Consider the following 52,573-nt stretch of genomic DNA (forward strand, 5'->3'; position numbering starts at 1 on the left):
TGTCGAGCCTCCTCGGCTGCGCCTGTGGGGTCTCGACCTTACCTCTACTTCCCGCAGGAGTCGAGTGGTTTCCGCTTCATTTCACTTAGAGGAAAACCTTCGTCAGACAGCGACAGACTTTATGGGGAAATAGCCTTGCTTGTTTTTATGGACTAGGTGGAAAAAAGGTGATCGTTCCATTACGCTGCAGCCACTCGCACCCGCAAAGAGGTGTCGAGCCTCTTTTTGAGGCCACTGAAAAAGTTCTTTTATCCTTTCCAATGCTTATAATGAGTTGGATCTTGATAGTATGAAGAGCTGATATTAGCAGGGGAATGACACGGAGACTCCTGCGGGAGCAGTGACCCACGTGTGAGACCCCGCAGGCGGCAGCCGAGGAGGCTCACCGGGCACCCGCGGAAAGCGGAGTGTCATTCCCTTGCGGCGGTTAGGCACTTTTTCAGTGACCTCCTAGGCTGCACCTGTGGGGTCTCGACCGTATTATTTCTTCTTATCGTTTGCTCGATTCGAACCGTTATCGATCATTTCGCTCGCAACATCTTCGTTCAGAAGATTTTCTTTTGGTGTTTGGTTATTGGTTAGTGCTTTTCCTTTTTGTCTGTTTCGTTTATCCATGTGGACAGCCTCCTATTGTTTTAATGTAGTATCATTGTTACTATTTCTTTAGATCAAAATTCTATTCAAAGAGTAGGTGTCACGGTGGCAAAAAAGAAATATTACGTTGTCTGGAAAGGAAGAAAACCTGGGATTTACTTAACTTGGGCAGAGTGCGAAGCGCAAGTAAAAGGTTTTACAGGAGCAAGATTTAAATCCTTCCCTACAAAAGAAGAAGCGGAAGCAGCCTATTCAGGAAATGGCAGCACCCATTCACGCCAACCAAAGGGAAAGCCGGTACATAAGGAAATTACGGAGGAAGTCGATTGGGATAGTGTTTCGGTTGATGTAGGATGTCGAGGAAATCCTGGAGTTGTTGAATACAAAGGGGTTGATACGAAAACAGGGGAAATTTTATTTGCTCATGATGAAATCCATATTGGAACAAATAATATGGGCGAATTCTTGGCAATCGTTCATGGTTTGGCTTACTTAAAAGAACAAGGTAGTTCCAAAACGATTTACTCGGATTCGATGACAGCGATTAAATGGGTCAAACAAAAGAAAGCGAAATCGACGTTAGTTCGAAACGAGCAAACAGCTTATATTTGGTCATTGATGGACCGAGCTGAGAAATGGCTGCAAACAAATGACTACCAAAATCCCATTAAGAAATGGCACACAGAAAAATGGGGAGAGATTAAGGCGGATTATGGCCGTAAGTAACAGGGTGAGAAGTTAAATCTTATAGTAGTAAACGGTCCCCGATTGTGAGAAACGATCGGGGACCGTTTTTGTTTTTTGTTAATGGACTAACTGCCGAAAAAGAAATCAATTACATTTGATGCAGTGGACGTTTGACTATTGTAAAACTCTGAGTAACCGCAATTTGTACAATAAACAACGCGAAATTTGTTATGCTGAATATCAAACATTTTAGATAAACCTGTTCCTGTTGTTGCGATTTCTTTCGTTTTGGCTTCGGTATGACCGCATTTTATACAACCGCGTTTTTGCATGTCTATTCCTCCCTTTTTCTAACATATAACGTATTAAAAGGGAAAAAGTTTCAGATTGAGAGCCATTGTTTGCGTAATCTTACAATTTCATGCCACTGCGGCTTTTGAAGCGTCTTAGTAAGATGTGGCTTTCTACTCGGGTAATGCCTTTTAACGCATAAAGCTCAACATTAATAAAATGTTCCAATTGATCAAAATCTTCAACGAGAACATGCATATGTAACGTGCTTGGGCCAGTCATTTGGTAGCAGCTTGAGACATTTGGATTTTCAGCTAACGTTTCAGCAACAGAGACGAGAGAAGTTGGCTCGCAATCCACTTCAAAAAAGGCAGAAACTTTTTTGCCGACTTTATCTGAATTAATCACGACACTAAATTTTTCGATCACTTCTTCTTCCATTAACTGATTAATTCTTTCTCGGATGGCTACTCGTGACAAGCCAAGTTCTTTGGCGATATCAACGTAAGACATCCGTCCATTATCGGTTAAAAGTTCTAATATCCGCTTGTCGGTCGCATCTAATTTCATGTTATTCACACCTTCATCTATAGTTACATTTATTATAAATGAAAACGAATGCGGGAAAAACAATAGAGTCAAGCAATCGTACAGCATTTTTTTGGTAAACTAGTATGATAGAAGCTGAAGTAAAGAGGAGATGGCGCAAGTGAACTATCCGGAAGTTTGGGATTTAGATTCAATCTTTAGAGGAGGATCAGAATCAAAGGAATTTAAAGAGTTTGTTATTGGAAATGATAGACAGATAGACGAACTTAATGAAGCAATAGGTGAGGAAGCATCTTTTGACCAGTTAGAGGATTACATACATCGTATTCAGATACAAATGCAAAGAAACAGGCAATCGAGTGCCTTTGTTAGTTGTTTAACTGCACAAAATGTGAAAGACAAAGAGGCGTCGCTTTGGCTAGGAAAAATGACAGAACAATCGACCAAGATTCAAATGATATGGGGCAAGATTGAAGACTTTTTAGTAGAGCTTACTGAGGAACAATGGAATGAATTTAGTAAAAGGCCAGCTTTAAAAAGTGTTCTCTTCCATCTAAAAGAACGTCGCTTTCAAGCAACAGAAAAGCTATCACCTAATGAAGAAAAACTTGCGGCGAAGCTAGAGATAGATGGATATCATGCATGGGGGAAAGTGTATAACGAAGCGGTCGGACGAATGCAAATTCCATTTGAAGAAAAGGGAGTAGAAAAGCCACTATCAGCAGGTCAATTGCAAAACCGCTTAAATAGCTCGGACCGATCCGTGAGAGAAAGAGCAGAAATAGCTTCAGAAAGAGCGTGGGAAAAGGAAACGGATTTGTTTGCCTCGACGTTGAACCATTTAGCGGGATTTCGCTTGCAATTATACAAGGCAAGAGGCTGGGATCAGGTGTTAAAGGAACCACTAGCAATTAATCGTATGCAAGAGACAACATTGACGGCAATGTGGGAGACGATTACAGACAATAAACCTCGTTTTTATGAATTTATGGCTAGAAAAGCAGAATTGTTAGGTGTTAAGAAGTTGGCTATGCATGATGTGCATGCTCCTCTTCCTGTTGAAGGGGATACAAACATTCCGTATTCAGAAGCTTGTGAGTTAATCATTAAGCATTTTAAACAAATTAGCCCGAAATTGGCTGCTTTTACAGAAGGAGCACTTAGAGATGGCTGGGTTGAGGCTGAGGATCGAGCAGGAAAACGGCCAGGAGGATTTTGTACGACATTTCCTTTATCAAAAGAGTCACGGATATTTATGACGTACGACGGGACCATGGCTAATGTCGCTACACTCGCCCATGAGTTGGGGCATGCGTATCATAGTCATTGTTTAAAGGATATGGCGCCACTCGCACAACGTTACGCCATGAACGTCGCTGAAACGGCTTCTACCTTTGCTGAAAATATAATTGCTGATGCACTAGTGAAGGAGGCTCCAACAGAAGAGGCTACATTATCGTTATTAGAAAATAAAATTTCAAGGTCTTTAGCATTCTTTATGAACATCCATGCGAGATTTCTATTTGAGACGAGATTTTATGAGGCGAGAAAAGAAGGATTTGTACCGGTTACTCAATTAAACACATTAATGGAAGAAGCTCAGAAAGAAGCGTACGGCGGACAATTAGCCACATACTCCCCAACCTTTTGGGCATCAAAGCTTCATTTCCATATAACAGGTGTTCCGTTTTATAACTTCCCATACACATTCGGCTTTTTATTTAGCTTAGGAATTTATAAAAAAGCAATGGAAACAGGCAGCTCATTTGAAGACGATTATATTGCTTTATTGCAAGATACGGCTAGTATGACTGTTGAAGACTTAGCGAAGAAGCATCTAAACGTTGACTTAACTAGCAAATCGTTTTGGCAAGAAGCGATAGACGTCATTTTAAAAGATGTGGATACGTTTATGGAATTAACTAAATCATAAGGTTGTTTTAAAAGGCTGTTGTGTGAAGAGTGTTGAACAGGTGCTATGCTCAGAGTGAAATGGAGCGGAAGCCTCGACACCTGCAGGACCAGTGCCCCACGCGTGAGACCCCGAAGGCGACAGTCGAGGGAGGCTCACTGGGCACCCGCGGAAAGCGGAGTGTCATTCCCCTGCGGCTGGTTACCCACTAACCTATGAAGAAAATTCTTGTTTTCTGCAAGGTAAGTGTAAAAAAAAGGTAACCATAAAAAAATAAGTCCCAGAAAACAGTCTTTTCACAAAAAAGATGCCAAAAGGAACATGTGACCTTTTGGCATCGTTCTTAATGAGAGGTATCCTGGCGTAAGTATCGTTTGTCTTTCATAAATAAGCGCCAAAACCAGATGAATACAGGAATAAGGATCGCCATTCCAATCCCATAACCAATTAAAAGCAAGTGAAACATAGTTTCATTTGTGAAAGCATCATAAATCGTTACATCCGGGTATAGAAAATAAGGCATGTGGGCCGAGCCATAGGCGAAGCTAGCAAGACCAAACTGCAAGGCAATTAGCAAGACAGCGATTCTTGGACGACCTACGTCAAACTTTTTGGCAGGCCACCAAAGGGCACTATAACCGATAGAAAAAGCGAGTAGAGAAAGTGTGAACCATAACCACTCATTGGCCATGTTTTCAAACATCCAAAATGCCTCTGGAATCAAGGTTAAAATCGCCCCTACAGCAAAAGAAAGAGTAATCGGACCTAAAATAATCGCATTACGTCGGTATACATGGTATGTTTCTCTGGATCCAGCTTCTTTTGCATAGTCACTTAACAATAACGAGGACAAAAACAGCTCCGTACTTAGACCGAATCCTAGGTGAGTATAAAAAGTAGGACTCGTGAATAATTGGTCAAGTAAAATATACTGCCTGTCCCCAACGACCTCAACAAATCCTCCAATTGCAGCCGGCAAAATACTAATGAGCAACGCAGGAATAAGTAGACCGGTAACTCCTGATATGATCACGAGCATGTTTGTATATTTTTGAACGGAATAAGAGTAAACCATAAACGCACTTCGTATCGTTAAAAAAAACAAAACTAAGCAAAAAGGGACGATCATCAATGTTCCTAACGTTGCAGCAGCTCCAGGGAAGAAACTAACTAATGCGACAACCAGAAGAACTAAAAATACATTCGTTACTTCCCATGATGGAGATAAATACCGATTTGCTATTGAAGCGGCTTTCGTGTCGGTTCGTTTGCGATAATACATAGCCCAAAATCCGGCGCCAAAGTCAATTGAACCTGCAATAGCATACATAAAGAGAAATACCCAAAGTATGATGATCGCAATATAAACATCTTCCATAAACAATCTCCTCTTTTACATCGTTTGTAGTTCTTTTGAAACAGGGTTACGGTTAAAGTAATAATGCATAACAAGTGCAGTAAGGACGAGCAAGATAACATAAAGGGATACAAACAAAACGAATAACATCCCTAAATTGCCGGAGGTCGTAGCCGCTTCTCCTGTACGCTGAATTCCGTAAATGGTCCATGGCTGCCTACCTGTACAGCTAAAGATCCAGCCTGTTTCGATGCCAATCACCGCTAATGGTCCAGAGGCTACAAGTCCGGCAAGAAGCCACTTTGGATAGGGCTTGTTTGTTTTTCTACGTAAAAAGGTCAGTCCCCAATAAATAACCGCTAAACCGAGAAGGGCTGAACCAATGCCAACCATCACATTAAATAACGTATGAACAAATAAAGGAGGCCACTCATCACGTGGGTAATCATACAAACCACGAACGACACCATCTGTTGAACCGGTAGCTAGCCAGCTTAGCATTCCAGGAATTTCAATCCCTCCAACAACACGACCGGCTTCAGGATCAGGCGTTCCCATAATCGCAAGTGGCGCATTGGACTGAGTTACAAACAGCCCTTCAGCAGCTGCAAGCTTAACTGGAATATGCTCATGAAGCATAATCGCTGTATCATGACCATTGTTCATCGTAACAACCGACATGATGAGTCCTACCGCTAGAGAAAGAGAAAGGCCTTTACGGTGATAAGCTACTTCTCGGTCCGTTAATCCACCGCGGAAAAGGTTATACGCTGCAACGGCCGCAAGAACAAAAGCACCAGTCATATAGGCACTATAAACAACATGTAAAGAAGTAACATAGAAACTAGGATTATTGATGGCTGCTAGGGGATTGACATTGGTAACTTGCCCGTTTACTAATTCGAACCCTCGAGGGGTGTTCATCCAAGCATGAGCATTTGTAATTAACACAGCTGATGCTGTTGCACCTAATGCGACAAAAAAAACACTTACAATTCTCATAGTTGGGGAGAGGCGGTCAGCAGCATAAATATAGATCGATAGAAACAAGGCTTCTAAAAAGAAGGCAAAGATCTCAACTTGGAAGGGAAGAGCAATGACTTGTCCGACGATTTCCATAAACCCTGGCCACAAGAGACTTAACATAACAGCTACGATCGTTCCTGATGGAATCGCCACACCAAGCAAAATCGCGACACCCTTTGTCCAACGTTTTGCAAGAGTTCCGTAATCTTCATCTTTGCGTACAATCCGCATAATTTCTGCTAGTAAGATCATGAGGGTTATACCTACCCCTAAAGTCGCGAATATGATGTGAAAAGCGATTGATGTCCCGAACATCATTCGTGCGAGCATAACATTATCCATCTTGTTCTTCCTTTCAAATTTGGTGAATTCTAATTACGCTATTACTGTGCGTTAATAATTTGGTTCTATTCGTTTTATTTTCCAATTAAAGAAATGATTTATTATGTATGTTTAATAAAGATTGGTGCTAGAGGAGATAGTATTGCAAGTGAAATGGCTGGAGAGCTAAGGAACGATATGTTCATCCACTTAACCTATAAAAATAATAAAAGAAGGAAAACAACCTAAAAAGAGCGAGTTCCCTAATAAAAAGGAAACTCGCTCTTTTTTTTATTTAGTATCTTTTTCTTGATTGCTTGACGTTCGTTCATCAATTCGTTCTTCAATTTTTGCTAATGCTTCTGGATCATTTAACAATTGTTTTTTGTTCTCTAAAACTAACTCTTCAAATGATGTGGATTGTCTTCTCATGATAACCCCACCTATTATAGTATTTTCCTGCTCCTTTGAGTATAACAGCAAAGTTGTGAAATAATAAAGAGAATTGTGACAATTTTTCGATAAAAACGAAATCTGTTACATGTTGTCGAATGAATTGCGTTGGCCTGTTAGTTATGCACAAGAAAAGAAGAGTTACTCACAACAAAAGAATACTTATACACAAATATGTGGATAAGTATGTGAATAACTAGGGAATTGTAGCAAAAGTTAAAAAGATTTAAAAAAGTGGTTTACAAGTAAGAGGATTATTGTTAGAATATTTTTAACATTAGAAAAGGTAGTTGGTTTTTTTATAGATAAAAAGTGAGCGACTGCTCAATCAACTTAAAAAGGGAGAGAGAAGGCATATGACAGTTTCGGAGAAAAAGATGATTGAAGAAATGGAAAAGAAGCTAGAACGTTTAGCTAGTGAATTAAATGAACTAAAAAAATCTAGTCAAAGTGGATTTGAAAAGTTAGATACAGATGATTTGTTAACTCAAGCTTACAATTAGTTTTAAAAGAGAGTGTCTATTAAAGGATTATAGACGAACTCTTTTTTTTTGAAATGAAAAAGGAAGGATTGGGAAAAAATGAATATAGCAGCAGAACCTATTTATCAACTAACCATTCCAACGCCATTTCCTGTTGGCCCAGTACATGTTTATTTAATTTGCGGGGAGTTAGTGACGTTATTTGATTCAGGTCCTCTCACTAAAAAAGGGATGCATGAACTGGAACGGCAATTAGCTAGTATAGGATATAAGCTAGATGATATTGATCAAATCATCTTATCTCACCATCATCCTGACCATATTGGGCTGACAAATAAATTCAAACGAGCTAAAACAATTGGTCATGAAAAATTGCGCCCATGGCTTGAAAAGAATGAGTTGTTTTTTCAACAATACACAGATTATTTAAAGAGCTTTTATGTGAAAAATGGTGTACCTCCAGAGCTAATGAAAAAGATTGAATCTGCGAGTCACTCGTATCTAAATTATACGGAACGTCGATCCTTAGACATCATTGTAAAAGAAGGTGACAATGTTCCGGGATTACCAGGCTGGATCGTTCATGAAGTTCCCGGTCACGCTCAGAATCATATTATGATCATGAGAGAAGAAGATCGTCTGGCGTTAGGGGCCGATGTTTTATTAGCTTCCGTTTCTTCAAACGCTTTGTTAGAAGCACCTATGGAGGGAGAAGAGAGACCCAAAACGTTGCTTCAATATCGAGATTCATTAAGGAAAGTAAGAGATTTAGAGATTTCTGTTTTGATGCCAGGACATGGTGAGATGATAAAAGACGTGGATTCACTAGTAGAACAAAGGCTTTTAAAGCATACGAAGAGAGCGGAAGCGATTCTAGAGATTCTTTCTTTTAGAAAAATGAATGCGAACCAAATTGCATATGAGTTGTTCCAGGAAAAACACAGAATGCAACCAGACTTGACGATATCTGAAACGATAGGACATTTGGATTTATTACTAGAGTATAATCAAGTAAAAACAAAAGAGATAGACGAGTATACGTTGTATTTTATTGAATGAGTATTCACTCATAAATTAACATTGTCGGTTTCTTTCCTTTTTGCCCCTATTCTTGGTAAAATAACTATAAGACAAAAAAGAGGAGGAGCAAGATGGAGCAGAAAAAAAAGAGTTCGTTCAAATTGATTTGGATCTTTGTTGTTATTGCGCTTTCGATTGTTTTAGTCAAAAAAGAGTGGCGAGAAAAAATGCTAGCGGAATTACGACAAATGAGAGAAGGAACAGAAAATGCCGTTCAGTTTATTAGGGATAACCGTGAACAAATAGTAGATCAAGTCAGAACGACAGCTAGTGAAGTATCTTCTGTTGTCCGAGATATTTCTCGAGATATTAAAACGATTGGTGAAACAGCTTCCCATTTACGAGAGAGCTCCGAAGAAATTGTAAAAGCAACAAAAGACGCAGCTGAGGACTTGAAAAGTTTGAAGCAGTAATCTACATAGATATGAAAAAGGGTCGGTCAAAAAAGAAGGGTACTAGAAGGGATTTTCCTTTTTAGTACCCTAGTTTGCAGAAAAACAGGAATTTCCTAACAAAAGTCAACGGGTAACCAGCCGCAGGGAGATGACACTCCGCTTTCCACGGGTGCCCGGTGAGCCACCTCGGCTGTCGCCTGCGGGGTCTCACACGTGGGTCACTGGTCCCGTAGGAGTACATGGGTTTACTCCTATTATTTGTGATCTGAGTAACATGTCTTCACTCCCCTCAAGAACCGCTCCATTTTACTTTAGTTCCAATTTTATATCTTTGCGAAAAGAGCCTTTCGAAAAGCGTACAAAAACAAAAACGAGAAAGAGCATCGTGCTTATGATGAAGAAGAAACTGATTCCACTCACGTTTTGTATAAACATTCCTCCTAAATAGGGTCCTAACAAACTCCCGAGACTAAAGGCTATTCCACAAAGAATATTCCCAGTGGGAAGGAGAGACTTTGGAGTTAAATCTGTCATATAACTGATACCTAGTGAAAATGTAGAGCCGACTAGCATTCCTGCAATGAATAAACAAATAGAGAGTGCAACAACAGATTGCTCAACGAACGATGCCATCAAAAAAGTGAAACTACCTGAAGCTAAAATAAAGCTCAAAATACGCTTTCTTCCATAAGTATCACTCATTATGCCAAGAGGCAATTGAAAGACAATCCCACCAATTGCGAAACTCACCAATAAAATAGAGACACTCGTTACATCAAGCCCAATTCGTAACCCATAAACAGGGAAACTTCCATTTAGAGAAGCTTCTAAAAAGCCGTACCCTAACGCAGGTAATAAAGCAACCCAACAATAGCGCAACGTTTTTTTAAACCGAGTAGCAGTATCTCTAAATGAAGTTAGTTCAACTGCTTGTTCAGGAAAGTCATTATGCAAAGCAAAGAGAAACACCCAGGCTACCAAACAAAGCCCCGCAGATATGATAAATGGAAGAGCTTCATTAATCGCAATTAACGGTGTCATTAAAGGTCCAATCGCAAAACCAATACCAAAGAACACGCCGTAGATGCTAATGTTTCGTCCTCTTTTTTCTTCAGGTGATGTCGAGGTAATCCATGTTTGTGTTCCAAAATGAAGAGCGTTGTCCCCAATTCCAATACATAAACGTAAGAAAAACCAAAACCAAAATGATTTCCAAAGAGGAAAAAGCGCTAAAGAGACAATCACTATTAAGCCACCAATGAGAATAACAGGTTTGTAACCAAACTTCCGAAGTGGCGGTTCCATAAAAGGAGAAACAATTAAAATACCAATATACAAAGCAGTTGCGTTTAAGCCATTTAAGGTGGCGGAGACCCCGTCTTGCTCAAATATTACGGAAATAAGAGGGAGGAGCATTCCTTGACTAAAACCACTTATGGCGACAATGCTCACTAAAACCCAAAAGCGAAAACGATTCATGCTAAAACCTCACTTAAAAATAATGCGATTTATCCATTTTAGCTTTTTTCACTCAAGATGACCATATGTTGTCAGGAGAAAGAACATGACGACAGAAGAGGAGGCTGATACAATAAGAAGATATGAATCATAAAGGGGAGGTTTTTTTCATGGAATACATAATGAAGGAAAATAGCTTCGTGACCAATCTTGAATTTGGTCAACTCGAGGTTTCTGGAAATGCTGATTACGGGTTCCGTCCCTATCAATTGCTTGTTTCATCAGTTGCCGTTTGCAGTGGCGGTGTTTTGAGAAAAATTTTAGAAAAGAAACGAATTTCTTACGATGATATAAAAATTAAAGCGGATGTAACAAGAAATGAGGCTGGAGCTAATGAAGTAACACATATTCATCTTCATTTCACCTTAGTTCAAGTCGACACGACGAATGAAAAATTAGAAAAAATATTCGAACTAACAAGAAAAAATTGTCCTATTTACCAATCTGTTAAAGACTCTATTCAGATTACTGAGACATTTGAATTGTCGTAAAAGTTCTAAGACATAAACGAAATTATTTATGCAGGAGTTTTTCTACACAAGTCAATGGGTAACCAGCCGCAGGGGAATGACACTTCGCGTTCCGCGGGTGCCCGGTGAGCCTCAGGAGGCTCGGCACCTCCCCGCGGAAAGCGAGTGGCTGCAGCGCAATGGAACGAACATGGGGGGATATGTAACCCTTAAAAACTACCTTGGAAAGCGCCAGTTTTTCATTACTAAGATTATGATAAACGCAACACCGCGCTAAGTATGTAAGTGGTGTTTCTTTTCTTTGATTGGAATCGAGGGGTTTTCATGGATCAATCAAAACAAATTGATTTTACAGATGGGCATATTATGAAAAAGATGATTCTTTTTTCATGGCCAATCTTCTTAACTAATTTACTTCAAGCCTCTTATCAGTTTATTGATTCGTTATGGGTTGGGAACTTGTTAGGACCGAGTGCATTAGGTGCCATTACGATTTCAGCAACGGTCATTTTTACGACACTTTCGTTTATTATTGGAATGAACAGTGCTACTTTAACAGTGATCAGTCAAAGACGTGGGGCCAATGATGAAGAGGGACTGAAAGCTTCACTGAATGCATTTGTTTTTGTATTAGGAGGCTTAGCTATTTTTCTGGGTTTGCTTGGCTTTCTATTTTCTGGAACCATTCTTCGTTTTATGGGAACACCAGATGATATTTTGCCAATGGCTCAATCGTATTTACAAATCAATTTTATCGGAATTTTATTTTTATTTGGATATAACTTTATTGGAACGGTGTTACGAGCGTTAGGTGATAGTAAAACGCCAATTCGTTTTATTGTCATAGCTGTTTTGTTAAATATCGTGTTAGATCCATTGTTTATTTATGTTTTTGGTTGGGGCATTGAAGGGGCTGCTTTTGCGACAATTGTTTCACAAGGCACGGCCTTCGTCTACGGGTTATGGTACTCCATTTACAGAGCGAGCGTGCCGTTTCAAATTCCGTTTCTTCCAGAAAAGAGATATTTTCTTGTTTTGTTGAAAATGGGTCTTCCTGCGGGGTTATCCATGATGATTATCTCAGCTGGAATATTAGCAATTATGACGGTCGTAACGAGTTTTGGCGAAGAGGTTGTTGCTGGATTTGGAGCTGCACAAAGGCTTGATAGCTTAATTATGCTTCCTGCGATGACGCTCGGTTCTGCTGTTAATAGTATGGCAGGACAAAACATTGGAGCGAAACTTTGGGAAAGAGTACATGAAATTGCAAAAAAGGCAATCTTTCTAATTATAGTTGTTTCCTTTACAATTAGCACATTGATCTTTATTGGAGCAGAGTATTTGATTCGGATGTTCGTGCAGGATGAAGAAACCGTTCAATTTGGTTCTATGTACGTGAAGACGATTGCGTTTTTCTACCCGTTTTTAGGAATCAATTTTGTCTTAAATGGAATTGCGAGAGCAGCAGGCGCAATGTTTCCTATTTTAATTTTAAACATCATATCATTTTGGATTTTGCGTTATCCGTTAACAGCGATTTTTGCTTATTGGTTTGGGGAAAGAGGAATTGCTCTAGGCATGGGAGTAAGTTTTGTGATTAGCAGCTTTTTTGCAATTGGGTACTATTTCCTCGGAAATTGGCGAAAGATTAGTGAAAATATTGGTGAAAGCACGGAGAACAAAGTTGAAAAAGATGAATCTTAATAGAAAATGAGGATTATTGAAAATGAAAGCTTTTTATATTCGAGCCCTTAGCTATTCAGTTGGGTTAATTATTGTATCATTTGGTGTAGCTTTGACGATATTGGCAAACTTAGGAGCTGGGCCATGGGATGCATTAAATGTTGGTCTTGCTCACCTCACTCCTTTTTCCGTTGGGAATTGGGTCATCATTGTAGGTGTGATCCTCATTATTGTGAATGCGTTACTAACAAAATCAAAGCCTGTTCTGGTTTCATTGCTTTCGATCTTCATTGTTGGAATCTTTATTGATTTTTGGTTATTAGTTGTGTTTCCGACTTTTTACGTACAAGAATTGATCCTTCAGGTTGTGATGATGATTTTTGGGATCGTTGTTCTTGCTTTTGGAGCATCATTATATATGCAAGCAGAATTTGCCCTTATTCCAATTGATGGTTTTATGTTTGCTATAAGAGATGTACTAGGGGTAAAGCTGATGGTTGCTAAAACAATTGGAGAATTGACTGCTCTAACAGCTGCATTCCTTGTGGGGGGGCCAATTGGCATTGGGACTTTGCTCGTAACATTTTTAATAGGCCCTTTAATTCAATTGTTCTTTCCACAGTGGCAAAAAAGAATCAATTGGAAAACCGTTCAGTATGAAAAAGGCTGATTTTGTCATATGACAGAATCAGCTTTTTTTCTTATGAATATTTGTTAATTTTGTTGTTTCCTCCATGTTCGTTCCATTGCGCTGCAACCACTCGCTTTCCGCGGGGAGGTGCCGAGCCTCTATTTCCCGCAAGAGTCGAGTGTCTTACGCTCCATTTCACTGAGAGAATAATGTTTTTCCAACAACCTTTAAAACAGATTTTTAGAAGAACCAAGCTCCTTCGCGCGGTGATTTGTTGCATGAACAGCGCGGATTAAGGAGTTTGTAAAGTCATCTTTTTGTAGGGATTCAATGCCGGCAGCTGTTGCTCCACCTGGAGAAGTTACTTGATATCGGAGCTTTTCTGGATCTCGATGTTTATCAAGCATAGCCGCACTTCCTATTACCATTTCTATCACGAGTTTTCTTGCTTGTTCATTCGAAATGCCGTATGAAGCTGCAGCCTCCTCTAATGCTTCGACAAAATAATATAAAAAGGCTGGTGCGCTCCCTGTTACTGCTGTCATTTGATGGACTTGTTGTTCAGATAACTCTTCAGAAGGGCCGATGGAGGATACGATTTTTTCGAAAATTAACTTTTGTTCACTCGTTACATATTGACCATATGAATAAATGGACATTGATTTTTGAACATCAGCTGACGTATTCGGCATGAGCCAAGCTGTTGCTGTACCATCTGGCAGGGAAGATTCGAGAACGGAAGGACCTATACCAGCCGCTACAGTCATCACAAGTTGAGATCCAGTTAGTAGAGGGTTTAGACTTGTAAGGACGTTTGGATGTTCAGATGGAGGGCAAGCGAGTAAAATCACATCTGCATGCTCTACCGTATGTCTCCAATCTTCGGTACTCTCTACTGCATATTGGTTTTGTAACTGATGTAACCTCTTTGTATCTTGTTGATTTGATACTGTAATCTTCATATTTAGTTCTGTTTGAACCATGCCAGCTAAAATCGCCTCAGCCATTCTCCCAGCACCGATAAATAAAATATGTTCTTGTTTCATTTTTCCTCCTTAAAATCTTTCTAATGTCATTTCTTATTACATTACCAAAAAATGAAAGCTTACGGTAGGGATGGATAATAATGATCTCCGTGAATCACACTATAAAAAAATGTCCCTATTGAAATAAGGAGGTATGAACATGAAACGAGTACTAATAGCGTTTCTTGCGATCTTTTTGTTAGCAACATCAGCGAATGTCTTTGCAGAAGGTGATGGGAAGAAAGAGGAAAAGGGGTTTAAGATCCCCGATTCCGTCGTGAAGATTTCAAAAGAAAATACGTACACAAACCCTACACAGGATTTGCCTTATTTGCAGCCAAGCTCATTAGCAGAAGAGTTACTTGATTCAGCCGATGTAGCAATTGAGAATCCCGATTTGATTCGTATTCTAAATGAATCAACGATTAACGATTCGAAGTTGGCACTAGGATTTCGAGCTTCAATTTATTTAGGTGAATGGCCTCTTTCGTATGAATCAGAGGGTACAGAGGTAAACTGGGAATACCAAAAGGTGAATACAAATTACGCAGACAATCGTGGAGGACGCTCCCCACAAAAATTAACGTACACTCAGGAGCAACAAAAGAAAGTGAATGGCGGGTTAACAGCTAAAATGCCTAATAGTGAAGCTGTAAAGAAAATGATGATGATTAAGGCGACAGAGCACACGAACCTACCATTATCATTTGAGACCGTCATTGGTCAGGGAACGAAGAAAAGCAATCCATATAATGTGGCACCGAAGAAAGTTGGGTATTTAAATAGCTTTGTACCTGCTGCCAATGAAAAAGGGAAAGTGACCTATGGCGAAGTGTATTTGACGTTTAAAGGCGGAAAGCGTAAGTTAGAAGTCAAAAATGTCACACAGCAAGGAATCGGCGCATGGATTCCTGTTCAAGATCATCTTTCCTTCTCCTTTGTTGCAACAGATCAACCTAAATAAGGGAAAAGATAGAAAAAAAGGTACTGAATAAGAAATAGCTTATTTCTTCAGTACCTTTTCTATTTATTACAAATTGGATTGACGTTTCGTGAAATCAACATCCTGATAATAAGCGTCTTTCACAAGGACATTTGGTCCTAAACACTTAACAGATGGACAATGACAGTTGAGAGATTGAGCTAAATCAGATTCTAACCATTTTGTGTAAGCACTTTGTAACGTAGTTGTTTGAATGTTGCCTAGTGGAGGTGTATCCCCGAAGTCAGTTACAATAATATTTCCATCAAAAATATTAACATTTAGGCGAGATCTCCCATCTGGGTCATTTCGAACCGTTACGTTTTTAGCCGAATACAAACGTTTTTGTAGCATGCGATCTTCTTCGTTTTCATTACAGGGATAAAAGGGCAGCGTACCGAACAGCATCCAAACGTTTTCGTCTCTTACATCTAGAAGTCGATGAATCCCAGTACGAATATCATCTAAAGAGGCCACTTCCAGCTGGCTAGCGAAATCACTCGGGTACATAGGGTGAACTTCATGACGCTGACAACCCATTTCGACAATTTGATTGTGAATTTTATCAAGATGTGGAAGGGTGCGTTTATTGAGCATCGTTTCCGCTGAAACAATTACTCCTTGGCTTGTTAGTGCCTTTGCATTATCAACCATCCTGTGAAAGAGCTTGGCGCGTTGATCAAAAGTTGGTTTGCGCTCCATAACAGCAAATCCAATATCAGCAAAATCATCGACACTTCCATAATTATGTGATATATGAAGAACATCCAAATAAGGAATGATTTTTTCATATCGTTTTAAGTCAAGTGTGAGGTTTGAGTTGATTTGGGTACGAACTCCTCTTTCATGAGCGTACTTTAAAAGAGGCACAACATATTCGTCTACAGATTGCTTTGATAGCATCGGTTCACCACCCGTTATGCTAAAAGCTCGTAAAGCAGGGATTTCATCTAGCCTTTTTATTAATAATTCTAAAGGCAGTGGTTCTGGGTCTTTTGTATTTAGTGTATACCCAACTGCACAGTGTTCACAGCGCATGTTGCATAAAGTCGTGGTGGTTAATTCAATATTCGATAACGTTAATTTACCATAATCTTTAATATCTTCATAAGCTTCCCATGGATCATAAGAAGGCGTAATTTTTGGGAACATTTCAATCACAAAGATCGTACTCCTTTTTTGATTTCCTTTCATAATCATAACGTAAAAATGCCTGTTTCAAAAGGCAAAGTTTCTAGTCTCTTTGGTTACATTGTGTAGCAAGATAGAATCTGTTACACTTTACACAGCTAAATCTGTTATTTTTAAATTTAAAGGAGAGAACATAATTGGGTGGAGCTATACATGATAAAAAAGAACAAATGAATTATTTACAAAAGCGATTTGATATGGTCCTAACGGTACTGGATTCAATTGATCCTGAAGAAGCAGGAGTAGAGGATATCGATCGTTTGCTTACAATGCTTGATGATATTGAAGTGAAATGTAAGCAATTTCGTCATGATTGGTCTGAATAAGGAGTTAATACGTTATGAACTTGTACTTGATTCGACATGGTGAGTCTGAGGGAAATGTAAGTGGGAAAATACAAGGCTGGGATGATTATCCCTTATCTGAATTAGGAAGAGAGCAAGTTGGTCTTGTTGCTCAATCTCTTCACGATCTTCCAATTCATTATATTTATAGCAGTGACTTAACTCGAGCTTATGATACAGCCAAAGCAATTGGACGGGTGAAAAATTGCACAGTTCATAAGTGGGATAAAGTTCGAGAAGTGTATCTTGGACCATTACAGGGGTTAACACGCTCTGAGATTTATGAACAGTATCCAGAAGCGAAGGAAAAGTCGATCATTACGTCTGGTGTAGCAGGGACGGAAACAAACGATGAGCTAACGAAGCGCTGTGAGCATGTTGTGAACCAAATGTTATTAGCTCATCGAAATGACCATGTTGCCATTGTGTCACATGGTGGTTTTATTAGTGTTTTTCTCATGTACTTACTCACGGGGAGCCAGTGGCATAGTTTTCATCGTCCTTTTCAGATTCACAATACGGGCATTACGCATATTGAATGGTCAAAAGATGATTCAAAACCAATCATCCACTACACGAATAACACGTCACATCTATCCCCGATACAAGAACAAAAGAGTCAAAAGGGTTTGCTATAAGTTATAAAAAAGAAAGTCCCAATGGTGAGTCAATTAAGAATCATCATTTGGACTTTCTTTTTGTTGATGTTAACTTTTGGTAAGGAATTTTTGGTGCGAAAATAGGGGCGTCTCTATTAGTGTAGGACATACTGTAGACTCCTTTGGGAGGAAGTCGAGGCCATTGAAAAAGTGCCTACCTGCCGCAGGGGAATGACACTTCGCTTTCCGCGGGTGCAGTACACTGTCGCCTACGGGGTCTCACACGGTATGTTTGGAGCGGAGATTTGAAGTCATATTTTGATTTAATGTGAACGCGCTTCCACTTAACACTTTCGGAATTTTTGGACTAGCATTATAATAGAATGGGTTATAGTTTTATATAATAAGGGAGATGGATGATATGAAGAAATTTGAAGAAAGTATGTACCAGCTTATCGTTGAAACATCTACAAATCTACCAAATGATGTCCGTCGTGCAATAGCAAAAGCAAAGGCTCAGGAAAATGCAGGGACACGCGCTGCGTTATCTCTTTCTACCATTACAGAAAACATCGGAATGGCTGATGTGAACGTGTCACCAATTTGCCAAGATACAGGGATGCCAACTTTTGAAATTAAAGTTCCAGTTGGTGTCAATCAAATCGAAATGAAAAAATCCATCTATGCAGCTATTGAAAAAGCAACAAAGGATACGAAGCTCCGTCCAAACTCCGTTGATTCTTTAACAGGGAAAAACTCAGGGAATAACCTTGGAGAAGGCACTCCTGTTATTCATTTTGAACAATGGGAAAAAGACGTTATCGATGTGCGCTTGATTTTAAAAGGTGGCGGCTGTGAAAATAAAAATGTGCAGTACAGCTTGCTACTGAATTAGAAGGTTTGGGACGTGCGGGCCGTGATTTAGACGGGATTCGTAAATGCATTATGCACTCTGTGTATCAAGCGCAGGGACAAGGCTGTAGTGCTGGTTTTATCGGGGTTGGAATTGGAGGAGACCGCACAACGAGTTACTCATTAGCAAAAGAACAGCTTTTCCGTACGGTTGATGATGTGAACGAACATGAAGATCTTCGTAAGCTTGAAGAGTATGTGATGGAAAACGCCAATAAACTTGGAATTGGAACAATGGGTTTCGGTGGAGAAGCTACGTTACTTGGCTGTAAGATTGGCACGATGCACCGTTTGCCGGCAAGTTTCTTCGTTTCTGTTGCCTATAACTGCTGGGCATATCGCCGTTTAGGGGTTGTTTTAGATCAAGAAACTGGTGATATTCAAGAATGGCTTTACAAGGACGGAGAGAAAGTTGACTTAAATGAAATTGAAAAAGAAGTCGCTGCATCGCAAGACAGTGAGAATGAAGTACGAGAAGTTGTACTTGAAGCACCTATTACAGAGGAGCAAATTCGCGATCTTAAAGTAGGTGATGTTGTTATTATTAATGGAATGATGCACACAGGCCGTGACGCAATTCATCATCACTTGATGGACCATGATGCTCCGATTGATTTAAATGGACAGGTTATTTATCACTGCGGTCCTGTAATGATGAAGGACGATCAAGGGGAGTGGCACGTGAAAGCTGCAGGCCCAACAACAAGTATTCGTGAAGAGCCTTATCAAGGGGACATTATGAAGAAGTTTGGGATCCGCGCTGTTATCGGAAAAGGCGGAATGGGACCAAAAACATTGAAGGCACTTGGGGAGCACGGTGGTGTCTACTTGAATGCGATCGGTGGAGCTGCCCAGTACTACGCTGACTGTATTAAGAAAGTAAAAGGGGTAGACTTACTTGATTTTGGAATTCCAGAAGCAATGTGGCATCTTGAAGTAGAAGGCTTTGCTGCCATTGTTACAATGGATTCTCATGGCAATAGCTTGCATGCAGATGTGGATCAATCCTCACTGGAAAAGTTGGCGCAATTTAAAGAGCCAGTTTTTAAGTAACGGATAAGGTTGATGAAGATTTAAAATGGGAAAAGGCAGTAATTTTTTCTAACGGGTTTAGCATTGGTAGGTAAAACGTTCATACAAATAGGATTACTTTTAACACTCCAATTTTAAAAAGTGAACACTATAATAAGCATACAAAAAGCACAGATAATGAATTTATCATCTATCTGTGCTTTTTTACTCTGTTGAACAGCTCCCGTTAATTACATAAGTAACAACATTATTGTTATATGATGAAGCAATTAATGGCTATCGTAAAATAAGTGGAAATTTTCCCGTTAAAATCAGAATAGAGCTAATTCTGAGGTATATAAGGGGAGTTTTTCCAGTTATAAAAAGAAAAATTGTCCAATTTCATATTTTTTGAGTCAATAGGTGGAATTTTTACCTCTATTTATTATATTTTCAGTTCTCATTACTAAAATAAGGGGAATTTCTCCGTTTAATCTTACCCACTCTTTCACTTTTTAGCATTTTTTTATTTGAATTGGTAATCATACATAAAGGATTTCAACTGTGATAAAACTAACAAAAAAATGAGGGAGAATGATACACATGTTTATGAAACGAACCGTCTTAATGACACTCATTTTTGCTGTCTTGTTTGGATGCTCCACCATATTTGCCGAAGGCTATAGCAATAAAGTTTACAATTGGAACTACAAGCCTGAAAAGGATAATAAACCAGTAGGAACAGAACCGCACTATCAAGAGCTCTTGGATAAGACTGGCGGCTTTTTTATTGGTGACACGTCTAAAAAGGAATTATATTTAACCTTTGATAACGGGTACGAAAATGGATATACGGAAAAAGTCTTAGATGTGTTAAAAGAGAAGGAGGTACCTGCCGCTTTCTTCGTGACAGGGCATTATTTAAATGATGCATCAGATCTCATCGTTAGAATGGTGGAGGAAGGACATATTGTTGGAAACCATTCTTGGCATCATCCTAGCTTGCCGGAAGTAGGGGATGGTCGCTTAACAAACGAATTAAATAAAGTAAAAGAAAAGTTTACCGAGCTTACAGGGGTAAAGGAAATGCACTATCTTCGTCCACCAAGAGGACAATTTAGCGAGCGTTCATTGGTACTGTCAGAGAAGCTTGGCTACACAAATGTATTTTGGTCCATGGCGTATAAAGATTGGGAAGTGGAAAAGCAAAAAGGTGGAGACTACGCTTATAATCAAATCATGAAGCGTATCCATCCTGGAGCGATTATGTTAATTCACTCCGTTTCTAGCGATAATGCCGAGGCATTGCCGAGAGTCATTGACGATGCAAGAGAACAAGGGTATGAATTCAAAAGTTTAGACGATTTAATGTTCCAAAAGCAAACAGAAGGTTTACCATTTGACTTTTAATTAATAAGGCTGTTCCACTACTTATATATTTTTTGAACGTGTTCGTTCCATTGCGCTACAGCCACTCGCACCCGCAAGGAGGTGTCGAGCCTCCTCGGCTGCGCCTGTGGGGTCTCGACCCTACCTCTATTTCCCGCAGGAGTCGAGTGACTTTCGCTCCATTTCACTATGAGAATAACATTACTACGGTGATCTTTACGAAAACATCCATAAATAAAAAAGGTTGTCTAATTCGCTCTCTACACTCCAATGAAGTATAGGGCAAATCCTTTTAGACAACCTTGACCTTACCTATTAATTTGCAAAACTTTGCTGACCAATTGCGGCTGCGATCGTTTCTAATGTACTCACATCTGTTACATCAAAAGCAATCGGTTGACGGCTACGAACAACCATCATTCCAATTTCTTCTTCCATTGAATTTTTAATTGGGAATTTTAATTCTCCGTTGCATTCCCATTTAATATCATCTTCAAAAGAAGAGGCTGCAACCAATTTGTGGTCTAAATTCTCATACATATAAATACCGACCCAATCAATGTATAAGACTTGTTCCACTAGGCTCTCAACCGTTTTATTAAAAATTGATTGTAGGCTTTCACGTTTGTACACATGAGCCATGATTTGTAGTGACGCTACATCTGTAGGAATTGACAATATAATCTCTCCTCTATTTAAATCTCTGAGTCTATTTTAGCAGATGTTACTCTCATTTTGCCTTAGTAAGTTTAGGAAGAAATGTGGGATCATGCTATAATAAGGGTCGCATGAAAGAACGGGGTGAACAGATGAAACAAAAGCGAGTAGATAAATCGATTGATATGAAAAGAGGACAACAATTTCCGTTAACGATTAAGCGATTGGGGATTAATGGAGAAGGTGTTGGCTACTTTAAAAAGCAAGTTGTGTTTGTGCCGGGAGCTCTTCCTGATGAAGAAGTAGTGGCGGAAGTAACCAAGGTTAATCCGCGTTTTGCTGAAGCAAAGGTTGTGAAAATTCGAAAACGATCGAAAGAAAGGATAGCTCCACCTTGTCCAGTTTACGATCAATGTGGGGGTTGTCAATTGCAGCATATGAATTACGCTGCAACGTTGCGTGAGAAACGAGATATTGTTAGACAAGCATTTGAACGCCATACGAAGCTAAATGTTGAGAAATTAGCTATTCATGACACAATCGGAATGGAAGATCCTTGGGATTATCGCAACAAAAGTCAATTGCAGGTTGGAAAACGAGGAGAAGAAGTCATCGCGGGTCTTTATGCCATGAATTCGCATAAGCTTATTGATCTGACTCAATGCAAGGTTCAGCATAGTGCCACGAACAAAGCAACAGAAGTCGTCAAACAAATTTTAGCAGACTTGAATGTATCGATATACAACGAACGAAAGCATGCAGGAGACGTTCGTACGATTGTAACTCGTGTAGGATTTGCGACAGGGCAAATTCAAATTGTTCTTGTTACAACAAAAGAACAGCTACCGAGGAAAGAAGCCATTGTGGCTGAAATTAAAAAAAGAATGCCAGAGGTGACGTCGATTATTCAAAATATAAATGGGCAGAAAACATCTCTTATATTTGGTGAAAAAACGGTTCACTTAGCAGGGGAAGAAGTAATTGAAGAAAAACTAGGAGACTTGTCGTTTGAGTTATCAGCTCGTGCGTTCTTCCAGTTGAATCCGGTTCAAACGGTGAAACTTTACGATGTGGTCAAAAAGGCTGCTGCGTTAACGGGAAAAGAAAAAGTAGTCGACGCGTACTGTGGAGTTGGAACGATTGGCTTATGGTTAGCTCGTGAGGCAGCTGAAGTAAGAGGAATGGATGTGATTGAAGCTTCGATTGAGGATGCGAAAGCGAATGCCAAGGCTCATGATTTTCATCATGTCCGTTACGAAGTTGGGAAAGCAGAAACATTAATGCCTCGTTGGCAAAAAGAAGGATGGAAGCCGGACGTTGTCGTCGTCGACCCACCTAGAACAGGTTGTGATGACATGCTGTTGCAAACGATATTGGAAGTGAAGCCGAAAAAAATGGTTTACGTATCTTGTAATCCATCAACATTGGCTAAAGATGTGGATCGTCTTTGTAAGAAAGGATACAAAGTTCGATCTGTCCAACCAGTAGATATGTTTCCGTGGACCGCACAAGTTGAAAGTGTGACGGAGCTAGTGAGAGAGAAATGATTGAAACCGCGATTGACAAGATTCGTTCAGAGTGTTTGTCATTTGGGGAAAAATCGTTACATATGGAAACGTACCGACAGTATTATGATCTTTCTTTTCAGGAAGGTTTGCATGACTATGGGTACATCACAACAAGTGGATTTGATTTATTCGTTCAGCAGTTTCGTCCACCGGTGTGCAAGGAAAGGGTCTTTTTACTTCATGGCTATTTAGACCACGCTGGTTCTCTAAACAAAACGATTCGAATGTTGGTCGAAAATCACTATGAGGTTATTGTGTATGACTTACCTGGACATGGATTGTCAAGTGGAGAGCGCCTTACCATTAACAGTTTTGAGGAGTATTTTCATACGGCAAAGGGGATATTTGACTTCTTTTTTAAAGATGTATCTCCCTTGTTGGTGGCTCATAGCACAGGGGGAGCGATTGCTTTAACATTAGTGAAAAACAAAGATGCTTCTTTTTCTAAAATGGTATTAGTTGCTCCGTTGTTTCGACCGCACTTGTGGAGGCTGTCGAAAATAGGACTATTTATAACGAGGCCGTTTTTAAAAGATCTTCGAAGGGTTTTCTCTCGAAATTCGGGAGATGAAGCGTATTTAGCTTTTACGAAACAGGATCCGTTACAAGAAAAAATGCTACCTGTCAGTTGGCTTAAGGCTTTGGGAAATTGGCTACAATTAGAAAATAATCAACCGTACGAGGATATTCGATTTTTAATGATTCAAGGAAGCGGGGATCGTACGGTAAATGTAGGTTACGGCGAAAAAAGGGTGAAGTCTATATACCTAATAGCCAAATCATAAGAATAGCTGAAGGAAGTCATCAATTACTAAATGAAGAAAGAAATGTGAGAGACCTGACTTTTCGCCTCATTCTTTCCTATTTAAAAAGAAAAGGTACAAAGGAATGAGCCAAAAGAGTGATTGGACTCTTTTGCTCATTCTATAAAAACGATAAGGAACTAGTTTGACGATTGCCTATTAAGTTCTTCCGCTTGCCGGTATGCATCGACCATTCCCCATATCCACATAATGGGATACGTAATAAATCCAATAATGATAATCATTAAAAGTGCATTAATAAACTGAATAATCATGAACGCAATGCCTTTACCAATTTGGCCGTTGTAAATTTGCCCTAATCCACACCATAAGGCACTAAGAACGGCAGCTAAACCAGGACTCTTAAGGGGACTGTTAGACATCATTCTACCTCCTTTACTTAGCTCTTATTAAGATTATTAACGTTCAAATCAAATCATGCCTTTCTTTTTTTAGAGACAGGCTAAAACAGGGGTTTTTGTAAAGAAAGAATCAAAAGAGCGATTCAAGGCAGGAGCTTAAACTATCTCTTGAACAGTGGTTTGAGATTCTTCGTGCTTCCATGGGGCATGAGGTGCCTTAATGGTTACAAAAAAGGTTGTCAAAAGGCTTTGACCTAAAGACAACCTTTTTAACTGTATTTATTAAATCGATGATTTTAATGGCATGTATATAATAGAAGGGGATCGATGATTTTTGTCGAAAGACTATGTACATGTCGTGTTCGATCATAGAAAAGGAGGGGGAAAGATGAACCTTTATAAAGCTCATATTGTGCACCCGAGTACGCAGGTGCCTTTAATTGTTTATTTCAATGAGAGTGATGGACATGTCACGTTTGAAAAGGATCAGGAGCTATTGAACGTATTAATTGAGCTAACGGAAGGGTTGCCTTCAAAAGAGAGGTTTATAAAAAATATGGAGTTAGCATCGAACATCTGCCAAACTCAATATCCGGTTTCTAGTTTTAAGGAAGTGTATGAGTTTCTCGCCACGCTGGGCGTGAAAAAGAACGATCTATCATTTCAACAATTATTTGTTCATTAAGGGGAGAGTACGATGAAAATAGTTATTACGTGTAAGCTGCCTCATGAAGTCATTGAACCATTACAAGCAAAATATGATGTTGTGATGTGGGAAAAAGAAGGGGAACCGATGGAAAGAGCAAGGCTCCTTCACGAAATTGAAGAAGCACATGGATTGTTTACAAATGTAGCGGATCAAATTGATGCGGAGCTATTGGAAAAAGCGACAAACCTTAAGGTCATAAGTACAATGGCTGTAGGATTTGATAACATTGATGTAGAAACAGCGAAACAAAAGGGAATAGTCATTGGACATACGCCTGGTGTGTTAACTGAAGCAACAGCCGATTTAACGTTTGCTCTTTTGATGGCTACAGGAAGAAGAATTGTCGAAGGAATGGACGTTTTAAGACAAGATGAGTGGAAGAGTTGGGCTCCGTTTTTCTTAACAGGACAAGAAATATATGGAAAGACCATTGGAATTATTGGCATGGGAAGAATCGGATTAGGTGTGGCTAGACGAGCAAAAGGATTCTCGATGAATATTCTCTATCACAATCGGAGTCATAATAAAGAGGCTGAGGAAACTCTCGGAGCGACGTATTGTAAATTAGATGATTTGTTAACGCAAGCTGATTATGTTGTCTTGCTTGCACCTTCAACAAAAGATACATACAAAATGATGGGCAAAGAACAGTTTGCCAAAATGAAGAATAGTGCAATTTTTATTAATACATCTAGAGGAACTAATGTGGATGAAGAAGCGTTATACCATGCGTTAGAAGCTGGGGACATTTATGCGGCAGGCTTAGATGTGTTTGACCCTGAGCCCATTTCATCTAGTCATCCTTTATTGAGATTAAGAAACGTGACGGCATTGCCTCACATTGGAAGTGCAGCGATTGAAACAAGGTTAGAAATGGCTCGGTTGGCTTGTGAGAACTTAGTGAATGGTTTAGAAGATAAGCCACTTGTTCATGAAGTAAAGGCGTAGCGAGTAGAAAGAGGTCATTCTAGAAGGTCAAAACAGCCTTCTAGAATGACCTCTTCTTTATCCTGCATTCATGTTACTTTAGGAATGGATAGGATAAAACGTGTTCCAACGTTCTCCTTACTTTCAACCTGAATTTGTCCATTCATTGCTTTTATAATGCTATAAACAACCATAGTTCCAAGGCCCGTTCCGCTTGTTTTTGTTGAATAATAGGGGGTTGCTAATCTTTTTAGGTGATCCTCTGACATACCGATCCCAGTGTCCTCAATCGTGATCACCGCTTCTGTTTCAGTTTCGGATAAGGTTAAAGTTAATTGACCTTGTTCGGGCATTGCCTCTATGCCATTTTTGGCTAAATTAATCAGGCATTGGTGAAATTTTTGCCGTTCCCCTGCCACTTTAACGTTTTCAGAGGTATTTACATTGATTGTGACATTACGCATGGTTGCATAGGGGGTCACGACTTTGACCACATATTCAAGCTCTTTTGCGACATTTAAATCAACAACATTTTCAAGTGAAGGTTTGGCAAAGGTTAAATAATCAGAAATGATAATTTCAGCTCGCTCAAGCTCATTTAATGAAAGCCTTAAATAAAAATCCTTTTTGTCAAAAGGGATGGAAGGATCTTGTAAGAGTTGAAGAAATCCTTTTGTGACCGTGAGAGGATTTCGCACTTCATGAGAAATGCTCGCAGCCATATCACTAACCATTTTCAACTTTTCAAGCTCATTTAGTTCGCTAAGGATGTAGTTTTCTTCTTTGGCACGCTCAATAAAATAAATAAACAAAAACATAACGATGACTTGGGTAATGTAAAACAGGATCAATGTTACCCAACCACTAACAGAAAGATTCACTTTAAAAAAGGAAACGACTGTAATGAGTAACAAAATACTTAAAACATTTGCTCCAATAGCGATGGTCATTTTTCTAGAGAAATTAGTTGTAGAACGAAATTGAGCACTAAAAAAGGCAATCGCTAAGAAGATAAGGGGGTAAATGATAATGGACGTATAAAACCCTTCTCCTAAACCAAGGAAATACCGATAACCAAGCAGAACAAATAATAAGGTGAGCCCTACTTTTCGACCGCCATATAAAATGCCAATAATAAACGGAACTTGCCTAAAATCAAAAATAAAATTTGGGCTAATGTTCCAAGGAAAGCTCATACATAAAACAATTGAAATAGCAGAAATGAGTCCGATCATGATGTTGTTTGAAACAATATTAATCTTTCCTTCAATGTATTTATGATATATAAAAAAAGAAGGAAGATAAAAGTGAGGTTTAATAAAAAGACTTGAATATCAAAAAGTTGTCCCACATCCATCCCTCGTTTTTTTATTTTTTTATATAATTCGCTATTTTTCGTGATTATCCTGCAAAACATGTAAAATTGTGGGTCATGGGGACAGGTTCCTTGACCCACCTCAAATGGACTCACGTTCCGTTATCTGTGACAAAAATAGCGATTTTGCGGTGTTAGTGGACTGTGGTTCCGCTATTTAGTGTTTTAAGGGTGTTTTTATAGTTAATTTCTGAAAATAGCGGATTCTGTGTCCGCCAAAGCCATAAAAATGCCAGTTTTAGATGAAATAGCGGAACTCATGTCCACTAAAAAAACAAGAACCGCTAACATGATAGATAGCGGTTCTTGTTTATATTCGGATCGTCCATTTCATATGGACATTGTGGACTTATCTAAACTGGGTCAAGGAACCTGTCCCCATGACCCACTTATTAGTCTTCGTCGACAGGGTAGACGCCGTTTTCGTCGTGTACTTCTCTTCCTGTGATAGGAGGGTTGAATACGCATACCATGCGCATGTCGCCTTTTTCACTTGCGCGAAGAAGATGCTCATCATGCTTATCTAATACATAGATTTCATCTTTTTTGATTGGCCATACTTTGCCGTCTGCTAGTGTTTCTACTTCACCTTCGCCTTCGATGCAGTAAACAGACTCAAGGTGGTTTTGATACCAGATATGAGTTTCTGTACCAGCTTTAATAATGGTATCGTGAACGGAATAGCCCATACCAGAGTCTTTTAACACAAGACGACGGCTAATCCAATTCCCGCCATCTACTTCTTGATCTGTTCCTATGATATCTTTTAGTTTTACGACTTTCATACTTGATTACCTCTTTTCATTAGTATGTAGGGGAGTAAGGTTTACTCCCCTTATAGGTGTTCCTCATATTCTTGCTTAAGATGTAACTAATTCTTTCGATCCTAAAACAGCTTTTACGCTGTCTTCAATAATCTTGAATCCTTTTTCCAATCCTTCATCATCAATAATGAGAGGAGGGAAGAGCTTGAATACTTCATCTTTCGGTCCAGATGTTTCCATAATTAGACCGCGCTCAAAGGCTTCAGCAGCGATTTGACCAGAAAGTCCTTCGATTTCAGATGAGATTCCGACCATATAACCGCGGCCTTTTGCTTCTCCTTTTAATTCAGGATAATCGGCAACAATTCTTTCTAAGAAACTAAAGATGCGCTCTGATTTCTCTTGAATGCCTTTTTCGAAGCTTGCATCTTCCCAATAAGAAAGGGCAGCCGTTGCTGTTACAAATGCATGGTTGTTTCCACGGAATGTACCATTGTGCTCACCTGGTTCCCAAATATCTAACTCAGGACGAATTAGAGTAATAGCTAGTGGCAATCCATATCCACCAATTGATTTAGACATACATACGATATCCGGTTTGATTCCAGCTTTTTCAAAACTAAAGAATGTTCCAGTACGACCAACACCTGCTTGAACATCATCGACGATAAGCAGAATGCCCCAACGTTTACAAATTTGTTCTACACGTTGTAACCACTCGAAGCTTGCAGCATTAATACCGCCTTCACCTTGGACTGTCTCGAGGATCATTGCAGCAGGGATTTCAACTCCGCTACCTCCATCCTCTAGGAAACGCTCGAGATACTCCAGAGTGTCGAGGTTGTCGTTAACAAAGCTATCATAAGGCATTGTTACAACATTTTGTAATGGAATTCCAGCACCTTTACGTTTAAAAGCGTTACCTGTAACGGATAAAGCACCAATTGTCATACCATGGAAGCCATTTGTGAAGCTAATAATATCTGTACGTCCCGTTACTTTACGTGCCAATTTCAAAGCACTTTCTACCGTATTTGTTCCAGTAGGTCCTGGGAACATGACTTTATAATCAAGGTTTCTTGGTTTTAAAATGACTTCGTTAAATGTTGTTAAAAACTCAGCTTTTGGAGCTGTTGCCATATCAAGCGAATGTGTGATGCCATCACTTAAGATATAATCGACTAGCTTTGCTTTCATCGTTGGATCATTATGACCGTAATTTAGAGCACCTGCACCTGAAAAGAAATCAATGTACTCTGTTCCTTTTTCATCCCACATTTTATATCCCTTTGCTTTAGTGAAAACAGTTGGAAAGCTACGGCAATAACTACGCACCTCGGATTCAAGCTTCTCAAAAATCGTCATATCTGTTTGACTCATCGTCTTTTTTCCTCCTAATAATACCTATACTGGGTAATGTATTTTTATTTTTTCATTAAACCTAGCTAATAAGGTGTTACTTAGTTTTTTATTGGACCTACACGAAAAGTAAGTTCTTCTTCATGTCCTTCTTCTGGAAACAAATCCTCAGAGAAACAATCACTTACTTCACATTCAGTTTCAAAACTACGAGCTAAGCGGCGAAATAACGCCTGTGATGCTTCATTTGACGGTGTAACAGTTGCTTCAACGTACTTTACTTCTTTACAACCTTCACGTTGTACGAGTTCATGAAGTAATTTTGAAGCTAACCCTTTTCCTCGTTGAGAAGAATGAACACCAATCTGCCAAACAAATACAACATCTTGTCGTTCGGGAGGAATAAAAGCAGTGACGAATCCAACGACTTGATCGTTTTCTTTCGCGACAACACACGTCTCAGCAAAAAACTCACACATCATAATGTATTTATAAGCTGAATTTTGGTCGAGCGTTGATTCATTAACTAATTCCCACATCGCTGCCCCGTCTTCAACAGTAGGTTTTAAAAACTCAACCGATCCTGTTTTTATGGGAGCAGGAGCCATTTGACTTTTAATGTTGGTATCCCCCTTGCATCCAAATTTTGTTTACTGTTTAATCATACGGGTAGTCTGGAAACGACGCAACTAAGCTTAAATGGGATTAATTAGCGTGAGCCACGATTAGATCGGATTAAGGTATGTGGGAACATTCATTGCTGAAAATGCTACTGAATGGTTAAGTTTTCTAACTAATTGAAATAGACAGACTCGCGGGCGCTTTAAAAAAGGTTGATGTAGCAGGGGTTTCGAGGTTTGTGGTTTTTTTTCAGAAAATAAAAAAGAGAAAATCAGCTATAAAAAGCCGTTTTTCTCTTTTTTTGGACAAATTACGATTTGCTTCGACTTGCTGCTCGGTCTGCTGCACGAAACTCTGATCCATATCGAACTTCTTGTGCCTTTCGTAAGGTGCTACGCTCTTCTTGTGCTCTACGTTTTTTGCTTTCCATCCTGACCACCACTTTCTGTAAAGGTAGTATCAGTATGGACTTGATTGGACAATCTTAATCTTTCTAATTAAGCTTCTTTTACTTCTAATTCATCTTGATGAGTTCTCATTAAATGAAGGTGATACTGATCTTTTTCTATTTGGAATAAGTTGTATATATCAACAGGGGCATTTATTTGTTCGTATACATCACGTCTGAAATCATTTGCGAGGGTGCAATAAGGTAGCTTTTCGGCAGCTTTAAATGAGCGGACATTTTCTTTACGAATTCTCATGAATACCGTTTGAATGTCACAGGAGAAAAATAGCTCTTCAAAAAAAGCGTCTTTTGCCACTTTGTTGTAGCCTCTGCCAAAGTATGGTTTGCCAATCCATGTTCCTAAAAACCCACTTTGGTTTGTGATGTCAAATAAATTAATCGTTCCAATTGGTGCGCCCCACTCATCGATAATGGTGCGAGAGATGAGTTCGCCGCGTTCTTCAGCTTCTATTGTCTGTTTTGTAAGAAACACAAACTCATCATACGAATGTGCCTTCTGACGAACATAGGGGAATACGGCCGGGTCCACTAACAAATCGAACAAAGCATGACAATCAGCGACGTCTCGTTTTTTTAATATCACAAAAAGCCCTCCTTTTGGATGAGGGCAGAAATCATCCACCCTCGAATTTAATAATGTTGCGTATCAAATTCGGGGTGGGAATCGAACCCACTAGAACCAGTCTTACTGGTGGCGCACCAATTGCCTTCCCAATGCTTATATAATCGACTATAAAGCGATTTAGGGGATTCTAGCGTGTTTAGACTAATGAAACACTGTGATATGATAACAATTCGTTCATTTACTCTTGAATCCTTTTATATATTAAATGTTTTTTTCGAAAAAAGATACCTATTTTTTATAAATTTCTCGTGAAAAAATCTCCCAAAATATTAAGTTTTTATCTATTTTGCAGAAGGTCTTGTAAAGCAGGTTGTAAAGCAGGAAATAAGTATGAATAGTTTTGTGAAATAGCTTTTTCGGGCAGTACTTTTTGACCATCTAAAACGAGTGTGCTCATCTCTCCAAGTAACGCTTTTAAAGCAAAACTTGGGGCAGGAAGGTAATGAGGTCGTTTTAAAACAGACCCTAACGTCTTGCCAAACTCATTCATTTGAGTTGGTGAAGGCGATGTAAGGTTGAAAGCCCCAGAAATAGAAGGGTGCAAAAGCGCAAAATGAAACATCCGAACAACATCATCTATATGAATCCAGCTTAACCACTGGTTTCCAGAGCCTAATGGTCCACCAGCAAACAATCGGTATGGAAGCAGCATTCTTGTTAACGCGCCTTCTTCTGCACTTAAAACGACTCCGAGTCGGCAGTAAACGACCCTCAGTCTAAATTGAGATGCTTCTTGTGCTTCTTTTTCCCATTGCTTTACTACATTCGAGAGGAAGTTTTCTTCTGTTGGTTCCGATTCTTCGGTAAATGTGTGATGATTCGAATTTCCGTAATACCCAATAGCAGAGGCGTTCAAGAGTACGTTTGGTTTCGTTGGCAGTTTTGAAATTAAATCCACAATGGCACGAGTGGATTGAATTCGGCTTTCTAAAATCGCTTTTTTTCTTTTCGCTGTCCATCTTCCTGAACCAATGGATTCACCAGCTAAATTTACGATCGCATCAATTGGTGGCAATTCCTGTTCAGGTTTGGCATCACTTTTTAACCACTCAACGTACTGAATCGAAGGTTGTTCTAGTTTATTTGAGGCATTTCTTGTTAAAATGAAAACAGAATGACCTTCTTGTACGAATAAATCTGTTAGTCTTTTACCGATAAATCCAGTCCCACCTGCAATGACAATATTCATAACATGACCTCCCAATTGGATAGTATCTTCAGTTTACGTTGGTTCCCAATCGTTTTGCAAAAATGAAAGTGTTTATAGGGGTGAACAAGTAATGGCCATCATAGCTAAAATTCAAATTCAGCAAAAAAACAAAAGTCGATACAATATTTTTTTAACAAAGGGGCAGTCAGTTGAATATGCGCTTAGTGTCGATGAAGACCTTTTACTTAAACATGGCTTGAAAAAAGGGCTTGAAATTGATGAAGACTTTTTAATACAACTTATTAATGATGATGAAAAAAAGAAGACGTATAACCTGGCTATTAACTATCTTTCTTATCGTATCCGTTCTATAGAAGAAATGCGTCAATATTTAGTAAAGAAAGAGAAGGAGCCACAGCACATAGAAGAAGTGATTAAACAGTTAATAAATGAGAAGTTGCTTAATGATGAAGAGTTTGCCCAGGCCTACATACGTTCGAAGCAACTAACTCTTATGAGAGGACCGCTTAAGCTAAAACAAGAGTTAAAGCAAAAAGGACTGCGTGACGATACGATTGAGCAAGCACTCGCACAACTCGAGGAGGGCACACAAAAGGAACAAATCATCAACTGGGTAGAAAAGCAAAAAAATAAAAAGACTTCAAAGATGTCAATGGCAGGATTTAAAAATAAACTTTCCACTCAACTGATGACAAAAGGCTACAGCAGGCAAGTAATTGTAGAAGCGATGAATGAAGTGGACTTTACAGCTGATAACGAAGAAGAATGGGATGCCATTATGATTCAAGGGGAAAAAATAAGGCAAAAACTGAAGAAGAAATATACAGGCTGGGAATTTACCCAACGCCTTAAACAGCAGCTCTATCAGAAAGGGTTTCAGATGGATTTGATTGAACACTACATCGAAAATGGCGAGAGTGAGGAATGAGGCACTAGCCTTTTTTACACAAGTTAGTGGGTAACCGGCCGCGGGGGAATGACACTCCGCTTTCCGCGGGTGCCCGGTGAGCCTCCTTGCGGGTGCGAGTGGCTGAAGCGCAATGGATCGATCACGGGAAGAACACCTTAGCAAAGTAGGCGTGAATCATTCTCCATTTTTATACACAAACTTTGTGAAATATTGAACAAAGTTTGTGTATAATAGAATTAGATTATCATTCTAATACTAAGAGTAGCTTTAGAAATGGGGAGTTCTGATGATTACAATACTTGCATTAACACCAATTTTAGCTGTCTTGCTTTTTTTAGTTGTTTTACGAATGCCAGCCATGAAGGCCATGCCGATTAGTTTACTGGTGACCGGTGTGATTGCTTATGTTTTTTGGCAAGTGCCACTTATTCAATTAGCTGCAGCTTCCATCGAAGGAATATTAATTGGGTTATCGATTTTATATATTGTTTTTGGTGCCATTCTTCTATTAAATACGTTACAAGCAAGCGGAGCGATCAATACAATTCGAAACAGTTTTCTTGGGATCAGCAATGATCGCCGGATCCAAGTGGTGTTGATTGCTTGGTTATTTGGAGCCTTTATTGAAGGGGCTGCAGGGTTTGGAACGCCAGCTGCGATTGCCGCTCCTTTACTTGTTGCATTAGGGTTTCCACCACTTGCAGCAGTTGTGCTCGCACTTATCGCGGATAGTAGTCCCGTTTCGTTTGGAGCTGTTGGAACGCCGGTGATTGTTGGGGTTCAGCAAGGGCTTCAAGAGGGGGCTGACTTAGCGCCGGTCGCTGCGAGTTATATTCAAGGGCTTTCGATGACGGACTTTTTAAGGCAATTGTCTTCGCAAGTGATGCAAATCGATGTCATTGTAGGGACACTTATGCCTCTCATCTTAATTCTCATTTTAACAAGGTTTTTTGGTGAAAATCGCTCTTGGAAAGAGGGGTTCGTCATGTGGAAATTCGCGTTATTTGCTGGACTGAGCTTTACGGTTCCGGCATTGATCGTCGCGACGCTAATCGGACCAGAGTTTCCTGCTATTATTGGTGGTTTGTCGGGCTTGGTGTTTGTTTTATTTGCATTGAAAAGACGTTGGTTCTTGCCTGAGAATTCTTGGGATTTTGGGGAGGAATCAGGTTGGAATAAAGAATGGTTAGGAAGCATTGCCGTTGATCGAACTGAAAAGCCGGTTACGATGAATTTGGCTACGGCGTGGGTCCCGTATATTTTACTAGGAATTGTGCTTGTTTTAACTCGTCTTGATGTATTGCCTTTAAAAAGCTGGTTGTTAAGTTTTATCGTTGGTTGGGAGAACATATTAGGGACCGAAATTAGTGCCAATTTCCAACCGTTGTATTTACCTGGAACAGTCTTTTTATTCGTTGTAGCGATCACTTTCTTTTTGCACAAAATGAAATTTTCTACATTTAAAATGGCGCTTGGAGTATCCAGTAAGGCTTTAATAGGGACATCGATTACGTTATTTACGGCTGTTCCAATGGTTCGTATTTTTATTAATTCAGGTGTGAATGCCGCTGGCCTAGAAAGCATGCCAGTTGAATTGGCGTTCCAAGCATCTGCTTATTTAGGTGAAAGTTGGCCTCTAGTTGCACCATTTATTGGGGCATTAGGGTCGTTTATTTCAGGTAGTGCGACCTTTAGTAATATGATGTTCTCGTTGTTTCAGTTTAATGTAGCCGATCAAACCGGATTAGATCCCATGCTGATTCTTGGCTTACAAGTTCTTGGAGCAAATGCAGGGAACATGATTTGTGTCGTGAATGTCGTGGCAGCAGCCTCTGTGGTTGGACTTGTTGGGAAGGAAGGAGCAATCATTCGGATGACCATGGTTCCGATGCTTTATTATGCGGGGCTTTCTGGTATCATTGGCATGATTCTGGCCTTCTTATTATAATTAATCGAATTTTTTGTTTGTGGTGTCTCTTTCCACTATAATAAAGAAAGAAGAATGGGAGGAGACAGAAGGATGGAACAACAAAAGCGATTTAGTCAAATGACAGAATATGAGCTTCGTACAGAAATAGCCCGTTTAAATGAAAAAGCAAAGAAGGCTGAGCAGTTAGGCATGTCAAGTGAATTTGCTGTTTATGAAAGGCGTGTCCTTGTCGCAAAAGCCTATTTGCTTAATCCAGATGACATCGAGCCAGGGAAAACATATGAAATAGACGGTGGCTCTACTTTTAAAGTTTCATACATGAATGGGTATTTTGCCTGGGGCTATCGAGACGACCAAAAGAATCTTGAAGGAATTCCGATTTCATTATTGCAACCATAAAGCAAGGAGGGCTGAGACAAAGCACAATGCAATGTCCCAGCCCTGAAAAAAATTATTAACGTTGTTCGGCTTTTCTGTGTAAGCGAACTTTAATATCGGTTTGACTCATTTGAGTTTCCCCACCGATTTGTTTGGAAGCGTGCTTCGCATTTGCACGAGGTGAATCAAATGGACTTTTATATTCTTGTCCAGCTTGGAAATTCATGCTCCTCTTACCCATAGTCAGGCACCTCCAGAAAACGTTGGATTTAAAAAAGGTAGTTATCCCAATTAATTGTTCGTATCACCATCACTGTTTCTCATACGCTCTCTAGGTCGCGTATTAATGCTTAGATCTGCACGTTTGGACTCGTTTTTATGACGAATGTCCTTCGGTGAATTCCCCTCGAACTTAATATGGTTTGGAAAGCCTTTAGCCTTGTTTCGCATTGGCGTTTCCCTCCTTTCCAACGTGTTCAGTACTATTATGAGCAGACACAGATAAGATATAAGACGTAAACTTTGACAATGGAGGAAAAGAACATGGAAGATCGCTTTAGAAAATTAACAGAACAGCTATTAGCCGTAAATGAAAACATTACAGCTTCTCAAGCAAGAACGTGGGTCGAAAGCTTGTGGGAAGATTTTGAAACGACTAGAGCAAAGGGAGGATGGTCTTATAAAGGCCAAGATCATACGGAGAAAATCGTTGAAAAGTGGATTACACAATATGGCCCTCATTTGCATAAATACAACCCAACAAAAGAAAAATTTTCGCATTTAAATAAAGATGATAGTCACTTGAATCATTAAAAAGGCTGCTTCCTTACCTATAAGGAAGACAGCCTCTTACTTTTTATTCGGTAATAACGTTTAATTTCTTCTGCAACGTTTCTTCGCTAAAGACCCAACCTGTATAGGAACTTAACACATTTAGGTCTTGATCAAGTTGAACGATGGCCACAAAAGGGTAATGCCCTTTGCTTCGGTAGCGTAAATCAATGAAACGGACTTCCGTCATACCGCCTTCCTTGTCTTCGATCTCCCAGCGGTAAGAAGGGGAGAAAGATAAGAAGGCAGATAAATTTGGATCTTTTCTTGCTGCATTAATAACAGGAATATCTGGAATTGGGTCGAATGAATACTGTTCAAAGTATTCAAATTCATGGTTCCTTGATTCAGTCACATACATGATGTCTGGTGTCCGAATGACCACATGCCATTGGTTCCACCTGATCGTTGGAGAGACAAACACATGACTGGCATCAGGATGCAAGGTTTTTGCATGAGCGACCACACGTTTCTTTTCTGAAATACGCCATAAATAATAGACAACTAAGAGTAAATACAACACTAAGATCGTTGGGCCTGGTCTGGCTAACCCTAGCCCCCAAATCGCAAATGCAGCCAAATGACTAAAGAAAATAAATGGGTCAAAAATGTTAATAATACCTAAAGCAATCCATTTATTTGAGAACGGTTTTAGTGCTTGAGTGCCATAAGCATTAAAAATATCGACGAACACATGCAAAAATACGGCGATAAAAGACCAAAGTAAAATAATCGCCCAGTTTGTTTCTGGAGTGAACAAAAGAATACCGCTCGTAATCAAAACCGGCCAAATAAACAGGGCTGGAATAGAATGGGTGACTCCGCGATGGTTACGTATGTATACGGCGTTGTTTCTGAGTTTTAAAATCGTATCGAAATCAGGTGCTTGAGATCCGATGATCGTCGCAATCATGACCGATGTAGGAAGCAATGGGTCGTTTGCAATTGCTGGTTGCAAGGTCGCCAACCCTCCAAGAGCAACGCCCATTACGACGTGAGTACCAGTATCCATCGAGTGTAATCCCTCCTAATCACGTGAAAAAATGATATAGTTTATTTATACCCGAAAAAAGACTGTTTAAAAAGGGGAGATTGGAAGAAATGACGAAACCTTTACAGATTTTTATGGAATATAAAGTGAATAAAAATCAGGTTCATGAATATGAGCAAGCGATGAAAGAGATTATAGAAGTCCTTCCAGAGTATGAAGCAACGAATATTCAATGGTTTGTTGGTGAGGAGGATCAACCTTATTTATATGTGGAAATGTTTGAGGTTCCAACCATTTCTCATTATGAAGTGATAAAAAATATGCGCAGATCAGCAGAACACTCTACATTTGGCAAAATCGTTCCATTTATTGATGGGGGAGCTGAGAAAATTCATTGTTGGGCGTTTAAAAGAAAGGAATCGTGAGTAAAGCATTGGAACAAGAGCAACTAAAAGATTTTCACATCAATGACTTTCAACATCATTTAGTATCATGGTTTAAAGAAAATCAACGTGACTTGCCTTGGAGGCTGTCAAAAGATCCATACCGTGTGTGGGTATCGGAAATTATGCTACAGCAAACAAGGGTAGACACCGTTATTCCGTATTACAATGCTTTCATGCGTCAATTTCCAACACTTGAAGCGTTAGCAGAAGCAGAAGAAGATCAAATTTTAAAAGCGTGGGAAGGGCTCGGGTATTATTCTAGAGTTCGAAACCTGCAGACTGCCGTTCGCGAAGTGGTCGAGCATTATGGTGGAGTGGTCCCGGATAATCGAAAAGATATTTCATCGTTAAAAGGGGTTGGTCCGTATACAGCAGGAGCAGTGTTAAGCATCGCTTATGGAAAACCAGAACCAGCTGTAGATGGAAATGTGATGAGGGTGTTATCGCGTGTGCTCCTGGTAGAGGAAGACATCGCCAAACCATCCACACGGAAAATATTTGAAGCGATTTTGTATGATTTGGTTTCAAAAGAAGACCCGTCTTCGTTTAATCAAGGTCTAATGGAGCTTGGAGCCTTGATTTGTACTCCAACATCACCAGGTTGTTTGCTTTGCCCAGTAAGAGAATTTTGCCGGGCTTATGATACAGGAAAACAAAACGAACTGCCAATTAAGTCAAAAAAGAAGAAACAATCATTGAAACACATGGCTGCCCTTATCGTCCGAAATGAAGCAGGGGAAGTCTTGATTGAAAAGCGGCCAGAAACAGGGCTGTTAGCAAGACTGTGGCAGTTTCCGAATATAGAAATTTCAGAAGAACAGTCATTAGAGGAGCAATTTTCTCAAGAATATGAGACTTCGTTTCAAATCGGCGAACAAGTCCAACACGTGGAGCATGTATTTTCGCACTTGATCTGGAATATTGCTGTTTATGAAGCGACGGTAAGTGGTAGACCTACAGGAGGACAAGCGACTAGAAAGTGGATTGAAGTAACGGATATCGAGAAATATGCCTTCCCTGTATCTCACCAAAAAATAATTCAGAAATCATTGTTGTAGGGGGATGTAATATGGATTTGCAACTAGAAAATAAAGTGGTTCTCGTAACAGGGGGCTCAAAAGGAATTGGCCTGGCGATTGCTTCAGCTTTTGTAGAAGAGGGAGCGAAAGTGGCGATTGTGGCACGCGGAAAAGAAGCTCTTGAAGAGGCCAAAGGAAATCTACAAGGAGACGTTCTAGCAATTGAGGCGGATTTAACAAATGAAGCTGAACGTGAACGTGTTGTAAACAACGTCGTAGAAGCTTATGGAACCATTGATGTTCTTGTGAATAACGTTGGTGGAAGCAACGGCTCAACAACAGCTGAAACCGACTTAGCCTTGTTTCAACAAGCGTTTGATTTAAATTACTTCTCTGCAGTGCATTTTAGTAAACTCGTTCTTCCGTATCTAAAAGAAAAAAGCTCAGGAAGCATTATTAACATTTCTTCTATTTTTGGAAGGGAATCAGGCGGAAAAGTTACGTACAATAGTGCAAAAGCCGCGATGATTAGTTTCACCAAATCATTAGCAGATGAAGTCATTCAAGACGGAATTAGGGTAAATGGAGTTGCTCCTGGTTCGATTTTACATCCTTCTGGAAATTGGCAGCGAAGACTTGAAGAAAATCCAGAGAAAATCAAGCAATTTGTGAAAGATGAAATTCCAGCTGGCCGGTTCGGATCAGCGGAAGAAGTGGCCAACGTTGTTACGTTTTTAGCGTCTGAGAAAGCGAGCTGGGTAGTAGGGGCTACGATTAACGTGGATGGTGGACAATCAAGGTCGAATTTTTAAAGGGTGTTTTCCTTTTTTTTGTTGTTTTTGGGGTAACATGTTTTTTCCCATGTTCGTTCCATTGCGCTACAGCCACTCGCTTTCCGCGGGGAGGTGCCGAGCCTCCTCGCTTACGCCTGTGGGGTCTCGCCGCAGGAGTCGAGTGACTTTCGCTTCATTTCACTAGGAGGAAAACTTTTATATAGCAACTATCCCTTTCGAAACCAGTCTTTCAAAAAATGCTGGACAATAAGTTTAGTGAAATAAAATCCGAATGATTCAAACGAATCGTTCGGATTTTTCTGAAATGCACAATCAATATTGGCGGTGAAAAGTAATAAAGGAGATGTCCTCTTACTAGCGTAACATACACGTAGACTCCTACAGGAGGAAGGCAGGGGTGAGACCCCTCCGGTGCGGTAGCACGAGGAGGCTCACCAGCCGCCCGCGGAAAGCGAAGTGTATGTCCGGAGCGGTGCTTATTAAGTACCTATTTTGTTCGATTTATTACTGATCATCATTAATCATGTGAATCTCTTTTATTTTTTCCTTCGTTTCAGGCGTTCCTAAGCGATACAGTTCCTCATATACATCGTTTAATCCTCTTTGGTATTCATTTCTGTCTTCATCGACTACTTCATCGTCAAAATGACGGAATGTAATGAGGTTTCCAAGTTCAAGGTCGTGAGATTGAACTTCGTGAAGTAAATCTTCTAACGCTTTTTTCTCTGTCGGAGTGGCTGCAATTTCATACTCAATTAATTGGCCATCATCGACTTTGATCGGGCTGATCGCATCCATGCTAATTGGATTTAGATTAACGTAGTACAATTCTTTTTCCATCGTTACAATCTCCTTTCTAATCAAACGCTTGTTTAGATCAAACGTTTGTTTAGTTTGTTATTTATCGTTCCCATAATTCCAAGAAACATGAAAAAGGACTAACGAATTCGTCAGTCCTTTTACGAGATGTTTTTAATTTGAATGATCTAAAATGATGCGTCCGGAGTACTCTTTTTTCTCTAAAGTCTCATGAGCTTTGGCAGCTTCTGTGTAGGAAAAGACTTTTCCAATGTGAGATGTAAGTGTACCATTTTTTAATTCTGTTGAAATGTGTTGACCTGCTTGAATCAGCTCGTTTTTTGGAGCCGTAAAAAGAAGAACACCAATCAACGATGCGTGCTTCATATTCAGTTGTCTCCACATAAGGGGAGGCGTGTTATCAACAGGAGATCCAATTGTAATAATGCGACCGCCTAATGCAAGAACCTCTAAGTCGGCTTCCATATTCTCACTAAAAGACATATCTAAAATAAGAGAGACACCAGCATGATTCGTTAGTTCTTTTACTTTTGTGACGAGGTCGTCTGTTTTGTACACAATCACTTCGTCAGCACCAGCTTTTTTCGCAATGTCTGCTTTTACTTGGTTGCTTGCGGTTGCAATCACGAATGCGCCAGCTTTTTTGGCGAGTTGAATGGCTGCATGCCCAACAGCACCAGCACCTCCGTACACAAGAACAGCTTCGTTTTCTTTTAATTGACCTCGATTAAATAAAGAAAGGTAGGCTGTCATGTATGGCATCGCAATGGCTGCACCGTCTTCAAATGTCGCATTCTCAGCTAAAGGGAACACCAAATCTGCAGATACCGCAACATATTCGGCGGAGGCTCCTTTTGCATTTGTTGCCCAAACACGATCACCTACTTGAAGGTTTGTCACATCTGTACCGACTTCAACGACTTCCCCTGCCACATCAAAATGAGGAATGTGAGGAAAAGAATCAACTTGGCGTATGCCTTTTCGGAAATATGTATCAACTGGATTAATGCCGCTTGCTTTTACTTGAATTAACACTTCATTACTTTGAATGGATGGTTGATCGACTTCTTTTACTGTTAATACAGTTGGATCTCCATATTGTTCATATACAACCGCTTTCATTTTTATCTCTCCTTTGTAACCTATTCTTTCTTTATTTTATAGTAAAAATCTGAATATTCCTATCAAAAAGTATTGCGGTGAGGGAAGGAACAGGGGGAAAAGGACTCATAGAGCTGATGAAGGCCCGAATGGATTGGAGGAACGGAGTGAAAGGCATTCATAGAGCTGATGAAGGTCCAAATGAAACCGATGAGCCGGTTAAAAGTGCTTCATCAAGAAAACCGCACAGAAACTAAGCTCTGTGCGGTTTTTAAAAAAAAGTACTGTTTAATCATAATGAGGTTTTGTCCCTTGAGTCCACGTTGCTTCTTGGTGAAGTCCGCCTCGGGATTCGATTTCGCGGATGATTTCACGGTGGATGCTAGCGCCTTCTGCGTTCAGGTATGGTGTCATTTGTTGCAAGCCATGGTGGAAAAAAGCCAATTCTTTATCCGTCCATTGATTCTTCGACATCATCGAAAGTTCAGTCATATCTCTTCCAACATACATAGTGGTTCCTCCTTACGGTGTGATGTGCTTAGTGTTCCTGTTCGATTGAAGCCCTATACGGTATAATGGGTGACATATGAAAATATTGGAGGTTGAACGATGGAACAAAAAGTAGCTCTTGTAACAGGAAGTAGCCGAGGCATTGGCCGATTGATCGCATTAAAATTGGCGGAGCGCGGGTATAATATTGTGATTAACTATGCTAGAAGCAAAACAGCAGCATTAGAAGTGGCAAAAGAGATTGAGGCGATTGGTCAAAAAGCGCTTGTTGTTAAAGCGAATGTAGGGAAGAAAGATAAAATTGAGGAACTGTTTCAAAAGATTGATGAAGAATTTGGAAGATTAGATATATTGGTAAATAATGCGGCATCAGGAGTATTGCGTCCTTTGATGGAATTAGAAGAAAGCCATTGGGATTGGACGATGGATATTAATAGCAAGGCACTTCTTTTTTGTGCGCAAGAAGCGGCGAAGCGCATGGAGAAAAATGGAGGAGGCCATATTGTTAGCTTAAGCTCGTTAGGTCAATCCGTTATTTGAAAAATTACACAACGGTCGGAGTTTCAAAAGCAGCGGTTGAAGCGTTAACTCGTTATTTAGCCGTTGAATTGGCTGAAAAAGGTATCGTTGTGAATGCTGTATCTGGTGGAGCGGTAGATACAGATGCGTTAACTCATTTCCCGAATCGTGATGAATTGTTAGCAGATGCGGCTAATCGAACGCCAGCTGGCCGAATTGTTGAAGCGGAAGATTTGGCTAACACGGTATTATTTTTATTATCAAAAGAAGCACAAATGATTCGTGGACAAACAATCATAGTTGATGGAGGCATTTCTCTTTTGACGTAAAAATAAATTATGTTTTAGTTGCATAAAGGATTTCATCCCCGGACATCTTAATGTCGTGGAGGTGATACACATGGATAGACAACAACAACAAGCGTCTAAGACAAACGCTCAAGAAGTACGTCGTCAAAACCAAGCTTCTGCTCAAGGTCAAGACACGGAATTTGCTAGCGAAACTGACGTTCAAGAAGTACGTCAGCAAAACGCTCAATCAGCAGCGCGCAAGCAACAAAACTCTTCTAAATAATTGCGTTTTTTAAACAAAGCACCCTTTGGCATAACGTCCAAAGGGTGCTTGTTTTTTATACATATAGGTAGATCATAAAAATCGTTATTCGTTAGCATTTCAAATTAAGTAACAAAACGTTATAATAGAGAAGAATGAAGCAATTGATGTGAGTAACTTAGTTTTTGCTAGTAGAAAATAGAGTAGAAAGCGGAAAAGGAAAGCTACTCTACCACTACTGACGTCCGAAATATGCAAGGAAGGGAGCTAAATATGAACTTTCCCAAAGTAGGAAGCAATATTGAGATCCATAGCTATAAGCATAATGGATTGATTCATCGCATTTGGGAAGAAACAATTGTGCTTAAAGGGACGTCAAAGGTTGTAATTGGAGGGAATGACCGTATTCTAGTGAAGGAATCGGATGGAAGGAATTGGAGAACGCGAGAGCCAGCAATATGTTATTTTGATTCCGAACAATGGTTTAACACAATCGGTATGATTCGATCAGATGGTATTTATTACTATTGCAACCTTGGGTCACCTTTTACTTGGGATGAGGAAGCATTAAAGTATATTGATTATGACCTCGATATAAAGGTGTTCCCAGATATGACCTTTAAGCTCTTAGATGAAGATGAATATGATTTGCACCGGAAGATTATGAATTATCCGCCTGCAGTTGATGCGATTCTTCAACGAAGTGTCGATGAATTAATCTCATGGATTCACCAAAGAAAAGGGCCATTCGCACCACAATTTGTTGAAAACTGGTATGAGAGATTTTTACAATATCGTTAAAGCAAGGGTCTGACTTAACGGAGTAGCAAGCAAGAATGGCTCTCGGAGGTCAGGCCTTTTCTTAGAAAAAAGAGGGGGTGACGAAGCTGAATAGCATGAAACGCTATATGGCATTCGTCAAGCCGTATTGGAAAGAGATATTCGTTACGATTTTCATTGGGATATTAAAATTTGGTATCCCATTGTTAATGCCGCTTGTGATGATGTATGTCATTGACGATATTATTTTTGCAGAGGCGATGACGCAGGACGAAAAAACATCACTGTTACTAAAAATTATGGCTGTGATGTTTGTCATTTTTGTCGTGCTCAGGCCACCTATTGAATATTATCGTCAATATTTTGCACAGTGGATTGGAAACAAAGTGTTATATGACATTCGTGATCAATTGTTTACCCATATTCAAAAATTGAGTTTGCGTTTTTATTCAAATCGAAAAGTTGGAGAAATTATTTCTCGTGTGATTCATGATGTAGAACAAACGAAGAATTTTGTGATGACTGGTCTTATGAACATTTGGCTTGACCTGATTACGATTGTGATTGCGATTATTATTATGCTGAACTTAAATGTTTGGTTAACGCTCGTTGCCATTTCAATGTTTCCATTTTACGGCTTTTCCGTGAAGTATTTTTATGCGAGGCTTAGACATCTAACAAGAGTGAGGTCACAGGCTTTAGCGGAGGTACAAGGACATTTGCATGAACGAGTCCAAGGAATGAGTGTGATTCGAAGCTTTGCCCTTGAGGATCATGAGCAAAAGCAATTTAGCAAGCGTAATAGTCACTTTTTAAATAGAGCGCTTGATCATACGAAGTGGAATGCGAAAACCTTTGCGGTAGTCAATACGATTACTGATATTGCTCCACTTCTCGTTATTTTTGTTGCGGGTTATTTTGTCATTAATGGAACTCTTGAAGTCGGGGCGATGACGGCGTTTGTGCTGTATATGGAGCGTCTTTACGGACCGTTACGACGACTTGTGAACTCATCGACGACGTTAACCCAGTCGATTGCCTCAATGGACCGGTATTTGAGTTTATTGATGAAAAATATGATATCCAAGATGAGCCGAATGCAAAGTTTTTAGGTCGAGCAAAAGGTCATATCGAATTTAAAAATGTGACGTTTCATTACGATGATGAAGAGAAAGCAGCGCTTAAAAATTTGCAGCTTGATGTGAAACAAGGAGAGACAATTGCGTTCGTTGGAATGAGTGGTGGTGGAAAAAGTACCCTCATTAGTTTGATTCCTCGTTTTTATGACGTGACATCGGGTGAAATTTTGTTAGATGGTGTGAACATTAAACATTATGGAGTGCGGAGCTTACGTGACAATATTGGAATGGTGCTTCAAGACAATATTTTGTTTAGTGATTCTGTTAAAGAAAACATTTTAATGGGTCGACCTGGTGCGAGTGATGAGGAAGTCGTCGCAGCAGCCAAAGCAGCGAATGCGCACGAATTTATCGAGGCTCTTCCAAAAGGATATGACACGGAAGTTGGCGAAAGAGGAGTGAAGCTATCAGGAGGACAAAAGCAGCGTGTGGCAATTGCTCGAGTCTTTTTGAAAAACCCACCAATCTTAATCTTTGATGAAGCAACGTCTGCGCTTGATTTAGAAAGTGAGCATTACATCCAAGAAGCGCTTGAAGTACTTGCAAAAGATCGAACGACGTTTATCGTCGCGCATCGTCTATCAACGATCACACATGCAGACCGAATTGTAGTGATTGAAAATGGCGAGATTGTCGAAGTGGGCCACCACGATGAATTGATGAAACGAAATGGAAGTTATAAAAAACTATTTGATGTCCAGCAGCTTCATTAAAGTGGGTCATGGGGACAGGTTCCTTGACCCAGTTCAAGTGGACTCACGTTCCGTTATTTGTGACAAAAACAGCGATTTTGCAGTGTTTGAGGACTTAGGTTCCGCTATTTCATGTTTGGAGGGGTTATTTATACTAAATTTTTGCAAATAGCGGATTCTGTGACCGCCAACCCCTTCAAAATGCGGGTTTTGGATGAAATAACGGAACTGGTGTCCGCCCATATATAAAAAGAAGAAAGGCTCCGTTCATAAAGTGAACGGAGCCTTTCTTTAATCTTCTTCGCGCTCTCGGATTTTTACTTCGTTTTCCTCTTGGTGGTACGTAAAGAAGCTTTCGACTAAGTGATCGAGGTGTTCAAGTTGCTCTTGGTATTCAATCATTTGCGAAACAGCAGGTAAGAGGTGGAGCCATTGATTGTAATCAATGCAAGGTTGAGTTTGCAAGCTAATATAATAGCTCATTAATTCTTCTTTCCCTGCGTTCATTTTTTCGATTAATTCGTCTGAATGATTAGTGTGTGTTCTCCCGATATACCTTAATAAAATCCGGTCATGGTAGGATGTTAAGTATTGGAGTTGTTTTTCAAATTTTTGATGCGTTTCTTCGGGCAATAAATTCAATTCTTCTGTGCGTTTTTCTAAGTTTTTCAGTACAAATAAAGCTTTTTTGGCTGTTACAAGCATTTGCCTGTATAGCACGACTTTACGCGCTTTTCCGTATTTGTTTTTCATAAAATAATTGCGTTCTTCTTTATATAGTAGGTAAATGTTCTCGAGTTTGACCATTTTTTCTTCGAGACGATTTAAGTCCTTTTTAAGAGCGCGATGATCAGCTGCATGGCGAATCAATAACATCGTCCATTGATTAATATCTTCCGTCGCAGATAACAATTTGTGGTAGAGCTTTGTTTCGTATTTAGGCGGTAAAAACAGTAGATTAATAATAAAAGCAGCTAGTACGCCAATTAAAATGAGTCCAAATCGTCCTGCGGCAAATAGAATAAAGTCATCTGCAGGGCTTTCCATAATGACAATGACGGTCATGATTGCTAGTGGGATGGTCGTTGGTTCTAGTTTGACTTTTAAGATAATCGATATCGCTAGTACAACGACAAGCCCGACAACAAAAGGGTCATGGCCAAATGTCATAACGAAAATGACAGCTAAAAATGCTCCGATAATGTTTGCTTGTATTTGCTCTAAAATCGTTTGGAATGTCCGGTAAAGCGATGGTTGCACAGCGATTGCTGAAGCAAGAGCCGCAAACATAGGAGGTTCGAGCCCGAGCCAAATCGCCAAATAAAGGGAAAGCATAACAGCTAACCCGGTTTTAAAAATGCGAGCACCAAGTTTCATATGTGAAGATAACTCCTTTTATGCTTTCGCTAAGATCTAAATCCATGGATAATCGTATTGCTAGTGTCCTCAATTCATAACCAAAAAATAACACCGAAGCGTAATATACAATGAATGACAGGAAGAAGCAAGCCTTTTATTGATGAAAAAAAGGACCAACAGGGATTCGTACAGTCCTGTTGGTCCTTCTGCTTTCTTGACTTAATTCATCGCAGCAAAAGCTTCATCTACTGCTTGCAATGTTTCTTGTATATCCTCTTTTGTATGAGCAATGGTTAAAAACCATGCTTCATATTTGGATGGAGCTAAGTTGACTCCGCGTTTTAGTAGCTCTTTGAAGAATATGCCGAAACGATCACCATTTGTGTTTTCGGCTTGTTCGTAATTGGTTACTTTTTCGTCTGTAAAGTAAACCGTAAGTGCACCTTTGAGGCGGTTGATCGTAATCGTTTCACCGTGCTTTTTGGCAAGTGTTTCGATGCCTTCCTCTAGTATCGCGCCTAATTGATCTAGTTGTTCATATACACCTTGTTGCTGTAATACTTCCAGGCAAGCAATTCCAGCACTCATAGACGCTGGGTTTCCAGCCATTGTTCCAGCTTGGTAAGCAGGACCGAGTGGAGCGACTTTTTCCATAATGTCAACTCGACCGCCATAAGCGCCAATCGGAAGTCCTCCACCGATGATTTTTCCTAGTGCCGTCATATCTGGCTCTACACCAAGATAGTTCTGAGCTCCTCCGTACATGAATCGAAAAGCTGTGATCACTTCATCGTAGATTACAAGAGCACCTGTTTCATGTGTTAAGTCATTCACCGCTTGAAGGAACCCTTCAGCTGGTTCTACAATCCCGAAGTTTCCAACAATTGGTTCAACGAGAACGGCTGCGATGTCGTCACCCCATTTTTGTAATGCTTCTTTATAGGCATCAATATCATTAAAAGGAACCGTAATGACTTCTTTTGCGATGTTTTTCGTCACACCTGCAGAATCAGGGGTGCCAAGTGTCGATGGGCCAGATCCAGCTGCAACTAAGACGAGGTCGGAGTGTCCGTGATAGCAGCCGGCAAATTTAATGATTTTGTCTCGTCCTGTGTAAGCACGCGCAACACGGATCGTCGTCATCACAGCCTCTGTTCCTGAATTCACAAAACGTACCTTCTCAAGGGAAGGGATTGCCTCTTTTAACATTTTGGCAAACGTATTTTCTAGCTTCGTTGGTGTTCCGAATAAAACGCCATTTTCAGCCGCCTCTTGAATCGCTTTTGTAATATGAGGATGAGCATGTCCTGTAATAATAGGGCCGTATGCGGCTAAATAATCGATGTAACGATTGCCGTCGACATCCCAGAAATGAGCCCCTTTTCCTTTTTCCATAAAAATCGGGGTCCCACCACCTACTCCTTTATAGGCGCGAGATGGACTGTTGACTCCTCCGACGATAAGATCCTTTGCTTCATTATATAAAAGTTCCGATTGTTCCCAGTTCATGATAAGCCTCCTAGTGAAAGTGTTCTGTTTGTATTCAACCATAGAGGAGCGAAATGGGCAAGTTAGAGTCTAATTCCTGATGAAAGCTCATAAATGTTACTAGAGGTGATATTGTGAATGTGCTTCTTTCATTAGCGCTAATGATGGCGACGATTGGAACGCTTGTTAGTATTTTAATGTTATTGCGCTACCGCCCGATTCGTGGGACTCATCAAGTTTCTTTAAGGCACTTTGCCCTTTTACTATTGGTTTATATGACAATGATTTTATCGTTTTCTAATTTGTACTTAGGTCTTGAGATGTTAGGGATTGAAGTGTTAAAAGAAGGGAATTCTCATGTAGAGGGGACCGTAAACCATTTAATCGTAGACATTGTTTATTTTAGTGCGGTAACCATGCTTTCTGTTGGTTATGGAGATTTGGTTCCGATCGGGATTGGTCGATTCATTGCAATTGTACAGGCTTTATGTGGTTTTTTTGTTACCGGCGGCTTTTGTTGTGACGTCTTTTTTGCATGTAGCGAATAAGGAGGAATAGTTGTCTTTCTTCCAAACATGGGCTACGCTATTAGGAAAACATGTAAGGAGATGGATAGAATGACGATTGAAATTGGCCAAATGGCTCCAAGCTTTTCATTACCGGCAAATAATAATGAGACTGTTTCTTTAGAAGATTTTCGTGGGAAGAATGTCGTTCTCTACTTTTATCCAAAAGATATGACACCGGGATGCACGACTCAAGCTTGTGACTTCCGTGATAAAATAGAAGATTTTTCAGAACTAGATACCGTGATTATCGGGGTAAGTCCAGATCCCGTTGCCAGACATGAAAAATTTATTGAGAAATATCAACTTCCATTTTTGTTGTTAGCAGACGAAGAACACGAAGTAGCTGAGCAATATGGGGTTTGGACATTAAAGAAGAACTTTGGAAAAGAATACATGGGAATTGAACGTTCTACGTTTGTGATCGATAAAGAAGGCAAGCTTGTGAAAGAATGGCGTAAAGTGAAAGTGAAAGATCACGTTGCTGAGGCGCTTTCGTTTGTGAAGGATGAACTTCAGAACTGATTGTTGAAGCGAGTAGGAACTTCAAGCCTCAAAATCGAATAGTTTATTTTATAAAGGTTGTTTTGTTTAATTTCGAAGGTTGCTCTCATCTTATATTGGAGCGCACCTGTGACAATACGTAACAAATTAGGCAAAGCAGCCATTTTTTTAGGATCCGTTGAATGGGGGAAACGTGATGAAGTTACTCGTATGTATTATTGATAATGTGTATCGAGATGCCGTTGAATCTAGGTTGAAAAAGCAAGGATACAGGATGACGGAGCTGGCGAGTTCTGGAGGATTTTGGAAAAAAGGCAATACAACCTTTTTGTTTGGTATAGAAGAGAAGGATATACAGCAACTTCAAGACGAGTTGAAGTCAATTTGTGTGGAGCTTGAAAAGAAAAAGCAGCGCAAGAGCAAGCAAGCTCATCGCTATACATCCTTTTTGTTAGATGTAAAAGACGCGGCTCCTTTTATTGGATTAGGTAATTAGTTGAGTTGAGCCACATTGACAGCGAGATTATTTTTATATTATACTAATTACAAAGTAAGAATGGTTACTTGAAGGGGAGGTGCATGACAATGTCTGATCATCGCTTGCAAGATGCACTTGATGCTTTGAAGAGCACCCGTGTCCGTATGACTCCGCAACGTCATGCGATACTAGAATTCCTATATGAATCAATGACCCATCCGACAGCTGATGATATTTATAAGGCGTTAGAAGGGCGTTTTCCAAATATGAGTGTCGCGACAGTATACAATAATTTGCGCGTATTCAAGGAAGCTGGCATCGTAAAAGAGTTAACATATGGTGATGCATCGAGTAGATTTGATTCGGTCACATCTGATCATTATCACGTGATTTGTGGGGATTGTGGAAAGATTGTAGATTTCCATTATCCAGGATTAGATGAGGTTGAGACGTTAGCTGAACATGTAACGGGATTTAAAGTTCATAATCACCGTATGGAGATTTACGGAACTTGTCCAAAGTGCAAAGAGAAAGTTGAACATTAAAACACCTTCTGAATAGGGAGGTGTTTTAGTCATTAAAAAGAGGAGGAAGAAACGGTACGCGATCCGGTTCTTCCTCCTCTTTGTTTACTTATTTCTTTTTTCGATTGTATTCCTCGTTAAATTCTTTGCCCTCTAATGATTTATCCATTGTTAACGGCTCGTTGCAATGCATACATGCATCAACACGTCCTAGCATTTTTGTTGCGCCGCCGCAAGAGGGACAGACCACTTGGATTGTTTTGGTTGAGAGCATACCGATCCAAAAATAAACAACCGTGCTTCCTATGATACAAAGAAACCCGACGATCATGGCGAGTGACATAATTATAAAGGAATCTCTAAAGAAGATCCCGACGTACATGACGAGAATTCCAATAAATACGAGCGATAAGGCAAAGGTTCTTATTTTATTAATTTTATTCGTGTATTTTAAAGCCATAACATGTCCCTCCTAAATCTAGTAGTAAGTATAGCACAGAACGAGGCTTTCGACTTGAAAGAAATGTTAACAGATAACGAAGATTCGTTCGGAATTAGCAGGAGTTTTTCGTTCTTTGTAGAACTTGTAATCTCGGTATCCTACTAGACTGGTTGTTAAAAGACGGAACATTTTAACGATCGTTTTCGATGAATCTGTCATGCGTAAGGGGGAACGAAATTATGGATGTTTTGTTGCGACAACTATATCAAGACCGTGCAAGTGAAGAAGAGACGTTGTCCATTCTTTTAGTTGAAAAAGAATTTTTGCCGTTATCGGTAACAGATGGGTTTGATGTCGTGATTGTTCTGATTAATCATCATCAGACAATTTCATGGGAAGTGAAGCATTATAAATTAGGTGAAAAGCGAGTGTCCTTTCATTCGTTAAGCCAGGCGGTTATGCACCAAACGTTAATTGTAGGAAATCATAGAAGGTTGGTTGACTGGTTAATAAACGGTAAGATTGTGTTTGATCGAAATGAGTTCTTAAAAGAAGTAAAGGAACGAATTGATTCGTTTCCACCAGGTGATCGAACAAAGAAGATGGCGATTCAATTTACGAAAATGCTTCGAAGGTTTGAGGAAGGGAAGTCGTTGTTTCAAAATGGTCATTATTTTGATGCATTTAGCAATATGATGCACTCGCTTCATCATTTGGCACGTCTTTCTGTAATTAATCATGGATTTTATCCGGAAGTAACTGTTTGGGAGCAAGTGAAGAAAATTGAACCGCAAACTTACATATTGTATCAAGAGCTTTTAAATAGTGAAGAGTCTTTAGAAAAACGAATTGAGCTTCTCATCTTAGCAACGGAATTAGCGATTCGTTCAAAAACAGAAATAGGAAGTCATCACTTTCTTTCTTTATTAGAAACAAAAGAAGGGGAGCTATTTTCGATTGCGGAGTTAATGTCTTTTACCGAAGTAGAAGATTATTGTGTCGACTTAGAACTTCTTATTAGACATTTAGTTGAGAAAGGGTTTGTTACGAGTAAAAAGGTGAAAACAAAGGTAGAAGGAATCGAGAAAACATTTTATTCTTTTAAAAAGTAAGATTGTTTTTCGGTTAGTTATAGAAGTAACGTGTTTGTTTTGCCTTCGCTCTAGCTATTCAGTGATGGAGATGGCAAGCCTCTGTGGGGTCATGGAAGAAGAGGGGTCTTCTTTTAGGCCCTGCTTTTTTATCCTTGTAGGAGCCGGTGCTTTCCCTCCATACCATGGCTGGGAACAATGATGCTCTAAAGTAACAAATCTTAATAAACGTAAAAAAATAAAAAAGATGGTTGACGTTAGAATTTAATGATGATATATTATTACTTGTCGCTAACGAAGCGAACAAAAAACAAATAACAATTTCGAAAAAAACATTTGACATCAGATGAAACGAAACGTTATGATAATCAAGTCGCCATCGAGCGACAAACGAGTTC

At 39.7% G+C, this 52,573-nt stretch carries 57 protein-coding genes and 3 pseudogenes; 33 read left to right on the forward strand and 27 right to left on the reverse strand.

Annotated features, from left to right (window positions below; all coding sequences use genetic code 11):
• Positions 1–480: 480 nt before the first annotated feature.
• Positions 481–615, reverse strand: a complete 135-nt coding sequence (locus JCM9140_RS24895; RefSeq protein ID WP_268870561.1) for a hypothetical protein — start codon at positions 613–615, stop codon at positions 481–483.
• An 84-nt stretch (positions 616–699) separates the two neighbouring features.
• On the opposite strand from JCM9140_RS24895, the gene rnhA reads away from it, so the two are divergent.
• Positions 700–1,320, forward strand: a complete 621-nt coding sequence (gene rnhA, locus JCM9140_RS10590; RefSeq protein ID WP_034745878.1) for a ribonuclease H — start codon at positions 700–702, stop codon at positions 1,318–1,320.
• A gap of 86 nt (positions 1,321–1,406) precedes the next feature.
• On the opposite strand, the gene JCM9140_RS10595 is transcribed toward rnhA, so the two are convergent.
• Positions 1,407–1,613 (reverse strand): zinc ribbon domain-containing protein, encoded by a 207-nt coding sequence (locus JCM9140_RS10595; RefSeq protein WP_034745880.1) that lies wholly within the window; start codon positions 1,611–1,613, stop codon positions 1,407–1,409.
• A gap of 79 nt (positions 1,614–1,692) precedes the next feature.
• The gene (locus JCM9140_RS10600) at positions 1,693–2,142 is read right to left on the reverse strand and encodes an Lrp/AsnC family transcriptional regulator (RefSeq protein WP_034745882.1); all 450 of its coding nucleotides are present in this window, start codon (positions 2,140–2,142) and stop codon (positions 1,693–1,695) included.
• Positions 2,143–2,272: 130 nt separating this feature from the next.
• On the opposite strand from JCM9140_RS10600, the gene JCM9140_RS10605 reads away from it, so the two are divergent.
• The gene (locus JCM9140_RS10605; RefSeq protein ID WP_034745883.1) at positions 2,273–4,054 is read left to right on the forward strand and encodes a M3 family oligoendopeptidase; all 1,782 of its coding nucleotides are present in this window, start codon (positions 2,273–2,275) and stop codon (positions 4,052–4,054) included.
• A 322-nt stretch (positions 4,055–4,376) separates the two neighbouring features.
• Here JCM9140_RS10605 and JCM9140_RS10610 read toward each other — a convergent pair whose 3' ends face one another.
• The 3 genes from JCM9140_RS10610 to JCM9140_RS23150 all read right to left on the reverse strand — a co-directional run bounded on the left by JCM9140_RS10610 (position 4,377) and on the right by JCM9140_RS23150 (position 7,169).
• Positions 4,377–5,411 carry a cytochrome d ubiquinol oxidase subunit II gene (locus JCM9140_RS10610; RefSeq protein WP_034745885.1) on the reverse strand — a complete coding sequence of 345 codons (1,035 nt, stop codon included), beginning with the start codon at positions 5,409–5,411 and terminating at the stop codon, positions 4,377–4,379.
• A 15-nt stretch (positions 5,412–5,426) separates the two neighbouring features.
• Positions 5,427–6,758, reverse strand: coding sequence for a cytochrome ubiquinol oxidase subunit I (locus JCM9140_RS10615; protein ID WP_034745887.1), 1,332 nt, complete (start codon positions 6,756–6,758; stop codon positions 5,427–5,429).
• Positions 6,759–7,028: 270 nt separating this feature from the next.
• Complete coding sequence (locus JCM9140_RS23150) at positions 7,029–7,169, reverse strand: FbpB family small basic protein (RefSeq protein WP_081727657.1); 141 nt, start codon at positions 7,167–7,169, stop codon at positions 7,029–7,031.
• A 377-nt stretch (positions 7,170–7,546) separates the two neighbouring features.
• Between JCM9140_RS23150 and JCM9140_RS23700 the strand changes: the two genes are divergently transcribed.
• From JCM9140_RS23700 to JCM9140_RS10625, 3 genes are all read left to right on the forward strand, one after another.
• Positions 7,547–7,693 (forward strand): hypothetical protein, encoded by a 147-nt coding sequence (locus tag JCM9140_RS23700; protein ID WP_166485461.1) that lies wholly within the window; start codon positions 7,547–7,549, stop codon positions 7,691–7,693.
• A 78-nt stretch (positions 7,694–7,771) separates the two neighbouring features.
• Positions 7,772–8,731: an MBL fold metallo-hydrolase gene (locus tag JCM9140_RS10620; RefSeq protein WP_034745889.1), complete on the forward strand. Its 960-nt coding sequence runs from the start codon at positions 7,772–7,774 to the stop codon at positions 8,729–8,731.
• 92 nt (positions 8,732–8,823) lie between these two features.
• Positions 8,824–9,165: a hypothetical protein gene (locus JCM9140_RS10625; protein WP_034745892.1), complete on the forward strand. Its 342-nt coding sequence runs from the start codon at positions 8,824–8,826 to the stop codon at positions 9,163–9,165.
• 288 nt (positions 9,166–9,453) lie between these two features.
• Here JCM9140_RS10625 and JCM9140_RS10630 read toward each other — a convergent pair whose 3' ends face one another.
• On the reverse strand, positions 9,454–10,626 hold the full coding sequence (locus JCM9140_RS10630) for an MFS transporter (protein WP_034745894.1): 1,173 nt from the start codon (positions 10,624–10,626) through the stop codon (positions 9,454–9,456).
• 149 nt (positions 10,627–10,775) lie between these two features.
• Between JCM9140_RS10630 and JCM9140_RS10635 the strand changes: the two genes are divergently transcribed.
• The 3 genes from JCM9140_RS10635 to JCM9140_RS10645 all read left to right on the forward strand — a co-directional run bounded on the left by JCM9140_RS10635 (position 10,776) and on the right by JCM9140_RS10645 (position 13,488).
• Positions 10,776–11,156 carry an OsmC family protein gene (locus JCM9140_RS10635; protein ID WP_034745897.1) on the forward strand — a complete coding sequence of 127 codons (381 nt, stop codon included), beginning with the start codon at positions 10,776–10,778 and terminating at the stop codon, positions 11,154–11,156.
• A 303-nt stretch (positions 11,157–11,459) separates the two neighbouring features.
• Positions 11,460–12,839, forward strand: a complete 1,380-nt coding sequence (locus tag JCM9140_RS10640; protein WP_034745900.1) for an MATE family efflux transporter — start codon at positions 11,460–11,462, stop codon at positions 12,837–12,839.
• Positions 12,840–12,861: 22 nt separating this feature from the next.
• Positions 12,862–13,488: a YczE/YyaS/YitT family protein gene (locus JCM9140_RS10645; protein WP_034745902.1), complete on the forward strand. Its 627-nt coding sequence runs from the start codon at positions 12,862–12,864 to the stop codon at positions 13,486–13,488.
• A 188-nt stretch (positions 13,489–13,676) separates the two neighbouring features.
• On the opposite strand, the gene proC is transcribed toward JCM9140_RS10645, so the two are convergent.
• Positions 13,677–14,495 (reverse strand): pyrroline-5-carboxylate reductase, encoded by an 819-nt coding sequence (gene proC, locus JCM9140_RS10650; protein WP_034745905.1) that lies wholly within the window; start codon positions 14,493–14,495, stop codon positions 13,677–13,679.
• Positions 14,496–14,634: 139 nt separating this feature from the next.
• Here proC and JCM9140_RS10655 point away from each other — a divergent pair, with 139 nt between their 5' ends.
• On the forward strand, positions 14,635–15,438 hold the full coding sequence (locus JCM9140_RS10655; protein ID WP_034745908.1) for a YfkD famly protein: 804 nt from the start codon (positions 14,635–14,637) through the stop codon (positions 15,436–15,438).
• 66 nt (positions 15,439–15,504) lie between these two features.
• On the opposite strand, the gene yfkAB is transcribed toward JCM9140_RS10655, so the two are convergent.
• The gene (yfkAB, locus tag JCM9140_RS10660) at positions 15,505–16,608 is read right to left on the reverse strand and encodes a radical SAM/CxCxxxxC motif protein YfkAB (protein WP_034745996.1); all 1,104 of its coding nucleotides are present in this window, start codon (positions 16,606–16,608) and stop codon (positions 15,505–15,507) included.
• A 176-nt stretch (positions 16,609–16,784) separates the two neighbouring features.
• On the opposite strand from yfkAB, the gene JCM9140_RS10665 reads away from it, so the two are divergent.
• The 4 genes and pseudogenes from JCM9140_RS10665 to pdaA all read left to right on the forward strand — a co-directional run bounded on the left by JCM9140_RS10665 (position 16,785) and on the right by pdaA (position 20,923).
• The gene (locus tag JCM9140_RS10665; protein ID WP_034745911.1) at positions 16,785–16,973 is read left to right on the forward strand and encodes an SE1561 family protein; all 189 of its coding nucleotides are present in this window, start codon (positions 16,785–16,787) and stop codon (positions 16,971–16,973) included.
• 14 nt (positions 16,974–16,987) lie between these two features.
• The gene (locus tag JCM9140_RS10670) at positions 16,988–17,629 is read left to right on the forward strand and encodes a histidine phosphatase family protein (protein ID WP_034745914.1); all 642 of its coding nucleotides are present in this window, start codon (positions 16,988–16,990) and stop codon (positions 17,627–17,629) included.
• A 382-nt stretch (positions 17,630–18,011) separates the two neighbouring features.
• Positions 18,012–19,555 (forward strand): annotated as a pseudogene (locus JCM9140_RS10675) (fumarate hydratase).
• A gap of 567 nt (positions 19,556–20,122) precedes the next feature.
• Positions 20,123–20,923, forward strand: a complete 801-nt coding sequence (pdaA, locus tag JCM9140_RS10680) for a delta-lactam-biosynthetic de-N-acetylase (protein ID WP_034745999.1) — start codon at positions 20,123–20,125, stop codon at positions 20,921–20,923.
• Between the two features lie 294 nt (positions 20,924–21,217).
• On the opposite strand, the gene JCM9140_RS10685 is transcribed toward pdaA, so the two are convergent.
• Positions 21,218–21,580: a hypothetical protein gene (locus JCM9140_RS10685; protein ID WP_034745917.1), complete on the reverse strand. Its 363-nt coding sequence runs from the start codon at positions 21,578–21,580 to the stop codon at positions 21,218–21,220.
• Positions 21,581–21,711: 131 nt separating this feature from the next.
• On the opposite strand from JCM9140_RS10685, the gene rlmD reads away from it, so the two are divergent.
• Together rlmD and JCM9140_RS10695 are read left to right on the forward strand one after the other, a co-directional pair.
• On the forward strand, positions 21,712–23,106 hold the full coding sequence (gene rlmD, locus JCM9140_RS10690; protein ID WP_034746002.1) for a 23S rRNA (uracil(1939)-C(5))-methyltransferase RlmD: 1,395 nt from the start codon (positions 21,712–21,714) through the stop codon (positions 23,104–23,106).
• A complete protein-coding gene (locus JCM9140_RS10695; RefSeq protein WP_052002199.1) occupies positions 23,103–23,912 on the forward strand; it encodes an alpha/beta fold hydrolase in 810 nt (269 codons plus the stop codon). Before rlmD ends, JCM9140_RS10695 begins: the two co-directional genes overlap by 4 nt.
• Before the next feature lie 158 nt (positions 23,913–24,070).
• Here the strand turns inward: JCM9140_RS10695 and JCM9140_RS10700 are convergent, their stop codons facing one another.
• Positions 24,071–24,313: a hypothetical protein gene (locus JCM9140_RS10700; RefSeq protein ID WP_034745920.1), complete on the reverse strand. Its 243-nt coding sequence runs from the start codon at positions 24,311–24,313 to the stop codon at positions 24,071–24,073.
• Between the two features lie 367 nt (positions 24,314–24,680).
• Between JCM9140_RS10700 and JCM9140_RS10705 the strand changes: the two genes are divergently transcribed.
• Together JCM9140_RS10705 and JCM9140_RS10710 are read left to right on the forward strand one after the other, a co-directional pair.
• Positions 24,681–24,977, forward strand: coding sequence for a hypothetical protein (locus tag JCM9140_RS10705; RefSeq protein ID WP_034745923.1), 297 nt, complete (start codon positions 24,681–24,683; stop codon positions 24,975–24,977).
• 12 nt (positions 24,978–24,989) lie between these two features.
• Positions 24,990–25,949: a 2-hydroxyacid dehydrogenase gene (locus JCM9140_RS10710; protein ID WP_034745926.1), complete on the forward strand. Its 960-nt coding sequence runs from the start codon at positions 24,990–24,992 to the stop codon at positions 25,947–25,949.
• Positions 25,950–26,017: 68 nt separating this feature from the next.
• On the opposite strand, the gene JCM9140_RS10715 is transcribed toward JCM9140_RS10710, so the two are convergent.
• The 7 genes from JCM9140_RS10715 to JCM9140_RS10740 form a co-directional block, all read right to left on the reverse strand.
• Positions 26,018–27,247, reverse strand: a complete 1,230-nt coding sequence (locus JCM9140_RS10715) for an ATP-binding protein (protein WP_034745929.1) — start codon at positions 27,245–27,247, stop codon at positions 26,018–26,020.
• A 448-nt stretch (positions 27,248–27,695) separates the two neighbouring features.
• A complete protein-coding gene (locus tag JCM9140_RS10720; RefSeq protein ID WP_034745932.1) occupies positions 27,696–28,088 on the reverse strand; it encodes an ectoine synthase in 393 nt (130 codons plus the stop codon).
• Positions 28,089–28,163: 75 nt separating this feature from the next.
• Positions 28,164–29,447, reverse strand: a complete 1,284-nt coding sequence (ectB, locus tag JCM9140_RS10725; RefSeq protein ID WP_034745935.1) for a diaminobutyrate--2-oxoglutarate transaminase — start codon at positions 29,445–29,447, stop codon at positions 28,164–28,166.
• Positions 29,448–29,527: 80 nt separating this feature from the next.
• Positions 29,528–30,034, reverse strand: coding sequence for a diaminobutyrate acetyltransferase (ectA, locus tag JCM9140_RS10730; RefSeq protein ID WP_034745938.1), 507 nt, complete (start codon positions 30,032–30,034; stop codon positions 29,528–29,530).
• A gap of 323 nt (positions 30,035–30,357) precedes the next feature.
• A complete protein-coding gene (locus JCM9140_RS23155; protein WP_081727659.1) occupies positions 30,358–30,477 on the reverse strand; it encodes a YfhE family protein in 120 nt (39 codons plus the stop codon).
• Positions 30,478–30,544: 67 nt separating this feature from the next.
• Entirely contained in the window at positions 30,545–31,096 is a 552-nt protein-coding gene (locus JCM9140_RS10735; protein WP_034746008.1) for a GNAT family N-acetyltransferase, read from the reverse strand.
• A gap of 322 nt (positions 31,097–31,418) precedes the next feature.
• Positions 31,419–32,330 carry a TIGR01777 family oxidoreductase gene (locus JCM9140_RS10740; RefSeq protein ID WP_034745940.1) on the reverse strand — a complete coding sequence of 304 codons (912 nt, stop codon included), beginning with the start codon at positions 32,328–32,330 and terminating at the stop codon, positions 31,419–31,421.
• A gap of 91 nt (positions 32,331–32,421) precedes the next feature.
• Here JCM9140_RS10740 and recX point away from each other — a divergent pair, with 91 nt between their 5' ends.
• The 3 genes from recX to JCM9140_RS10755 all read left to right on the forward strand — a co-directional run bounded on the left by recX (position 32,422) and on the right by JCM9140_RS10755 (position 35,551).
• A complete protein-coding gene (recX, locus tag JCM9140_RS10745) occupies positions 32,422–33,240 on the forward strand; it encodes a recombination regulator RecX (protein ID WP_034745943.1) in 819 nt (272 codons plus the stop codon).
• 268 nt (positions 33,241–33,508) lie between these two features.
• On the forward strand, positions 33,509–35,170 hold the full coding sequence (locus tag JCM9140_RS10750) for an L-lactate permease (protein WP_052002201.1): 1,662 nt from the start codon (positions 33,509–33,511) through the stop codon (positions 35,168–35,170).
• Between the two features lie 72 nt (positions 35,171–35,242).
• Entirely contained in the window at positions 35,243–35,551 is a 309-nt protein-coding gene (locus JCM9140_RS10755) for a YfhH family protein (RefSeq protein WP_034745946.1), read from the forward strand.
• Positions 35,552–35,606: 55 nt separating this feature from the next.
• On the opposite strand, the gene JCM9140_RS23160 is transcribed toward JCM9140_RS10755, so the two are convergent.
• Positions 35,607–35,771, reverse strand: coding sequence for a YpzG family protein (locus JCM9140_RS23160; RefSeq protein WP_081727660.1), 165 nt, complete (start codon positions 35,769–35,771; stop codon positions 35,607–35,609).
• Between the two features lie 50 nt (positions 35,772–35,821).
• On the reverse strand, positions 35,822–35,980 hold the full coding sequence (sspK, locus tag JCM9140_RS23165) for a small acid-soluble spore protein K (protein WP_081727661.1): 159 nt from the start codon (positions 35,978–35,980) through the stop codon (positions 35,822–35,824).
• Between the two features lie 93 nt (positions 35,981–36,073).
• Here sspK and JCM9140_RS10760 point away from each other — a divergent pair, with 93 nt between their 5' ends.
• Positions 36,074–36,343: a YfhJ family protein gene (locus tag JCM9140_RS10760; protein ID WP_034745949.1), complete on the forward strand. Its 270-nt coding sequence runs from the start codon at positions 36,074–36,076 to the stop codon at positions 36,341–36,343.
• Positions 36,344–36,386: 43 nt separating this feature from the next.
• Here JCM9140_RS10760 and JCM9140_RS10765 read toward each other — a convergent pair whose 3' ends face one another.
• Positions 36,387–37,373, reverse strand: a complete 987-nt coding sequence (locus JCM9140_RS10765) for a metal-dependent hydrolase (RefSeq protein WP_034745952.1) — start codon at positions 37,371–37,373, stop codon at positions 36,387–36,389.
• Between the two features lie 89 nt (positions 37,374–37,462).
• Here JCM9140_RS10765 and JCM9140_RS10770 point away from each other — a divergent pair, with 89 nt between their 5' ends.
• From JCM9140_RS10770 to JCM9140_RS10780, 3 genes are read left to right on the forward strand one after another with little or no spacing between them, the layout of a single operon-like run.
• Complete coding sequence (locus JCM9140_RS10770) at positions 37,463–37,777, forward strand: hypothetical protein (RefSeq protein WP_034745955.1); 315 nt, start codon at positions 37,463–37,465, stop codon at positions 37,775–37,777.
• Entirely contained in the window at positions 37,774–38,856 is a 1,083-nt protein-coding gene (gene mutY / locus JCM9140_RS10775; protein WP_235715324.1) for an A/G-specific adenine glycosylase, read from the forward strand. Before JCM9140_RS10770 ends, mutY begins: the two co-directional genes overlap by 4 nt.
• An 11-nt stretch (positions 38,857–38,867) precedes the next feature.
• The gene (locus tag JCM9140_RS10780) at positions 38,868–39,629 is read left to right on the forward strand and encodes an SDR family NAD(P)-dependent oxidoreductase (RefSeq protein WP_034745958.1); all 762 of its coding nucleotides are present in this window, start codon (positions 38,868–38,870) and stop codon (positions 39,627–39,629) included.
• A 486-nt stretch (positions 39,630–40,115) separates the two neighbouring features.
• Here JCM9140_RS10780 and JCM9140_RS10785 read toward each other — a convergent pair whose 3' ends face one another.
• From JCM9140_RS10785 to yfhS, 3 genes are all read right to left on the reverse strand, one after another.
• Positions 40,116–40,451: a hypothetical protein gene (locus JCM9140_RS10785; protein WP_034745961.1), complete on the reverse strand. Its 336-nt coding sequence runs from the start codon at positions 40,449–40,451 to the stop codon at positions 40,116–40,118.
• 132 nt (positions 40,452–40,583) lie between these two features.
• Positions 40,584–41,552 carry an NADPH:quinone reductase gene (locus tag JCM9140_RS10790; protein WP_034745963.1) on the reverse strand — a complete coding sequence of 323 codons (969 nt, stop codon included), beginning with the start codon at positions 41,550–41,552 and terminating at the stop codon, positions 40,584–40,586.
• A gap of 267 nt (positions 41,553–41,819) precedes the next feature.
• Positions 41,820–42,041, reverse strand: a complete 222-nt coding sequence (yfhS, locus tag JCM9140_RS10795) for a mother cell protein YfhS (protein WP_034745966.1) — start codon at positions 42,039–42,041, stop codon at positions 41,820–41,822.
• Positions 42,042–42,140: 99 nt separating this feature from the next.
• Between yfhS and fabL the strand changes: the two are divergent.
• The 4 genes and pseudogenes from fabL to JCM9140_RS10815 all read left to right on the forward strand — a co-directional run bounded on the left by fabL (position 42,141) and on the right by JCM9140_RS10815 (position 45,744).
• A pseudogene (gene fabL / locus JCM9140_RS10800) lies at positions 42,141–42,889 on the forward strand (enoyl-[acyl-carrier-protein] reductase FabL).
• 70 nt (positions 42,890–42,959) lie between these two features.
• Positions 42,960–43,133 (forward strand): gamma-type small acid-soluble spore protein, encoded by a 174-nt coding sequence (locus JCM9140_RS10805; protein ID WP_034745968.1) that lies wholly within the window; start codon positions 42,960–42,962, stop codon positions 43,131–43,133.
• A gap of 252 nt (positions 43,134–43,385) precedes the next feature.
• Positions 43,386–43,913, forward strand: coding sequence for a nucleoside tri-diphosphate phosphatase (gene ntdP, locus JCM9140_RS10810; RefSeq protein WP_034745971.1), 528 nt, complete (start codon positions 43,386–43,388; stop codon positions 43,911–43,913).
• A gap of 86 nt (positions 43,914–43,999) precedes the next feature.
• Positions 44,000–45,744, forward strand: a pseudogene (locus JCM9140_RS10815) (ABC transporter ATP-binding protein).
• A gap of 270 nt (positions 45,745–46,014) precedes the next feature.
• Here JCM9140_RS10815 and JCM9140_RS10820 read toward each other — a convergent pair.
• Together JCM9140_RS10820 and JCM9140_RS10825 are read right to left on the reverse strand one after the other, a co-directional pair.
• On the reverse strand, positions 46,015–47,100 hold the full coding sequence (locus tag JCM9140_RS10820) for an FUSC family protein (RefSeq protein WP_034745974.1): 1,086 nt from the start codon (positions 47,098–47,100) through the stop codon (positions 46,015–46,017).
• Positions 47,101–47,301: 201 nt separating this feature from the next.
• Positions 47,302–48,591: a glutamate-1-semialdehyde 2,1-aminomutase gene (locus JCM9140_RS10825; protein WP_034745979.1), complete on the reverse strand. Its 1,290-nt coding sequence runs from the start codon at positions 48,589–48,591 to the stop codon at positions 47,302–47,304.
• A gap of 113 nt (positions 48,592–48,704) precedes the next feature.
• Between JCM9140_RS10825 and JCM9140_RS10830 the strand changes: the two genes are divergently transcribed.
• The 4 genes from JCM9140_RS10830 to perR all read left to right on the forward strand — a co-directional run bounded on the left by JCM9140_RS10830 (position 48,705) and on the right by perR (position 50,663).
• The gene (locus JCM9140_RS10830) at positions 48,705–49,118 is read left to right on the forward strand and encodes an ion channel (protein ID WP_235715325.1); all 414 of its coding nucleotides are present in this window, start codon (positions 48,705–48,707) and stop codon (positions 49,116–49,118) included.
• Between the two features lie 69 nt (positions 49,119–49,187).
• Entirely contained in the window at positions 49,188–49,661 is a 474-nt protein-coding gene (gene bcp, locus JCM9140_RS10835; RefSeq protein ID WP_034745981.1) for a thioredoxin-dependent thiol peroxidase, read from the forward strand.
• A 175-nt stretch (positions 49,662–49,836) separates the two neighbouring features.
• Complete coding sequence (locus JCM9140_RS10840) at positions 49,837–50,136, forward strand: cyclic-di-AMP receptor (protein WP_034745984.1); 300 nt, start codon at positions 49,837–49,839, stop codon at positions 50,134–50,136.
• Between the two features lie 89 nt (positions 50,137–50,225).
• The gene (gene perR, locus JCM9140_RS10845) at positions 50,226–50,663 is read left to right on the forward strand and encodes a peroxide-responsive transcriptional repressor PerR (protein WP_034745987.1); all 438 of its coding nucleotides are present in this window, start codon (positions 50,226–50,228) and stop codon (positions 50,661–50,663) included.
• An 88-nt stretch (positions 50,664–50,751) separates the two neighbouring features.
• Here perR and JCM9140_RS10850 read toward each other — a convergent pair whose 3' ends face one another.
• Positions 50,752–51,102 (reverse strand): YgzB family protein, encoded by a 351-nt coding sequence (locus tag JCM9140_RS10850; RefSeq protein ID WP_034745990.1) that lies wholly within the window; start codon positions 51,100–51,102, stop codon positions 50,752–50,754.
• 221 nt (positions 51,103–51,323) lie between these two features.
• Between JCM9140_RS10850 and JCM9140_RS10855 the strand changes: the two genes are divergently transcribed.
• A complete protein-coding gene (locus JCM9140_RS10855) occupies positions 51,324–52,196 on the forward strand; it encodes a nucleotidyltransferase-like protein (RefSeq protein WP_034745993.1) in 873 nt (290 codons plus the stop codon).
• Positions 52,197–52,573: the final 377 nt, after the last annotated feature.

Origin of the sequence: Halalkalibacter wakoensis JCM 9140 (assembly GCF_000513095.1) — a bacterium.
GTDB lineage: Bacteria > Bacillota > Bacilli > Bacillales > Bacillaceae_D > Halalkalibacter > Halalkalibacter wakoensis.

Bases quoted from the DNA above. Each gene is read 5' to 3' on its own strand.
- JCM9140_RS24895 (WP_268870561.1), bottom strand. From the start codon at position 615: ATGGATAAACGAAACAGACAAAAAGGAAAAGCACTAACCAATAACCAA.
- JCM9140_RS10595 (WP_034745880.1), bottom strand. From the start codon at position 1,613: ATGCAAAAACGCGGTTGTATAAAATGCGGTCATACCGAAGCCAAAACG.
- JCM9140_RS10600 (WP_034745882.1), bottom strand. From the start codon at position 2,142: ATGAAATTAGATGCGACCGACAAGCGGATATTAGAACTTTTAACCGAT.
- JCM9140_RS10605 (WP_034745883.1), top strand. From the start codon at position 2,273: ATGGCGCAAGTGAACTATCCGGAAGTTTGGGATTTAGATTCAATCTTT.
- JCM9140_RS10610 (WP_034745885.1), bottom strand. From the start codon at position 5,411: ATGGAAGATGTTTATATTGCGATCATCATACTTTGGGTATTTCTCTTT.
- JCM9140_RS10615 (WP_034745887.1), bottom strand. From the start codon at position 6,758: ATGGATAATGTTATGCTCGCACGAATGATGTTCGGGACATCAATCGCT.
- JCM9140_RS23150 (WP_081727657.1), bottom strand. From the start codon at position 7,169: ATGAGAAGACAATCCACATCATTTGAAGAGTTAGTTTTAGAGAACAAA.
- JCM9140_RS23700 (WP_166485461.1), top strand. From the start codon at position 7,547: ATGACAGTTTCGGAGAAAAAGATGATTGAAGAAATGGAAAAGAAGCTA.
- JCM9140_RS10620 (WP_034745889.1), top strand. From the start codon at position 7,772: ATGAATATAGCAGCAGAACCTATTTATCAACTAACCATTCCAACGCCA.
- JCM9140_RS10625 (WP_034745892.1), top strand. From the start codon at position 8,824: ATGGAGCAGAAAAAAAAGAGTTCGTTCAAATTGATTTGGATCTTTGTT.
- JCM9140_RS10630 (WP_034745894.1), bottom strand. From the start codon at position 10,626: ATGAATCGTTTTCGCTTTTGGGTTTTAGTGAGCATTGTCGCCATAAGT.
- JCM9140_RS10635 (WP_034745897.1), top strand. From the start codon at position 10,776: ATGGAATACATAATGAAGGAAAATAGCTTCGTGACCAATCTTGAATTT.
- JCM9140_RS10640 (WP_034745900.1), top strand. From the start codon at position 11,460: ATGGATCAATCAAAACAAATTGATTTTACAGATGGGCATATTATGAAA.
- JCM9140_RS10645 (WP_034745902.1), top strand. From the start codon at position 12,862: ATGAAAGCTTTTTATATTCGAGCCCTTAGCTATTCAGTTGGGTTAATT.
- proC (WP_034745905.1), bottom strand. From the start codon at position 14,495: ATGAAACAAGAACATATTTTATTTATCGGTGCTGGGAGAATGGCTGAG.
- JCM9140_RS10655 (WP_034745908.1), top strand. From the start codon at position 14,635: ATGAAACGAGTACTAATAGCGTTTCTTGCGATCTTTTTGTTAGCAACA.
- yfkAB (WP_034745996.1), bottom strand. From the start codon at position 16,608: ATGTTCCCAAAAATTACGCCTTCTTATGATCCATGGGAAGCTTATGAA.
- JCM9140_RS10670 (WP_034745914.1), top strand. From the start codon at position 16,988: ATGAACTTGTACTTGATTCGACATGGTGAGTCTGAGGGAAATGTAAGT.
- pdaA (WP_034745999.1), top strand. From the start codon at position 20,123: ATGAAACGAACCGTCTTAATGACACTCATTTTTGCTGTCTTGTTTGGA.
- rlmD (WP_034746002.1), top strand. From the start codon at position 21,712: ATGAAACAAAAGCGAGTAGATAAATCGATTGATATGAAAAGAGGACAA.
- JCM9140_RS10695 (WP_052002199.1), top strand. From the start codon at position 23,103: ATGATTGAAACCGCGATTGACAAGATTCGTTCAGAGTGTTTGTCATTT.
- JCM9140_RS10700 (WP_034745920.1), bottom strand. From the start codon at position 24,313: ATGTCTAACAGTCCCCTTAAGAGTCCTGGTTTAGCTGCCGTTCTTAGT.
- JCM9140_RS10705 (WP_034745923.1), top strand. From the start codon at position 24,681: ATGAACCTTTATAAAGCTCATATTGTGCACCCGAGTACGCAGGTGCCT.
- JCM9140_RS10710 (WP_034745926.1), top strand. From the start codon at position 24,990: ATGAAAATAGTTATTACGTGTAAGCTGCCTCATGAAGTCATTGAACCA.
- JCM9140_RS10720 (WP_034745932.1), bottom strand. From the start codon at position 28,088: ATGAAAGTCGTAAAACTAAAAGATATCATAGGAACAGATCAAGAAGTA.
- ectB (WP_034745935.1), bottom strand. From the start codon at position 29,447: ATGAGTCAAACAGATATGACGATTTTTGAGAAGCTTGAATCCGAGGTG.
- ectA (WP_034745938.1), bottom strand. From the start codon at position 30,034: ATGGCTCCTGCTCCCATAAAAACAGGATCGGTTGAGTTTTTAAAACCT.
- JCM9140_RS23155 (WP_081727659.1), bottom strand. From the start codon at position 30,477: ATGGAAAGCAAAAAACGTAGAGCACAAGAAGAGCGTAGCACCTTACGA.
- JCM9140_RS10740 (WP_034745940.1), bottom strand. From the start codon at position 32,330: ATGAATATTGTCATTGCAGGTGGGACTGGATTTATCGGTAAAAGACTA.
- recX (WP_034745943.1), top strand. From the start codon at position 32,422: ATGGCCATCATAGCTAAAATTCAAATTCAGCAAAAAAACAAAAGTCGA.
- JCM9140_RS10750 (WP_052002201.1), top strand. From the start codon at position 33,509: ATGATTACAATACTTGCATTAACACCAATTTTAGCTGTCTTGCTTTTT.
- JCM9140_RS10755 (WP_034745946.1), top strand. From the start codon at position 35,243: ATGGAACAACAAAAGCGATTTAGTCAAATGACAGAATATGAGCTTCGT.
- JCM9140_RS23160 (WP_081727660.1), bottom strand. From the start codon at position 35,771: ATGGGTAAGAGGAGCATGAATTTCCAAGCTGGACAAGAATATAAAAGT.
- sspK (WP_081727661.1), bottom strand. From the start codon at position 35,980: ATGCGAAACAAGGCTAAAGGCTTTCCAAACCATATTAAGTTCGAGGGG.
- JCM9140_RS10760 (WP_034745949.1), top strand. From the start codon at position 36,074: ATGGAAGATCGCTTTAGAAAATTAACAGAACAGCTATTAGCCGTAAAT.
- JCM9140_RS10765 (WP_034745952.1), bottom strand. From the start codon at position 37,373: ATGGATACTGGTACTCACGTCGTAATGGGCGTTGCTCTTGGAGGGTTG.
- JCM9140_RS10770 (WP_034745955.1), top strand. From the start codon at position 37,463: ATGACGAAACCTTTACAGATTTTTATGGAATATAAAGTGAATAAAAAT.
- JCM9140_RS10780 (WP_034745958.1), top strand. From the start codon at position 38,868: ATGGATTTGCAACTAGAAAATAAAGTGGTTCTCGTAACAGGGGGCTCA.
- JCM9140_RS10785 (WP_034745961.1), bottom strand. From the start codon at position 40,451: ATGGAAAAAGAATTGTACTACGTTAATCTAAATCCAATTAGCATGGAT.
- JCM9140_RS10790 (WP_034745963.1), bottom strand. From the start codon at position 41,552: ATGAAAGCGGTTGTATATGAACAATATGGAGATCCAACTGTATTAACA.
- yfhS (WP_034745966.1), bottom strand. From the start codon at position 42,041: ATGTATGTTGGAAGAGATATGACTGAACTTTCGATGATGTCGAAGAAT.
- JCM9140_RS10805 (WP_034745968.1), top strand. From the start codon at position 42,960: ATGGATAGACAACAACAACAAGCGTCTAAGACAAACGCTCAAGAAGTA.
- ntdP (WP_034745971.1), top strand. From the start codon at position 43,386: ATGAACTTTCCCAAAGTAGGAAGCAATATTGAGATCCATAGCTATAAG.
- JCM9140_RS10820 (WP_034745974.1), bottom strand. From the start codon at position 47,100: ATGAAACTTGGTGCTCGCATTTTTAAAACCGGGTTAGCTGTTATGCTT.
- JCM9140_RS10825 (WP_034745979.1), bottom strand. From the start codon at position 48,591: ATGAACTGGGAACAATCGGAACTTTTATATAATGAAGCAAAGGATCTT.
- bcp (WP_034745981.1), top strand. From the start codon at position 49,188: ATGACGATTGAAATTGGCCAAATGGCTCCAAGCTTTTCATTACCGGCA.
- JCM9140_RS10840 (WP_034745984.1), top strand. From the start codon at position 49,837: ATGAAGTTACTCGTATGTATTATTGATAATGTGTATCGAGATGCCGTT.
- perR (WP_034745987.1), top strand. From the start codon at position 50,226: ATGTCTGATCATCGCTTGCAAGATGCACTTGATGCTTTGAAGAGCACC.
- JCM9140_RS10850 (WP_034745990.1), bottom strand. From the start codon at position 51,102: ATGGCTTTAAAATACACGAATAAAATTAATAAAATAAGAACCTTTGCC.
- JCM9140_RS10855 (WP_034745993.1), top strand. From the start codon at position 51,324: ATGGATGTTTTGTTGCGACAACTATATCAAGACCGTGCAAGTGAAGAA.